60 protein-coding genes and 2 pseudogenes are annotated in these 49,295 nt (G+C 37.8%); 52 read left to right on the top strand and 10 right to left on the bottom strand.

What is annotated here, in order from left to right; genetic code table 11:
- Window positions 1-69 precede the first annotated feature (69 nt).
- Together mnmE and HMPREF2728_RS06700 are read right to left on the bottom strand one after the other, a co-directional pair.
- Complete coding sequence (gene mnmE / locus HMPREF2728_RS06705; RefSeq protein WP_075227425.1) at window positions 70-1,443, bottom strand: tRNA uridine-5-carboxymethylaminomethyl(34) synthesis GTPase MnmE; 1,374 nt, start codon at window positions 1,441-1,443, stop codon at window positions 70-72.
- Window positions 1,444-1,565: 122 nt separating this feature from the next.
- Window positions 1,566-1,748 carry a 4-oxalocrotonate tautomerase gene (locus HMPREF2728_RS06700; RefSeq protein ID WP_001117401.1) on the bottom strand — a complete coding sequence of 61 codons (183 nt, stop codon included), beginning with the start codon at window positions 1,746-1,748 and terminating at the stop codon, window positions 1,566-1,568.
- A 123-nt stretch (window positions 1,749-1,871) separates the two neighbouring features.
- On the opposite strand from HMPREF2728_RS06700, the gene HMPREF2728_RS06695 reads away from it, so the two are divergent.
- The 14 genes from HMPREF2728_RS06695 to msr(D) all read left to right on the top strand — a co-directional run bounded on the left by HMPREF2728_RS06695 (window position 1,872) and on the right by msr(D) (window position 15,149).
- Entirely contained in the window at window positions 1,872-2,471 is a 600-nt protein-coding gene (locus HMPREF2728_RS06695) for a thymidine kinase (RefSeq protein ID WP_075227424.1), read from the top strand.
- A complete protein-coding gene (locus HMPREF2728_RS06690) occupies window positions 2,461-2,940 on the top strand; it encodes a GNAT family N-acetyltransferase (protein WP_075227423.1) in 480 nt (159 codons plus the stop codon). The genes HMPREF2728_RS06695 and HMPREF2728_RS06690 overlap by 11 nt, the downstream gene beginning before the upstream one ends.
- Before the next feature lie 9 nt (window positions 2,941-2,949).
- Window positions 2,950-4,029, top strand: coding sequence for a peptide chain release factor 1 (gene prfA, locus HMPREF2728_RS06685; RefSeq protein ID WP_001028810.1), 1,080 nt, complete (start codon window positions 2,950-2,952; stop codon window positions 4,027-4,029).
- On the top strand, window positions 4,029-4,865 hold the full coding sequence (gene prmC / locus HMPREF2728_RS06680; RefSeq protein WP_075227422.1) for a peptide chain release factor N(5)-glutamine methyltransferase: 837 nt from the start codon (window positions 4,029-4,031) through the stop codon (window positions 4,863-4,865). The genes prfA and prmC overlap by 1 nt, the downstream gene beginning before the upstream one ends.
- Window positions 4,849-5,451 (top strand): L-threonylcarbamoyladenylate synthase, encoded by a 603-nt coding sequence (locus tag HMPREF2728_RS06675; RefSeq protein ID WP_186822197.1) that lies wholly within the window; start codon window positions 4,849-4,851, stop codon window positions 5,449-5,451. Before prmC ends, HMPREF2728_RS06675 begins: the two co-directional genes overlap by 17 nt.
- Window position 5,452: 1 nt before the next feature.
- Window positions 5,453-5,884, top strand: a complete 432-nt coding sequence (locus HMPREF2728_RS06670; RefSeq protein WP_075227421.1) for a GNAT family N-acetyltransferase — start codon at window positions 5,453-5,455, stop codon at window positions 5,882-5,884.
- A 67-nt stretch (window positions 5,885-5,951) separates the two neighbouring features.
- Window positions 5,952-7,208 carry a serine hydroxymethyltransferase gene (gene glyA / locus HMPREF2728_RS06665; RefSeq protein ID WP_075227420.1) on the top strand — a complete coding sequence of 419 codons (1,257 nt, stop codon included), beginning with the start codon at window positions 5,952-5,954 and terminating at the stop codon, window positions 7,206-7,208.
- A gap of 7 nt (window positions 7,209-7,215) precedes the next feature.
- The gene (locus tag HMPREF2728_RS06660; RefSeq protein ID WP_049509017.1) at window positions 7,216-8,190 is read left to right on the top strand and encodes a nucleoid-associated protein; all 975 of its coding nucleotides are present in this window, start codon (window positions 7,216-7,218) and stop codon (window positions 8,188-8,190) included.
- Window positions 8,190-8,792 carry a lysozyme family protein gene (locus HMPREF2728_RS06655; RefSeq protein WP_049509016.1) on the top strand — a complete coding sequence of 201 codons (603 nt, stop codon included), beginning with the start codon at window positions 8,190-8,192 and terminating at the stop codon, window positions 8,790-8,792. The genes HMPREF2728_RS06660 and HMPREF2728_RS06655 overlap by 1 nt, the downstream gene beginning before the upstream one ends.
- A gap of 82 nt (window positions 8,793-8,874) precedes the next feature.
- Window positions 8,875-9,849, top strand: a complete 975-nt coding sequence (locus tag HMPREF2728_RS06650; RefSeq protein ID WP_075227419.1) for a DUF1002 domain-containing protein — start codon at window positions 8,875-8,877, stop codon at window positions 9,847-9,849.
- A gap of 73 nt (window positions 9,850-9,922) precedes the next feature.
- Window positions 9,923-11,278, top strand: a complete 1,356-nt coding sequence (gene rlmD, locus HMPREF2728_RS06645; RefSeq protein WP_075227418.1) for a 23S rRNA (uracil(1939)-C(5))-methyltransferase RlmD — start codon at window positions 9,923-9,925, stop codon at window positions 11,276-11,278.
- A 514-nt stretch (window positions 11,279-11,792) separates the two neighbouring features.
- On the top strand, window positions 11,793-11,963 hold the full coding sequence (locus HMPREF2728_RS06640; RefSeq protein WP_000873143.1) for a hypothetical protein: 171 nt from the start codon (window positions 11,793-11,795) through the stop codon (window positions 11,961-11,963).
- Window positions 11,964-12,348: 385 nt separating this feature from the next.
- Window positions 12,349-13,566: a macrolide efflux MFS transporter Mef(A) gene (gene mef(A), locus HMPREF2728_RS06635; protein WP_075227417.1), complete on the top strand. Its 1,218-nt coding sequence runs from the start codon at window positions 12,349-12,351 to the stop codon at window positions 13,564-13,566.
- A gap of 119 nt (window positions 13,567-13,685) precedes the next feature.
- On the top strand, window positions 13,686-15,149 hold the full coding sequence (gene msr(D), locus HMPREF2728_RS06630) for an ABC-F type ribosomal protection protein Msr(D) (RefSeq protein WP_000420313.1): 1,464 nt from the start codon (window positions 13,686-13,688) through the stop codon (window positions 15,147-15,149).
- A 117-nt stretch (window positions 15,150-15,266) separates the two neighbouring features.
- Here msr(D) and HMPREF2728_RS06625 read toward each other — a convergent pair whose 3' ends face one another.
- From HMPREF2728_RS06625 to HMPREF2728_RS06610, 4 genes are read right to left on the bottom strand one after another with little or no spacing between them, the layout of a single operon-like run.
- Window positions 15,267-15,566 (bottom strand): DUF5960 family protein, encoded by a 300-nt coding sequence (locus HMPREF2728_RS06625; protein ID WP_001072467.1) that lies wholly within the window; start codon window positions 15,564-15,566, stop codon window positions 15,267-15,269.
- Window positions 15,553-15,921 (bottom strand): hypothetical protein, encoded by a 369-nt coding sequence (locus HMPREF2728_RS06620; RefSeq protein ID WP_000567222.1) that lies wholly within the window; start codon window positions 15,919-15,921, stop codon window positions 15,553-15,555. Before HMPREF2728_RS06620 ends, HMPREF2728_RS06625 begins: the two co-directional genes overlap by 14 nt.
- A 12-nt stretch (window positions 15,922-15,933) precedes the next feature.
- The gene (locus HMPREF2728_RS06615; protein ID WP_000806926.1) at window positions 15,934-16,269 is read right to left on the bottom strand and encodes a DinB/UmuC family translesion DNA polymerase; all 336 of its coding nucleotides are present in this window, start codon (window positions 16,267-16,269) and stop codon (window positions 15,934-15,936) included.
- The gene (locus HMPREF2728_RS06610) at window positions 16,266-16,511 is read right to left on the bottom strand and encodes a hypothetical protein (RefSeq protein WP_001813542.1); all 246 of its coding nucleotides are present in this window, start codon (window positions 16,509-16,511) and stop codon (window positions 16,266-16,268) included. Before HMPREF2728_RS06610 ends, HMPREF2728_RS06615 begins: the two co-directional genes overlap by 4 nt.
- Window positions 16,512-17,051: 540 nt before the next feature.
- Here HMPREF2728_RS06610 and HMPREF2728_RS06600 point away from each other — a divergent pair.
- From HMPREF2728_RS06600 to HMPREF2728_RS06520, 18 genes and pseudogenes are all read left to right on the top strand, one after another.
- Window positions 17,052-17,462, top strand: a complete 411-nt coding sequence (locus HMPREF2728_RS06600; protein WP_070439258.1) for a DUF7668 domain-containing protein — start codon at window positions 17,052-17,054, stop codon at window positions 17,460-17,462.
- Between the two features lie 292 nt (window positions 17,463-17,754).
- Entirely contained in the window at window positions 17,755-18,246 is a 492-nt protein-coding gene (locus tag HMPREF2728_RS06595) for a phosphoribosylanthranilate isomerase (protein WP_075227416.1), read from the top strand.
- A gap of 119 nt (window positions 18,247-18,365) precedes the next feature.
- Window positions 18,366-18,488 (top strand): annotated as a pseudogene (locus tag HMPREF2728_RS11070) (VOC family protein); the annotation flags it as partial.
- 21 nt (window positions 18,489-18,509) lie between these two features.
- Window positions 18,510-18,830, top strand: coding sequence for a TfoX/Sxy family protein (locus HMPREF2728_RS06590; protein ID WP_075227415.1), 321 nt, complete (start codon window positions 18,510-18,512; stop codon window positions 18,828-18,830).
- Between the two features lie 406 nt (window positions 18,831-19,236).
- On the top strand, window positions 19,237-19,980 hold the full coding sequence (locus HMPREF2728_RS06585; RefSeq protein ID WP_075227414.1) for a CPBP family intramembrane glutamic endopeptidase: 744 nt from the start codon (window positions 19,237-19,239) through the stop codon (window positions 19,978-19,980).
- 23 nt (window positions 19,981-20,003) lie between these two features.
- Window positions 20,004-20,414: a DUF7668 domain-containing protein gene (locus HMPREF2728_RS06580; protein WP_075227413.1), complete on the top strand. Its 411-nt coding sequence runs from the start codon at window positions 20,004-20,006 to the stop codon at window positions 20,412-20,414.
- A 111-nt stretch (window positions 20,415-20,525) separates the two neighbouring features.
- Window positions 20,526-21,092, top strand: a complete 567-nt coding sequence (locus HMPREF2728_RS06575) for a hypothetical protein (protein ID WP_075227430.1) — start codon at window positions 20,526-20,528, stop codon at window positions 21,090-21,092.
- A gap of 105 nt (window positions 21,093-21,197) precedes the next feature.
- Entirely contained in the window at window positions 21,198-21,440 is a 243-nt protein-coding gene (locus tag HMPREF2728_RS06570) for a phosphohydrolase (protein ID WP_075227412.1), read from the top strand.
- Between the two features lie 262 nt (window positions 21,441-21,702).
- Window positions 21,703-22,089, top strand: a complete 387-nt coding sequence (locus HMPREF2728_RS06565; RefSeq protein WP_075227411.1) for a hypothetical protein — start codon at window positions 21,703-21,705, stop codon at window positions 22,087-22,089.
- Between the two features lie 14 nt (window positions 22,090-22,103).
- Window positions 22,104-23,075: a DUF6892 domain-containing protein gene (locus tag HMPREF2728_RS10385; RefSeq protein WP_075227410.1), complete on the top strand. Its 972-nt coding sequence runs from the start codon at window positions 22,104-22,106 to the stop codon at window positions 23,073-23,075.
- Window positions 23,076-23,359: 284 nt separating this feature from the next.
- On the top strand, window positions 23,360-23,926 hold the full coding sequence (locus tag HMPREF2728_RS06555) for an alpha/beta hydrolase (RefSeq protein WP_261674121.1): 567 nt from the start codon (window positions 23,360-23,362) through the stop codon (window positions 23,924-23,926).
- A gap of 8 nt (window positions 23,927-23,934) precedes the next feature.
- Window positions 23,935-24,654 carry a class I SAM-dependent methyltransferase gene (locus HMPREF2728_RS06550; RefSeq protein WP_075227408.1) on the top strand — a complete coding sequence of 240 codons (720 nt, stop codon included), beginning with the start codon at window positions 23,935-23,937 and terminating at the stop codon, window positions 24,652-24,654.
- 277 nt (window positions 24,655-24,931) lie between these two features.
- Window positions 24,932-25,813, top strand: coding sequence for a diacylglycerol/lipid kinase family protein (locus tag HMPREF2728_RS06545; RefSeq protein ID WP_075227407.1), 882 nt, complete (start codon window positions 24,932-24,934; stop codon window positions 25,811-25,813).
- A 45-nt stretch (window positions 25,814-25,858) separates the two neighbouring features.
- Window positions 25,859-26,737, top strand: coding sequence for a DUF4300 family protein (locus HMPREF2728_RS06540; RefSeq protein WP_075227406.1), 879 nt, complete (start codon window positions 25,859-25,861; stop codon window positions 26,735-26,737).
- Between the two features lie 14 nt (window positions 26,738-26,751).
- Window positions 26,752-26,940: a hypothetical protein gene (locus HMPREF2728_RS06535; protein ID WP_075227429.1), complete on the top strand. Its 189-nt coding sequence runs from the start codon at window positions 26,752-26,754 to the stop codon at window positions 26,938-26,940.
- A 12-nt stretch (window positions 26,941-26,952) separates the two neighbouring features.
- On the top strand, window positions 26,953-27,273 hold the full coding sequence (locus tag HMPREF2728_RS06530; RefSeq protein ID WP_075227405.1) for a hypothetical protein: 321 nt from the start codon (window positions 26,953-26,955) through the stop codon (window positions 27,271-27,273).
- A gap of 38 nt (window positions 27,274-27,311) precedes the next feature.
- The gene (locus HMPREF2728_RS06525) at window positions 27,312-27,623 is read left to right on the top strand and encodes a hypothetical protein (protein WP_075227404.1); all 312 of its coding nucleotides are present in this window, start codon (window positions 27,312-27,314) and stop codon (window positions 27,621-27,623) included.
- A 48-nt stretch (window positions 27,624-27,671) separates the two neighbouring features.
- Window positions 27,672-28,477 (top strand): annotated as a pseudogene (locus tag HMPREF2728_RS06520) (hypothetical protein).
- Between the two features lie 32 nt (window positions 28,478-28,509).
- Here HMPREF2728_RS06520 and HMPREF2728_RS06515 read toward each other — a convergent pair.
- The gene (locus HMPREF2728_RS06515) at window positions 28,510-29,529 is read right to left on the bottom strand and encodes a hypothetical protein (protein WP_075227403.1); all 1,020 of its coding nucleotides are present in this window, start codon (window positions 29,527-29,529) and stop codon (window positions 28,510-28,512) included.
- A gap of 120 nt (window positions 29,530-29,649) precedes the next feature.
- On the opposite strand from HMPREF2728_RS06515, the gene HMPREF2728_RS06510 reads away from it, so the two are divergent.
- The 16 genes from HMPREF2728_RS06510 to HMPREF2728_RS06435 all read left to right on the top strand — a co-directional run bounded on the left by HMPREF2728_RS06510 (window position 29,650) and on the right by HMPREF2728_RS06435 (window position 43,235).
- Complete coding sequence (locus HMPREF2728_RS06510; protein WP_075227402.1) at window positions 29,650-30,156, top strand: YfbM family protein; 507 nt, start codon at window positions 29,650-29,652, stop codon at window positions 30,154-30,156.
- Between the two features lie 31 nt (window positions 30,157-30,187).
- Entirely contained in the window at window positions 30,188-31,039 is an 852-nt protein-coding gene (locus tag HMPREF2728_RS06505; RefSeq protein WP_075227401.1) for a CbrC family protein, read from the top strand.
- 18 nt (window positions 31,040-31,057) lie between these two features.
- Complete coding sequence (locus tag HMPREF2728_RS06500) at window positions 31,058-31,540, top strand: hypothetical protein (protein ID WP_186822196.1); 483 nt, start codon at window positions 31,058-31,060, stop codon at window positions 31,538-31,540.
- 17 nt (window positions 31,541-31,557) lie between these two features.
- The gene (locus HMPREF2728_RS06495) at window positions 31,558-32,112 is read left to right on the top strand and encodes a hypothetical protein (RefSeq protein ID WP_075227399.1); all 555 of its coding nucleotides are present in this window, start codon (window positions 31,558-31,560) and stop codon (window positions 32,110-32,112) included.
- Between the two features lie 10 nt (window positions 32,113-32,122).
- Window positions 32,123-32,620, top strand: a complete 498-nt coding sequence (locus HMPREF2728_RS06490) for a hypothetical protein (RefSeq protein ID WP_075227398.1) — start codon at window positions 32,123-32,125, stop codon at window positions 32,618-32,620.
- A gap of 48 nt (window positions 32,621-32,668) precedes the next feature.
- Window positions 32,669-33,463 (top strand): DUF4261 domain-containing protein, encoded by a 795-nt coding sequence (locus HMPREF2728_RS06485; RefSeq protein ID WP_083279621.1) that lies wholly within the window; start codon window positions 32,669-32,671, stop codon window positions 33,461-33,463.
- A 43-nt stretch (window positions 33,464-33,506) separates the two neighbouring features.
- Window positions 33,507-33,974, top strand: a complete 468-nt coding sequence (locus HMPREF2728_RS06480; RefSeq protein ID WP_075227397.1) for a hypothetical protein — start codon at window positions 33,507-33,509, stop codon at window positions 33,972-33,974.
- Window positions 33,967-34,983, top strand: a complete 1,017-nt coding sequence (locus HMPREF2728_RS06475; RefSeq protein ID WP_075227396.1) for a hypothetical protein — start codon at window positions 33,967-33,969, stop codon at window positions 34,981-34,983. Before HMPREF2728_RS06480 ends, HMPREF2728_RS06475 begins: the two co-directional genes overlap by 8 nt.
- 595 nt (window positions 34,984-35,578) lie before the next feature.
- Window positions 35,579-37,033, top strand: a complete 1,455-nt coding sequence (locus HMPREF2728_RS06470) for an aminotransferase class I/II-fold pyridoxal phosphate-dependent enzyme (RefSeq protein ID WP_075227395.1) — start codon at window positions 35,579-35,581, stop codon at window positions 37,031-37,033.
- Window positions 37,034-37,894: a polyamine aminopropyltransferase gene (gene speE / locus HMPREF2728_RS06465; RefSeq protein ID WP_000366713.1), complete on the top strand. Its 861-nt coding sequence runs from the start codon at window positions 37,034-37,036 to the stop codon at window positions 37,892-37,894.
- Complete coding sequence (locus HMPREF2728_RS06460) at window positions 37,891-39,150, top strand: saccharopine dehydrogenase family protein (RefSeq protein ID WP_075227394.1); 1,260 nt, start codon at window positions 37,891-37,893, stop codon at window positions 39,148-39,150. Before speE ends, HMPREF2728_RS06460 begins: the two co-directional genes overlap by 4 nt.
- On the top strand, window positions 39,150-40,277 hold the full coding sequence (nspC, locus tag HMPREF2728_RS06455) for a carboxynorspermidine decarboxylase (RefSeq protein WP_075227393.1): 1,128 nt from the start codon (window positions 39,150-39,152) through the stop codon (window positions 40,275-40,277). The genes HMPREF2728_RS06460 and nspC overlap by 1 nt, the downstream gene beginning before the upstream one ends.
- Window positions 40,274-41,359, top strand: a complete 1,086-nt coding sequence (gene aguA, locus HMPREF2728_RS06450) for an agmatine deiminase (RefSeq protein ID WP_075227392.1) — start codon at window positions 40,274-40,276, stop codon at window positions 41,357-41,359. Before nspC ends, aguA begins: the two co-directional genes overlap by 4 nt.
- A 9-nt stretch (window positions 41,360-41,368) precedes the next feature.
- The gene (aguB, locus tag HMPREF2728_RS06445; RefSeq protein WP_075227391.1) at window positions 41,369-42,244 is read left to right on the top strand and encodes an N-carbamoylputrescine amidase; all 876 of its coding nucleotides are present in this window, start codon (window positions 41,369-41,371) and stop codon (window positions 42,242-42,244) included.
- A 344-nt stretch (window positions 42,245-42,588) separates the two neighbouring features.
- Window positions 42,589-42,825, top strand: coding sequence for an AbrB/MazE/SpoVT family DNA-binding domain-containing protein (locus tag HMPREF2728_RS06440; RefSeq protein WP_049504513.1), 237 nt, complete (start codon window positions 42,589-42,591; stop codon window positions 42,823-42,825).
- Entirely contained in the window at window positions 42,822-43,235 is a 414-nt protein-coding gene (locus tag HMPREF2728_RS06435) for a type II toxin-antitoxin system death-on-curing family toxin (RefSeq protein ID WP_075227390.1), read from the top strand. The genes HMPREF2728_RS06440 and HMPREF2728_RS06435 overlap by 4 nt, the downstream gene beginning before the upstream one ends.
- A 141-nt stretch (window positions 43,236-43,376) precedes the next feature.
- Here HMPREF2728_RS06435 and HMPREF2728_RS06430 read toward each other — a convergent pair whose 3' ends face one another.
- The 3 genes from HMPREF2728_RS06430 to HMPREF2728_RS10975 are packed head-to-tail and all read right to left on the bottom strand — an operon-like array spanning window position 43,377 to window position 45,226.
- Window positions 43,377-44,192: a TIGR03943 family putative permease subunit gene (locus tag HMPREF2728_RS06430; RefSeq protein WP_075227389.1), complete on the bottom strand. Its 816-nt coding sequence runs from the start codon at window positions 44,190-44,192 to the stop codon at window positions 43,377-43,379.
- Complete coding sequence (locus HMPREF2728_RS06425) at window positions 44,189-45,094, bottom strand: permease (protein ID WP_075227388.1); 906 nt, start codon at window positions 45,092-45,094, stop codon at window positions 44,189-44,191. The genes HMPREF2728_RS06430 and HMPREF2728_RS06425 overlap by 4 nt, the downstream gene beginning before the upstream one ends.
- A complete protein-coding gene (locus HMPREF2728_RS10975) occupies window positions 45,095-45,226 on the bottom strand; it encodes an SPJ_0845 family protein (protein ID WP_000268695.1) in 132 nt (43 codons plus the stop codon).
- A 155-nt stretch (window positions 45,227-45,381) separates the two neighbouring features.
- Here HMPREF2728_RS10975 and HMPREF2728_RS06420 point away from each other — a divergent pair, with 155 nt between their 5' ends.
- The 4 genes from HMPREF2728_RS06420 to HMPREF2728_RS06405 all read left to right on the top strand — a co-directional run.
- Entirely contained in the window at window positions 45,382-47,511 is a 2,130-nt protein-coding gene (locus tag HMPREF2728_RS06420; protein ID WP_075227387.1) for a Tex family protein, read from the top strand.
- Window positions 47,498-47,947, top strand: a complete 450-nt coding sequence (locus HMPREF2728_RS06415; RefSeq protein ID WP_049503316.1) for a SprT family protein — start codon at window positions 47,498-47,500, stop codon at window positions 47,945-47,947. The genes HMPREF2728_RS06420 and HMPREF2728_RS06415 overlap by 14 nt, the downstream gene beginning before the upstream one ends.
- A gap of 59 nt (window positions 47,948-48,006) precedes the next feature.
- Entirely contained in the window at window positions 48,007-48,279 is a 273-nt protein-coding gene (locus tag HMPREF2728_RS06410; protein WP_049503317.1) for a PspC domain-containing protein, read from the top strand.
- A 341-nt stretch (window positions 48,280-48,620) separates the two neighbouring features.
- The coding region (locus HMPREF2728_RS06405; protein WP_075227386.1) for an ABC transporter ATP-binding protein at window positions 48,621-49,295 on the top strand (675 nt) is incomplete at its 3' end.

The raw sequence follows: 49,295 nt of genomic DNA, 5'->3' as shown, positions 1-49,295 counted from the left end.
GTGAGGTCGGGATCTTTTTGTCCCAACCTCTTTTTAGGTGACTAGTATTTTTTTGACCTAGTTTTTATGTTATTTACCTAAACAAAACTGGCTAAATAACTGGGTGATGAGTTCATCTGGTGCAGCATCACCAGTAATTTCTCCAAGAATTTCCCAAGTACGAGTTAAATCAACTTGAAGTAAATCAACTGGCATCCCCAGCTCAAGACCTTCGTTTACAGCTTGTAGGCTTTCAACCGCCTTTTCAATTAATGAAATGTGGCGAGCATTGGACAAGTAAGTAGCATCTTGTTCGACCAAGCCAGCATTTTCAAAGAAGAGGTTATTGATGCGTTCTTCAATCTTATCAATGTTTTGATTTTTGAGGACCGAAATACGGATGACATCTTCAGGAAGTTCCTGAGTTTCAATAGCCTCAGGTAGGTCAGTTTTGTTAAGTAGGATGATTCGATTAGTATCTTGACTAATTTCAAGAAGTTGTCGGTCTTGGGCAGTTAGTGGTTCACTAGCATTTAGAACCAGTAGAACCAAGTCAGCTTCCTTGAAAGCTTTTTTGGAGCGCTCGACACCGATTTGTTCGACGATGTCATCTGTTTCACGGATACCTGCAGTATCAATCAACTTCAGTGGAACACCGTTGATGTTGACGTATTCTTCGATGACATCTCGAGTAGTTCCTGCAATATCAGTTACAATGGCTTTATCTTCGCGCAGGAGGTTATTAAGAAGGCTAGACTTCCCAACATTTGGACGACCAATGATAGCCGTTGAAATCCCTTCACGGAGAATCTTCCCACGACGTGCCGTTTTTAAGAGATTGGTTAAGAGTTGTTCAAACTCCATAGTTTTTTCACGGACAACAGCAGTAGTGGCTTCTTCCACATCGTCATACTCAGGATAGTCGATATTAACCTCTACTTGTGCTAGTGTATTGAGGATTTCCTGACGAGTATTATTAATCAAGTCAGATAGAGAACCGTCTAATTGTTTGACCGCTATATTCATAGCCTTATCAGTCTTGGCGCGGATGATATCCATAACAGCTTCAGCCTGAGTCAAGTCTACACGACCGTTAAGGAAGGCACGTTTAGTAAACTCTCCAGGCTCTGCCATACGAGCCCCTTCACGGATAGCCAGTTGGAGAATTTCATTGGTTACGGCGATTCCACCGTGGGTGTTAATCTCGATAATGTCTTCACGAGTGAAGGTCTTTGGAGACTTCATAGCCCCAACCATAACCTCATCCATGACTTTCCCTGTCACAGGATCAACAATGTGGCCGTAGTTAAGAGTGTGGCTAGCAACCTTGCTCAAGTCCTTGCCTTTAAAGATTTTCTGCGCAATGGCAAAACTATCCGTTCCGCTTAAACGAACAATCCCAATAGCTCCTTCACCAAGCGGTGTAGAGATGGCTGCAATGGTATCAAATTCCCGTGTAATCATTTCAATTCCTTTATAGTTTATTTGTTTGTATAGACTAATATCTCTTCAAATTGTAACAAATTTTAGTATTTTCTTCAATGAATGTTACTTATAAAGAAAAGCCCAAGCAGATTGCTTAAGCTTTACTTAGTGCGCATTTCGCCTTGTGGGAAATAGGTTCCTTCAGGCATATCGTTGATTATGACATGAACAGCAGACTGAGGTGCACCAGTGTTGCGAACAACAGCTTCCGTAACTTCCTTGGCTAGGGCTTTCTTTTGCTCTAGCGTGCGTCCTTCAAATAAATCGATGCGTACAAATGGCATAATTGGGTCCTCCACTAGTTATTTGATTTCTTCTATTTTATCACAATTTGCCGTTTAAAGCTTTGAGAAAATATGGTATACTAGAATGTAGCAAAAATTTAGAAATGGACGTGAAATAGAAGCATGGCACAGTTGTATTATCGTTATGGGACCATGAACTCAGGAAAAACGATTGAGATTCTCAAAGTAGCCTATAACTATGAGGAGCAAGGAAAGGGAGTTGTAATTATGACTTCGGCTCTGGATACGCGTGACGGTGTTGGCTATGTTTCAAGTCGAATTGGGATGAAAAGACCAGCAGTTGCTATTGAGGAAACAACGGATATCTTTGGATTTATCCGAGATTTACCTGAAATGCCTTACTGTGTACTTGTCGATGAAGCCCAGTTTTTAAAGCGTCACCATGTTTACGATCTAGCTCGTGTTGTGGATGAGTTAGACATACCTGTCATGGCATTTGGTTTAAAAAATGACTTTCGTAATGAACTATTCGAAGGTTCAAAATATCTTCTGCTCTTAGCAGATAAGATTGACGAAATCAAGACCATTTGCCAGTATTGCAAGAAAAAAGCGACCATGGTCTTGCGTACGCAGAATGGTCTGCCAGTCTATGATGGTGAGCAGATCCAGATAGGTGGCAATGAAACCTATATCTCGGTTTGCCGTAAACATTATTTTGCGCCACTGATAACATCTAAAAAGGGACAAGACTATGACAATTGAACTAAGAGATGTTACAATGGAAAATTATTTTGATGTTCTGAATTTGGATGTTAAGGAATATCAAAAACAATTTATTGCTACCAACGCAATTAGTTTAGCTGAAGCATATGTCTACACAAAAAATGGAGATTTTGTAGCTCCATTGGCAGTTTATGATAATGATGCAATCATAGGTTTTGTGATGTTAGCTTATGATAAAAAAATCGGAATTAGTAATGGAAATTATTTACTTTTTCGTTTCATGATTGATAAGCATTTTCAAGATCAAGGATATTTTAAACCAATTATGGATAAGGTGTTAGACTATGTTCGAACAGCGCCAGCAGGTTTAGCCAATAAACTTTGGATGTCTTATGAACCAGAAAATGAACATGCAAGATCTTGTTACCTCAGTTATGGATTTAAAGAAACTGGGGAAATATTTGAGAACGAAGTAGTAGCAATATACGATTTAACAATTGAGAAATAAGGAGAAAAAATGAACATCTATGATCAACTACAAGCAGTAGAAGACCGTTATGAAGAGTTGGGAGAATTGCTGAGTGACCCAGATGTGGTCTCTGATACCAAACGTTTCATGGAGCTTTCAAAAGAAGAGGCTTCTACTCGTGATACCGTAACTGCCTACCGCGAATACAAACAAGTCCTTCAAAACATTATCGATGCCGAAGAGATGATTAAAGAATCAGGCGGAGATGCTGACTTGGAAGAAATGGCCAAACAAGAATTGAAAGATGCTAAGGCTGAAAAAGAAGAGTACGAAGAAAAACTGAAGATCTTGCTCCTTCCTAAAGATCCAAACGATGACAAGAACATCATCCTTGAAATCCGAGGAGCAGCTGGTGGTGATGAAGCAGCACTTTTCGCTGGTGATTTGCTAACCATGTACCAAAAGTACGCTGAAGCCCAAGGCTGGCGCTTTGAAGTCATGGAAGCCTCAATGAACGGTGTTGGTGGTTTCAAGGAAGTGGTTGCTATGGTATCAGGTCAGTCTGTTTACTCTAAGCTTAAGTATGAGTCTGGTGCCCATCGTGTTCAACGTGTCCCTGTGACAGAAAGCCAAGGGCGTGTGCATACCTCTACAGCGACAGTTCTCGTTATGCCTGAAGTGGAAGAGGTAGAATATGATATTGATCCAAAAGACCTTCGTGTGGATATCTACCACGCATCTGGAGCTGGTGGACAGAATGTCAACAAGGTTGCGACTGCCGTTCGTATCGTTCACTTGCCAACCAATATCAAGGTTGAAATGCAGGAAGAACGTACCCAGCAGAAAAACCGTGAAAAAGCTATGAAGATCATCCGTGCGCGTGTGGCTGACCACTTTGCTCAAATTGCCCAAGATGAGCAGGACGCAGAGCGTAAGTCTACTATCGGTACTGGTGACCGTTCAGAGCGTATCCGTACCTATAACTTCCCACAAAACCGTGTGACAGACCACCGTATTGGCTTAACCCTTCAAAAACTTGATACTATTTTATCTGGTAAACTAGACGAAGTTGTGGATGCCTTGGTACTCTATGACCAAACACAGAAATTAGAAGAATTAAACAAATAATGAAATTAGCTCAAATGTTTAAAGATTTTGAGGAAAAGTTGATAGCACAAGGAGAGGAAGCAGAAAGCCTCTCCTTTGTCTATCGTAGCCTGAAAAATCTATCTTTTACAGACTTCGTCTTTGCCCTTCAGCAAGAAGTTACAGAGGAAGAAAAAGAGTTTGTAGAGGAAATTTACAAGAAATTAGCAAATCATATACCCGCCCAGTATATTATTGGTCATGCTGAATTCTTTGGTATGCAGTTAAAAGTAGATGAGCGGGTCTTGATTCCCCGTCCAGAGACAGAAGAGTTGGTGGAGCTCATTCTGGATGAGAATCCGAAGGAAAATCTCAAAGTTCTGGATATTGGAACTGGGAGTGGTGCTATCGCTCTTGCTTTAGCTAAAAATAGACCAGATTGGACAATCACAGCTGCCGATATTTCTCAGGATGCTTTGGATTTGGCGATGGAAAACGCTAATCATCAAGGTCTAACATTATCCTTTATTAAATCTAACTGTTTCTCCGAAATTTCTTCAAAATATGATATAATTGTATCCAATCCACCTTATATATCTCGAGTAGATGAGGCAGAAGTTGGTTTGAATGTTCTCCATTCAGAGCCACATTTAGCCCTCTTTGCAGATGAGGATGGTCTAGCGATCTATCGCAGAATCGCGGAGGAAGCTAAAGACTATCTAAAAGATGGTGGTAAGATTTATCTTGAAATTGGCTACAAACAAGGACAAAGCGTTCCAGCTCTTTTCAAGGAAAATTATCCCGAGAAGCGAGTTCGAACTCTGAAAGACCAATTTGGCCAAGATAGGATGGTTGTCATTGATGATGGAGAAAATTAAACAAGAGTTGGAAAAAGGTGGAGCTGTTGTTCTGCCGACAGAAACAGTTTATGGTCTTTTTGCCAAGGCGCTAGACGAAAAAGCAGTTGATCATGTCTATCAACTTAAACGTCGTCCTAGAGACAAGGCGCTCAATCTCAATGTCGCAAGTTTAGACGATATCTTGAACTTTTCTAAGAATCAGCCACCTTATCTCAATAAACTGGTTGAAAGTTTTTTGCCTGGACCTTTGACCATTATCTTAGAAGCTAATGCCAAGGTTCCTTACTGGGTCAATTCAGACTTGACGACTGTTGGATTTCGGATGCCTAGTCATCCTGTTACCTTGGACTTGATCCGTGAGTTTGGTCCTTTAATCGGCCCATCTGCCAATATTTCAGGTCATGCTAGCGGTGTTATCTTTGAAGAGATTCTGAAAGATTTTGACCAAGAGATCTTGGGACTTGAAGACGATGATTTTTTAACGGGTCAGGATTCGACTATTTTAGACCTATCTGGTGACAAGGTAAAGATTCTACGTCAAGGAGCGATTACACGAGAAGATATCCTTGCCAAGATACCAACAATTCCTTTTGAGGAGGTATAATATGCTACGTGATTTGAAAACAACAGATGTTGCAGCTATTTGTGAGATTAACAAAGAAGCTTTAGGCTATTCGTTTAGTTTAGAGGAAACGGCTAGTCAACTAGCTAAGTTATCTCAAGACTCACATCACTACCTACTGGGTTTCGAGGATTCGACCAGCCATGATTTACTTGGTTATGTCCATGCCGAGGTTTATGAATCCCTTTATTCAAAACCAGGTTTTAATATCCTAGCTTTAGCTGTTTTGCCTCAAACACAGGGTCAGGGTATCGGAAAAACTTTGCTCCAAGGATTGGAACAAGAAGCAAAAAAACGAGGCTATAACTTTATTCGCTTAAATTCTGCAGACCATCGTATGGGTGCCCATGCATTTTACGAAAAAGTTGGTTATACTTGTGATAAAGTGCAGAAACGGTTTATTCGCATTTTTTAGTTTGGATTTTATATTCTTGTTGTAAAAACAAACTAAAAGACCTGTCACACTATAAAGGAGAAGACCTATGATTTTTGACAAAGATGATTTTAAAGCTTATGATGCAGATCTTTGGAATGCCATTGCCAAAGAAGAGGAACGTCAACAAAACAATATCGAGCTAATCGCCTCTGAAAATGTCGTTTCTAAAGCAGTTATGGCGGCTCAAGGGTCTATCTTGACCAATAAATACGCCGAAGGTTACCCAGGACGTCGTTATTACGGTGGTACGGATGTAGTAGATATCGTTGAAACTCTAGCTATTGAACGTGCAAAAGAAATCTTTGGTGCCAAGTTTGCCAATGTCCAACCTCACTCAGGAAGTCAAGCCAACTGTGCAGCCTACATGGCTTTGGTTGAGCCAGGTGATACGGTAATGGGAATGGATTTGGCAGCAGGTGGTCACTTGACCCACGGAGCTCCTGTAAGCTTCTCTGGTCAAACCTACAACTTTGTTTCTTATAGTGTGGATCCTGAAACGGAACTTTTGGACTTTGATGCTATCTTGAAACAAGCCCAAGAAGTAAAACCAAAATTAATCGTTGCAGGAGCTTCAGCTTATTCTCAAATTATTGATTTTTCAAAATTCCGTGAAATTGCAGATGCTGTTGGTGCTAAACTCATGGTAGATATGGCTCACATTGCTGGTTTGGTTGCTGCAGGTCTTCATCCAAGTCCAGTCCCTTATGCACATATTACAACAACAACGACCCACAAAACCCTTCGTGGACCACGTGGTGGTTTGATTTTGACCAATGACGAAGACCTTGCTAAGAAGATTAATTCTGCTATTTTCCCAGGTATCCAAGGTGGGCCATTAGAGCACGTTGTTGCTGCTAAGGCTGTTGCCTTCAAAGAGGTATTGGACCTAGCCTTCAAGGAATATGCAGCAAATGTTATTAAGAACAGCAAGGCTATGGCAGAAGTCTTCTTGCAAGACCCTGATTTCCGTATTATCTCTGGTGGTACTGAAAATCACCTCTTCCTAGTGGATGTAACCAAGGTTGTAGAAAACGGAAAAGTTGCTCAAAACTTGCTAGATGAGGTCAATATTACCCTAAATAAAAACTCAATCCCTTACGAAACTTTGTCACCATTTAAGACAAGTGGTATTCGTATCGGATCTGCAGCCATTACTGCACGTGGTTTTGGTGAAGAAGAAAGTCGTAAAGTGGCTGAGCTTATCATTAAAGCCCTTAAAAATGCAGAAAATGAAGCTGTCTTAGAAGAAGTAAGAAGCGAAGTCAAAGTCTTGACAGATGCCTTCCCATTATACGAGGACTAAAATTTTTATGGACATTTATATTAAGAAAGCCATTATCCATCAGTTCAGCCCTAATGACACAGAGTTGTTTCTAGCGGATAAATTTCTCAATATCACTCCAAAAATCGAAGAATACCTACGTAAGAAAATTGAACGTGTGTATTCAGATGAAGCCAAGACTGGGATTTTCGAAGAAGAAAATCCCTTCTTCAATCATATTACAGATGATTTGTTGGAGACATCGGTGACGCTAGCAAACCTATGGAAAGAGGAATTCAGCATTTCTGAAAATCTCAAGACCAATGACTTGATTTTTGTGCAGTTTTCTAAAGAAGGAGTAGAGCATTTTGCTTTTCTACGTATTGCCTTGCGTGAGACCTTGACCCACCTCGGTGGAGAGGTTGATAATCCAATCAAGCTGACTCAAAACAATCTTCCTGGATTTGGTACAGGCGCAGATGAGGCCTTGGTGGTCAATCTTCAAAGCCGAAAATATCACCTGATTGAGAAACGAATCAAGTATAACGGGACTTTTTTGAACTATTTTTCTGAGAATCTGATCCAGGCTCAGCCAAAGATTTCACCTAAAAAGTCAATCAAGGAACTGGAAAAAACAGCTCAGAGAATTGCTGAAACATTTAATACAGATGATTTTCAATTTCAATCCAAGGTCAAATCAGCTATTTTTAATAACCTTGAAGAAAGCAATGAATTGTCTCCAGAAAAATTGGCAAATGACCTTTTTGACAACAATCTCACTGCACGTCTTAGCTTTATTGACCAAGTCAAGGAAGCAGTGCCAGAGCCAGTTCAATTTGATGAAATCGATGCCAGTCGTCAATTAAAGAAATTTGAAAACCAAAAGCTTTCTCTGTCAAATGGGATTGAGTTAATCGTACCCAATAATATTTACCAAGATGCTGAGTCGGTCGAATTTATCCAAAATGAAAATGGAACCTACTCTATCTTAATCAAAAACATCGAGGATATACAAAGCAAATAATGTTTAAATTTATAAGAAGGGTCTTGCTACTTGTTCTTGTATTATTTACTGGTTATAAACTTTTTCATATGTATCGGGATGTGAAGCAGGTCATGACCTATCAATCCTTGGTACGAGAGGTTTTAAGTGAGCAAGATACGCCAGCAAATGAAGAACTAGTCCTGGCCATGATTTATACCGAAACCAAAGGTAAAGAAAGCGACGTGATGCAGTCTAGTGAGTCTGCTAGCGGAACTACAAATACGATTTCTGACAATAGGAGTAGTATTCGTCAGGGAATTCAAACCTTGACAGAGAATCTTTATTTAGCTCAAGAAAAGGGTGTAGATGTTTGGACTGCTGTACAGGCCTATAACTTTGGGCCTGCTTATATTGATTTTATCGCCCAAAACGGGAAAGAAAATACCCTTGCACTAGCCAAGAAATACTCAAGAGATACCGTTGCGCCAACTTTAGGAAATACAACTGGAAAAACCTATCGCTACGTCAATCCAATTTCCATCTTTCAAGGTGGAGAACTCTATGTGGATGGAGGGAACTATTATTACTCTAGACAGGTTCAACTAAATCTCTACATTATTAAATTTTTTAATCTATTTTAAGCACTTAGAAAATTCTAGGTGCTTTTATAAGCTTTCTTTAAGGCTAATCGACTATCCTAGATAGGAAAAGGAGGAACGTCTCATGCGAAAGAAATTCTTTCTGACTAGTGCTGCAGTTCTTTTAGCAGTTGCAACTTTGCAAAGCGCTCAAGCAGCCACTGATGTTCAAAAAGTAATTGATGAAACTTATGTTCAACCTGAGTACGTCTTGGGTTCTTCTCTCACTGAAGATCAAAAAAATCAAACATTAAAAAAACTCGGCTATAACGCCTCTACAGATACCAAAGAACTGAAGACTATGACGCCAGATGTCTACTCAAAGATTATGAACGTTGCCAATGACTCTAGTCTCCAGCTCTATTCGTCTGCAAAAATTCAAAAATTAGGTGAAAAATCTCCACTTGAAGTGAAGATTGAAACCCCTGAAAATATTACTAAAGTGACCCAAGATATGTACCGTAATGCGGCCGTTACCTTGGGTGTGGAACATGCTCGTATCACCGTTGCTGCACCAATCCCTGTAACAGGTGAAAGTGCCCTAGCAGGTATTTACTATTCGTTAGAAGCTAATGGTGTTCAACTTCCTCAAGAAAATAAAGACCTAGCTCAGGAAGAACTAAAAGCCTTGTCAGACATCAACGATGAAAATAAGGACAAATCAGGCTATGATGCCAATAAACTCAATGTAGCCCTTGCCGATATCAAATCTGCTATCGCTAAAGCTAAAGAGTCCAAGGGTGAGCTTACTGAAGATGATGTTCGTAAGATTGTTGAAGATACGTTGAAAAATTATAAGCTGGATCAGGTTATAACAGGGAACCAAGTCAATGTCATCATCAACTTTGCCTTTAATCTTTCTAAGAGCGATATTCTTAATAACGAAGACTTTATTAAGACGCTAAAAGATCTGAAACAAAGTATCGTTGCACAAGCAGGTGATAGTTTCAGCAATATCGACCTAAACTTTGATGCCAATAAAGCTATTCAAGACGGTGGAAACATCCTTAGCTCAATTTGGCAAGCTATCCTTGATTTCTTCAAGAGTTTTGGTGCTTAGATCAATTCATGGTATAATAGATGGTAACAGGATTGTTGCCGTCTTTTTTGTCGGCTTATAGAAAGTGAAGAATATGTTAAAGAAAAATGATATTGTAGAAGTTGAGATTGTCGATTTGACTCATGAAGGAGCAGGTGTTGCCAAGGTAGATGGCTTGGTCTTTTTTGTAGAGAATGCTCTTCCGACTGAAAAAATCCTTATGCGAGTCCTTAAAGTCAACAAGAAGATTGGCTTTGGTAAAGTCGAGGAATATCTTACACAATCTCCACATCGTAATCAAAACTTAGATTTGGCTTACCTGCGTTCAGGTATTGCCGACTTGGGGCATCTAGCTTATCCAGAGCAACTCAAGTTTAAAACCAAGCAAGTAAAAGATAGCCTATTTAAGATTGCTGGAATGACGGATATAGAGGTTGCTGATACTCTTGGTATGGAAAATCCTATCAAATATCGGAACAAGGCTCAGGTTCCTGTTCGTCGTGTCAATGGTGTTCTGGAGACTGGTTTCTTCCGTAAGAATTCTCATGATCTTATGCCTCTTGAAGATTTTTATATCCAGAATCCAGTGATTGACCAAGTTATTGTGGCTTTACGTGATTTGCTTCGTCGCTATGACTTAAAACCCTATGATGAAAAGGAACAGTCTGGTCTGATTCGAAACCTTGTTGTACGTCGTGGCCATCATTCAGGTCAAATTATGGTTATTTTGGTGACCACTCGTCCTAAAATTTTCCGAGTTGAACAGTTGATTGAACAAGTCATCAAGCAGTTCCCAGAGATTGTGTCTGTTATGCAGAATATCAATGACCAGAATACCAATGCTATTTTTGGGAAAGAATGGCGTACGCTTTATGGTCAAGATTACATTACGGACCAAATGTTGGGGAATAGCTTCCAAATTTCTGGACCAGCCTTTTATCAGGTCAACACAGAAATGGCAGAGAAGCTTTATCAGACAGCCATTGATTTTACGGAGTTAAGTGAAGATGATGTGGTGATCGATGCCTATTCAGGAATCGGAACTATTGGTTTATCTGTTGCTAAGCATGTTAAGGAAGTTTATGGTGTCGAAGTCATCCCCGAAGCAGTTGAAAATAGCCAGAAAAATGCTAGTATAAATGGCATCACTAATGCCCACTATGTCTGTGATACAGCTGAAAATGCCATGAAAAAATGGCTTAAGGAAGGCATCCAACCAACCGCCATCCTAGTCGACCCACCACGCAAGGGCTTGACCGATAGCTTTATCAAAGCAAGCGCCCAAACAGGCGCTGACCGCATCGCCTATATCTCCTGTAACGTCGCCACCATGGCGCGTGATATCAAACTCTACCAAGAGTTGGGCTACGAATTGAAGAAAGTCCAGCCGGTGGATCTTTTTCCGCAAACGCATCATGTTGAGGCGGTAAGTTTGCTAGTCAAGGAGTAAAACGACGAAGATTAGCATTTACTTCCGCCCATGCGATAGCTGTCCGTGATTGACAAGTGCTAGCACGCAGACAGAACGGAGATAGCGAACCGCTGAGTGTGTCGCTCTGCTCGTAAAAGCTTAGAAACCTTTGAACGAAAGGGATAATGAAAGCCTTGATTGCAAGGCTTTTTGCTTTATGGTGGGTAAGTATCAGAGTGAGAAAATTTTTGGAATGAGTAGAAGTGATAGCTAGAAATTATCAGTTTCTATTTCCATTTACCCTGTGGGTACGTGTTTGTTTCCATTGACAAGGAGTTTGTGGGAATAGAAATGTACCCACCTTGTTTGAATCAAGTGAAGTGTAGTTGAAGGAAATCTGTTGAAAGCAATACTTCATTTTACCGAATAAGTAATAATTTAGGCAACTTCAAATCGATTAAAAAAAACTATTTTAAAGGTTAAGAGTAGACAAAAATTGTCCACTCTTTTTTGCAAACTCAATTTATCAATAAATGAAATGAGGGAATGTAAAATGAAATATTTTGAGGTTGAGTTAGAAAATCCTGATGAATTTTTAAAACTACAAACAGAAGATTTTGTGAAAGCTAATCGCTTGCTACTAAGGAAGATAATCCAGAGCGTTACAGTCTATGAAGAAAACTTCGTCATATCCTTTAAATCTGGCATCGAATTGGAAGTATGAGTCTCATTCCATAACTTTTATATTGAACATATCATCTTTTTGTGTTATACTATAAATTGATATAAACAAAGATGTAGGAGGAACCGAAACTATGACAGCCTCAATGCGTTTAAGATAAGCTGGCAATAAAAAAAGCAGAATCTATACCCGATGATAGGCTTTTTTGTTGTGCTTATTTATACGATATTGAGCATTCATTAGTTACGGTGAGGATATTGGTTATTTAACTATACCTTTATTTAACTATGTCTTTAATATGAATGTTTCCAAATTGTATGTATGCAGACCAAAAGCCACATTGTGGGGTTTGGCCTGCATTTTTTATTGCCTAGAATGCTATTCAAAATAGAAATTCAAGCAAAATAATATGCAGGAGATAATATAAATGGAAAAATACAACAATTGGAAACGAAAATTTTATGCAATATGGGCAGGGCAAGCAGTATCATTAATCACTAGTGCCATCCTGCAAATGGCGATTATTTTTTACCTTACAGAAAAAACAGGATCTGCGATGGTCTTGTCTATGGCTTCATTAGTAGGTTTTTTACCCTATGCGATTTTGGGACCTGCCATTGGTGTGCTAGTGGATCGTCATGATAGGAAGAAGATAATGATTGGTGCCGATTTAATTATCGTAGCAGCTGGTGCAGTGCTTGCTATTGTTGCATTCTGTATGGAGCTACCTGTCTGGATGATTATGATAGTATTGTTTATCCGTAGCATTGGAACAGCTTTTCATACCCCAGCACTCAATGCGGTTACACCACTTTTAGTACCAGAAGAACAGCTAACGAAATGCGCAGGCTATAGTCAGTCTTTGCAGTCTATAAGCTATATTGTTAGTCCGGCAGTTGCAGCACTCTTATACTCCGTTTGGGATTTAAATGCTATTATTGCCATCGACGTATTGGGTGCTGTGATTGCATCTATTACGGTAGCAATTGTACGTATACCTAAGCTGGGTAATCAAGTGCAAAGTTTAGAACCAAATTTCATAAGGGAGATGAAAGAAGGAGTTGTGGTTCTGAGACAAAACAAAGGATTGTTTGCCTTATTACTCTTAGGAACACTATATACTTTTGTTTATATGCCAATCAATGCACTATTTCCTTTAATAAGCATGGAACACTTTAATGGAACGCCTGTGCATATTTCTATTACGGAAATTTCCTTTGCATTTGGGATGCTAGCAGGAGGCTTATTATTAGGAAGATTAGGGGGCTTCGAAAAGCATGTATTACTAATAACAAGTTCATTTTTTATAATGGGGACCAGTTTAGCCGTTTCGGGAATACTTCCTCCAAATGGATTTGTAATATTCGTAGTTTGCTGTGCAATAATGGGGCTTTCGGTGCCATTTTATAGCGGTGTGCAAACAGCTCTTTTTCAGGAGAAAATTAAGCCTGAATATTTAGGACGTGTATTTTCTTTGATCGGAAGTATCATGTCACTTGCTATGCCAATTGGGTTAATTCTTTCTGGATTCTTTGCTGATAAAATCGGTGTAAATCATTGGTTTTTACTATCAGGTATTTTAATTATTGGCATTGCTATAGTTTGCCAAATGATAACTGAGGTTAGAAAATTAGATTTAAAATAAACAATATTGGAGGAATATTTATGTATCTTATTTTCATGTAACTCTTCCTGCTAAAATCGCAGGGTTTTCCCTGCATACAAGCAAATGAAAGCATGCGATTATAGACAGGAGGAAATGTTATGGAATTAATATTAAAAGCAAAAGACATTCGTGTGGAATTCAAAGGACGCGATGTTTTAGATATAAATGAATTAGAAGTATATGATTATGACCGTATTGGTTTAGTAGGAGCAAATGGTGCTGGAAAAAGCACTTTACTCAGGGTACTTTTAGGAGAATTAACTCCCCCAGGATGTAAAATGAATCGTCTGGGTGAACTTGCCTATATTCCCCAGTTGGACGAAGTAACTCTGCAGGAGGAAAAAGATTTTGCACTTGTAGGCAAGCTAGGTGTTGAGCAATTAAATATACAGACTATGAGCGGTGGTGAAGAAACAAGGCTTAAAATAGCACAGGCCTTATCGGCACAGGTTCATGGTATTTTAGCGGATGAACCTACGAGCCATTTAGACCGTGAAGGAATTGATTTTCTAATAGGACAGCTAAAATATTTTACAGGTGCACTGTTAGTTATTAGCCATGACCGCTATTTTCTTGATGAAATAGTAGATAAAATATGGGAACTGAAAGATGGCAAAATCACTGAGTATTGGGGAAACTATTCTGATTATCTTCGTCAGAAAGAGGAAGAACGTAAGAGCCAAGCTGCAGAATACGAACAATTTATTGCGGAACGTGCCCGATTGGAAAGGGCTGCGGAGGAAAAGCGAAAACAGGCTCGTAAAATAGAACAGAAGGCAAAAGGTTCTTCAAAGAAAAAAAGTACTGAAGACGGAGGGCGTTTAGCTCATCAAAAATCAATAGGAAGTAAGGAAAAAAAGATGTATAATGCTGCTAAAACCCTAGAGCACAGGATTGCGGCCTTAGGAAAAGTAGAAGCTCCGGAAGGCATTCGCAGAATTCGTTTCAGGCAAAGTAAAGCATTGGAGCTCCATAATCCATACCCTATAGTCGGTGCAGAAATTAATAAAGTATTTGGGGATAAGGCTCTGTTTGAAAATGCATCTTTTCAAATTCCGTTAGGAGCAAAAGTGGCGTTAACTGGTGGTAATGGAATCGGAAAAACAACTTTAATCCAAATGATCTTAAACCATGAAGAAGGAATTTCTATTTCGCCTAAGGCAAAAATAGGTTACTTTGCACAGAATGGTTACAAGTACAACAGTAATCAGAATGTTATGGAGTTTATGCAGAAGGATTGTGACTACAATATATCAGAAATTCGTTCAGTGCTAGCATCTATGGGGTTCAAACAGAACGATATTGGAAAAAGTTTATCTGTTTTAAGCGGTGGAGAAATTATAAAATTGTTGCTTGCTAAAATGCTCATGGGTAGATATAACATCCTAATAATGGATGAACCCAGTAACTTCCTTGACATACCAAGTTTAGAGGCTTTGGAAATACTAATGAAGGAGTACACCGGAACTATCGTGTTTATCACCCACGATAAACGATTACTCGAAAATGTAGCAGATGTAGTTTATGAAATTAGAGATAAGAAAATAAATCTGAAACATTAAATTTAAGGTAGTCGCTGGTCAGTATAGTCTGTTCTGGTTGGCGACTCCATTGTTAAAGAGTATAAAGACTTTAGATTTTATGAATATTAAAAATAGGAACAGTCAATTGAACTGCTCCTATTTTTCTGCTAAATATATTGTAGTTTTCTTATATGTATAATGATAGATTAGCGGATTCTCATCTACGGTACTTACTTCAAATATGAAGAAGTGATCGCGGTTATCTCTGGACTTTTCCTTATTGAGGACAAAGTAATTCTTACGTGAAGTCGCCATTGTTTTTAGGATATCATCAGTTAGGAAGGTCAATGGAATATTCATGTTAGAGTAGCGGTAGAAGTCACGTTCAAAATCTTGGTAGCTCTCGCTATAATAGTCCATTTGTAGGTGATTACGCTGAAACTCAAGCTGATTCATAGAGCACCTCCTCGACAAGTTCAATACTAATAATGTCTTTTAATTTCAAATTGATGTGACCTGTTGTAGTTTTTATCAAAATGAAATCTTTGGTCAGACTTGGTATTGTTCCAGTGTAGGAAACACGCTTGTTTTTTTCAATCACTTGAATGCGTGTGCGTAGCTGCCCGGCGTATACTTGACTGAGGAGTAATAATTTCTTCTCTAGTGATAAGTCAGACATGTACGTTACTTTGTTTGTATCATCAGAGAGTGCTGATGCATGTTCAGATAGGAAAAAGCCCATCCATTTTTGCATCTTTGTATCCTGGTACTCTCTTGCTGATTGAAATGGTAAATATGAACGGTCAATCATATCAAATCCTTTCTATGCAGAGGCAAGGGTATTTTTATCAAATTGAATCGTAAAACCTTGAATTCCCCCACCTGTGTAACATTCTTTAAAGCGATTGATTACCTCAGTATAGATTATCACAGATGAGCTTGTTGGCTTAATGCTAAATGTAAATTCCAATGGTAATCGGTTTTCAGATTTAGCATGTACTAGTCGTATCGATATTTCAGTTGTTTTGAGTTTTCTCTGACGAAGTTTTGAAGTTGCTGTTTCAACGATTCCATGTAAAAATCTTTCAAGCATTTCAATATCATTACATCCTTTGCTACGGATTTCTGAAAATTGTACTGTATTTTTTTCTTGTTTCATTTTAATCCCTCCAATCCACCCGCGGAATGACCACCGATAAGTTTACTGCGTTCAATATTTCTGGAACCTTCAGTTAGGACGGTTCCTTTTTGTATGGCTAAAAAACCAAACTGTTCTCTGACAACATCAATAGCTGTCTGAAGTCTATTATCTTTTTCAATTTGTTCTACATCATCAAAGAGTGATAGTAGAGTATAGCTTTCATCTACGAAGCCACTATAAGATACACCAATTTGTCTCACTGCACCAGAGGTGTATTTTTTCGGAATAATACAAGTACATGACTCACCATTGTTTTGGGGAGATTTGCGGGTTCAATTTTATTCTGAGCATTTATAGATTTTTTCATCTCAGTCCTAGAATAGCCAATATGAATAGAAACGACAGTAGTCAATACTAGGGCTACTGTTCCGTTCCACAGTATCATTTAAAAATCATTTTCACACCCTTTCGTCTATTAGTATAGAAGAAAGCTCTCAGCACACGTGGAGTGTGTAAGTTTGTTAGTGAAACGTAGCTAATCCTCAAAAGGTTCACTGAACCTTTTGAGTCCACAAACGCATCATGTTGAGGCGGTATCACTGCTTGTACGAGCTGAGGCATCAGCGAAGTAGAAGTAGATGCTCCGCCCATGGGATAGGATTCGTAGAGTGAGGAGGGAAACCGACGAAATGATACGGTAATTCCGAACTGCCGAGTGTGTCAGCTTGTTAGAGAAACATTTTTACTATACATAAGCTTTAAAAGCTTTAAAATTAACTACTAGAAAAGGAAGTATTATCATGGGAATATTCGATGATTTTGAGTACAAAGAGAACTACCAAAATGAAGAAAAAGTAATTGAAGTACTAAAAAAGATTTTAAGAGCAATTCATCTAAATAGTTATAGAGATATTATGGATAGTGTTGATGGTTCAGAAGTTGATGATTTAAGAGAGTTGCTTGAATATATTGACGATTCATTACAATTAAATGATTTTGATAAAATTGATGAATATGGTGTAGAATGTAATTTCCATCCGAATTATGAGTATTCTCAACTACAAGTTTATGAATTTAATGATCAAACTGGCTTTGCTGTTGAATATCAGATGACCTCTAATTCTGAATTAGTAGATTTAACCCTACAATTAAAATTTTTATACAATAAGGATGGTTACAAAATAACTTCTATAGATGTAGATCCTGGATAAACCAAACTTAATTATCTTCGTTATGAAATATATGTGTATACTAAGGACAGATAATTAGGTTGTAAGTTGCATAGAATATCGGTTAGTTTTTCAAATATTGGAAGAATGAAAGATGTATATGCTGGAATTGTATCAAAATCCTTCTTATAAAGATCTAGTCGCATTTGGGTCCTTAAAAGAAGGAAAAGAATTTGTATCTAAAATAACTGGATATACTAGAAAATGAAAATGATTTTGTTCAAGGTAATAAAGTAGAAATAACGAACATTTAGATGAAAGGTTCAGAATAAACATGAGTCTCTTATTTGAAGAATTTAAAACCATTTGTTTCCATTTAAATCGAGTCGGAATTACACCGACACTGATGGGGTCTTTGGGATTGGAGTTTAGAACGAAAGAAAATTGGGGGCCGTCTGACATTGACATTCATGTGCCTGGTGACCCTAGAGGTTGGGAAGCACCTGATCATCTCAGAATTTATGACTGGGACAAGATAATGAAAGTGATGAAAGACTTAGGCTACGTCTTAATAGATATTCATGAGCATGAATTCCAAAAGGATAGAGTGAGTGTTGAATATGGAAGTATCGATTCCTTACTTGATTTTGCAGGAGTTTCGGAATCGGATATTGAGCTTATTCACATTGAAGGCATCACTTTTCGTCTTCCAAGTCTGGAGCAGTATCTAAGTATTTATAAAGCTTCTTCTCAAGACTCCTATCGAAATGATCACAATAACAATAAGGATTTTAAAAAGATCGAGTGGCTGGAAAGACATTTGTAAATTATCATATGAAAAGTAGTAAGTTGTAAGACTGGCTGCTATGTTATTTTTATTATCATTTTTATTGGTTATATAATTTATACTATATTGGAGAGTGCTAGAATTAGTAAGGAAAAGCAGGTGAAAAAATTGTAAAAGAGCCACAGGGCTTTTCTGGGATGGATATCACGCATAGATATTATTGGGAAGTTTCTTGGGGACCCAATTTTCAATTTGATGAAAATGGACTATTGAAATTTTAGTAATTAAGGGAGATAGCAAAAATGGCTTCAAGTAAAGAATATTTAGATTTCATTTTAGAACAATTGTCCGAGTTGGAAGAAATATCATATAGAGCAATGATGGGTGAATATATAATTTATTATCGAGGGAAAATCATGGGTGGAATTTATGATGATAGATTTTTAGTGAAGCCTGTCAAATCTGCAATAGCGTATATGCCGGATGTAGAATACGAATTGCCGTATGAAGGTGCAAAGGAAATGCTATTGGTAGATGATGTTGACAACAAAGAATATTTAACCGGCTTATTTAATTCAATGTATGATGAGTTACCTGCACCAAAACCAAAGAAAAAGAAATAATAAAATCTCAGTTTATCTAGGTAATACCATTTGACGATAACCTTATGCTATCGTTAAAAAGTTTATAGAACAGACAAGACTACCTGGCATAATTAGTGTTCGCTCGTTTCATGTTGAGGTCGTATCACTGCTTGTCCGAGCTGAGGCATCAGCGAAGTAGAAGCAGATGTTCGGCCCATGCGATAGGACTCGTAGAATGAGGAGGGGCACCGACGAAATGATACGGTAAGTCCGAACCGCTGAGAGTGTTTCTCTGCTCTTAAAAGTGAACGAAAGGAATAATGAAAAGCCTTGATTGTAAGGCTTTTTTGTGTTTTTGTGATAGAATATAGGTAGTTATAATCGAGAGCAACTAAGAAGCAGTAAAAAATATTAAACATAGAATAATCAGGATTAGGAAGATAAAATGACAGAAATTGACAAAAAGAATTTAAAAAATTATCTTTGTTTTACATTTGGAATTTCTTATATAGCTTGGGGGCTTCTTGCCATATTTACACAATCTCATATTTTGGGATTAGAAACATTTATAGGGAGAATGTTACATATAGTAGGTGCACTTGGTCCAGCTATTGCAAGTGGCTTTTATTTGAAAAGGAATAATATAAAATTTCAACATTTTCTATTTAGTAAGAAAGGAAATAGTAGTACTTATTTCATTATTCATTTGTTAGCAATTTTGATACTATTTTCTGTATCTTCCTTAGAATTAAATGGAGTATCCATTTATCTAATGCCACTATTCTTTATTCAATTAATTTTTTTTGGTGGTGGACATGAAGAATTAGGATGGAGAGGAATATTACAACCATTACTTGATAAAAAATATACATATTGGCAATCTAATTTGATTGTAGGATCAATTTGGGGGATTTGGCATCTGCCTTTATGGTTTATAGTTGGAGAAAGTCATCAAGGATTTCCTTTTATTTTATTTTTTATATATACATTATTTTTAAGTTTTGTTTTAGGGCTTCTTTATCGTCAAACGAAATCTGTGGGATACTGTATATTATTTCATGCGTTCGCAAATTTGTTAAATCTCTATTTTGTGTTAAAAATTAATCTTATTTTTATTATCATTTTTATTGCTTATTTAATTTATACAATATTGGCGAGTAATAGAATTAGTAAGGAAACAACATTTTAAATTTTAGAAAAGGAAGTATTATCATGGGAAAATTCGATGATTTTAAGTACAAAGAAAAATGCCAAAATGAAGAAAAAGTAATTGAAGTACTTAAAAAGATTTTAAGAGCAATTCATCTAAATAATTATAGTGAGATTATGGATTGTGTTGATTGTTCAGAAGTTGATGATGTAAGAGAGTTGCTTGAATATATTGACGATTCATTACAATTAAATGATTTTGATAAAATTGATGAATATGGTGTAGAATGTAATTTCCATCCGAATTATGAGTATTCTCAACTACAAGTTTATGAATTTAATGATCAAACTGGCTTTGCTGTTGAATATCAGATGACCTCTAATTCTGAATTAGTAGATTTAATCCTACAATTAGAGTTTTTATACAATGAGGATGGTTACAAATTAACTTCCATAAATGTAGATCCTGGATAAACTATAGTTAAATATCTTCGTTATGAAATATATGTGTATACTAAGGATAGATAATTAGGTTGTAAGTCGCTTAAATCTCGGTTGGTTTTTCAAATATTGGAAGGATTAATGATGTATCTATTAGAATTGTACCAAAACAATTATTCAAAGGATTTAGTCGTATTTGAGGCTTTAGAAGAAGGGAAAGAATTTGTAGCTAAAATCCCTGGATATACTTTAGAAAACGAGGATAGTTTTGAAGTGGAGTATTTTAGTCCAAAAAATCTACCGGATTATATGGAAATTGTCTTCAATGGAAATATTGTCCCTTTATCTAGGTTTTCGTTTAATTCTGAGGAAAATGTGGACATTATTTGGAAAGATATTTCGAATCTATCGGTTAAAAACGATAAAGTGATTGAAGGAGCTACAAAAGTCGATGCCTATGTCGTTAATAACTATGAAGTGAAAGCTTATGTCGAAGCCAGAGAAGCAAACTTCCGCAAGGCAAAAGCTTTCTTAGAAAGCAAAGGGTACGAAGTCGACAGAAGCTTTTTCGGAAGTGAAGACGGTGAAGCGATTGTCTACAGAAAACGCGACACTGAAGATTGGCACTTTCTATGTCACTTAGACCCAATGTTTGTAGAGATTGAAGATGTCGAAGGATATGTGAAAGAAGCGATGAAAGATATTCAATAGTCAACCAAAGTTCTTTGTGAGTGTATGCCACTGCTTGAGTAGACGGATTGAGCAGTAAAGAGAAACATCTAGCACTATCTAGCTTCTTAAGGAGAAATATCTATCATGAAAATGGAAGTCAGGAAAACCTATCTTGTAAAAAAAGATATTTTTGGTTTAACAAAAGATGAACTTTGGACCTTAGTTGACAAGGGTTATCAGGCTTATTTTGGTGAACATAATTTCGTATTTGTCAATGATGATAAAGTGAAGGTATTTGCAGTTTTACAAGATGGTTCAGAAGTAGATATGCAGATCTACCATCATCTGGATGACTATCTTGAAGAAGTTAATCGTGAGAATTTCTAAAGAATGTGAGATGAAAGTTGTATCTGTGAGTTTTAAATTTTGCTTAGCCCAATCTATCACTACCAAGTTCAGGGAATTAATTTGGGGATAGACGTCCTTACAGTGGCTATTCCGATTATCAAAAAGAGCTAGACTGAAACTAGGGTGAAAGCCATCTGGTTCGGTCTTTTTTTCTGTTTATGTAGTATAATAAAAGGTGTAGGGATTCAATTTTTTAATAGGATTATTCTAAGAACGAAAACCATCTAGAAAGAGAAAAAATATGAAGCAATCACTTGAATTTTTAAGAGAAAGAATCACCGATAAGATGCCCTTAGAGGAAATGGTAGCAATCTTTGAAGACTTGTGTCGTCAGCCTATTGAGGATGAGATGATTTTGTTTGAAACAGGGACATTTACAAGTATATCTGATAAGCCCTTGTTTCAACTATCGTTGGTAAGGCAAGTCCCAAATGAAGATGAAGAGTTTTATCAGGTTCACCTTGATATTTTCTATGAAGCAAGTCAAGAGAATGAAATATTTCATGAATCAATCTGGGATGAAGATTTAGAGGAAAATATCTTTGATTACATTAGAGCTTCAGAGGTGTTTGCCTATGCTAAAGAGCAGGAATACCAAGCGGTCAAGATTTATCTGGAAGAAACTTAAGAAAAGGTAGTAATATGTTTGATTTTTTTAAGAAAAAAACACACAAAAAACTTGAAATCGATCTTCAAAACAATTCAATGATTATTAACGGAACTAGCTTAGCTTTTCCTTTGTCCTTGAAAGATATTGAAGCTGTATTGGGGAAGCCTGACCAGGTTGTCAAAAGAGATAATAAGTTTATCAAATACATTTATGATAAAGCTGGAATTGTATTTGAACATTCTTTCTCAATTAATAATCATTTAAAAAAATGTAAGACCTACATTGATGAGGAACATTTGATTTCTACTGTTTTCCTCTACTATGGCGATGTTGTAAAATCTATGACTGGAGAGAAAGAATTGCCAAAGCAACCATGTCAAGCTGTGGTATTATCAGATGGAAAATCTCCTTATTTCTTTTCTGATAGGCATAGAGTAGGGGATTTTGACCTTATTTTATGGACTCCTTATGGAACAAATTTTAATGGAATTACAGAGACAATCACAGACACACTTTCTATTTCCTACTTTCCAGAGTTCAAACATGAACGGGAAAGTTACAAGTTAAAAGAAACTGACGAAGAACTGCTTTCCTTTGAAAATATAAATTTTAAACTAGCCATTATCCAGGTTTTGATGTATGATTTACTTGTACTGAAACCCTACTTTGACATCTATGATTTTGCGGAAGAATTTAGTGAAGAGGAAATCGACACAGAAAGTCTGGAGATTATTCAGCCAGCACTTGATTATATGATAAATCTTCCTATACCTAAGAAATATGCCGAACAAGTTCAAGAAATCTATATGGATGGAGGAAATGAAATTTATCTGAATTTGATACCTCAGTGGGACGGTGAAGATGATAGTTTCGATCTAAATGAAGTTAGTCTTAAAGAACTGCAACAGTTTCCAAATCTGAAGCAAGCGACTATCATAAGCAGTAATTTTGAACATGTCAAAGAAACGTTCGACAAGCAAGGGGTTCAAGTGAAGGTATTATAATTGTTGCATTTATCTGAATAAATCATAAATGGATGGTATAAGTTCTTTAAGGATAAGGGCTAAAAAGGAAAGAAATCTGGTGATAGATAATGAACATTCTTGATCTTAATTCTAATCAGAAAGATACGATATTGTTAATCCACCCGATGTTATCATCGGCTCAAGGGATGAAGTCCCTGATTGCAGACCAGATGGGGCAAGAGTTTAGATATATCATTCCGGATTTGTCTGCACATGGGCAATCAGCTTCGCTCATCTACGAATCGTCTCTTAAGGAAAGCCAGATGATTTATGATTATCTAAAGGATCATCATATAGAAGACTTGTGTTTAGCCTTTGGTGCATCCTTGGGTGGAGTTGTATTACTGCAATTGTTGAATTACAAGGACATCAGGTTTGGGAAACTTGTTTTTGAAGGGATTAGTTTATGGACAAATGCGCCCTTGCTTGATGTCTTTACTAGGTATTTATTGTTAATAAAGCATAGAAAAGCTCTGCGAAATAGAGATCTTGCTGTTCGTAAGATGGTTGGACTTTATGGAGAAAAAGGAGAAATGATGGCGGATTCTTTCATTGCTATGGATGAAGAAAGCATCAAACATATTTCCCATGATTGTGCCTTCGTAGCTTTGCCTAACCTTTCGCCAGAGGAACAAAAGAGTTGTGTTTTCTTTTATGGTTCAAAAGAATTCGACTTGATAGCTGCTAAAAAAGTTCTTCCAAAAAAGTATCCTCATGCCACATTTCACATTTGGCAAGGATATGACCACTGTTGTAAGATCACTGAAAATCCGGGAGTTTACTGTAAACTTTTAGAAGAAATGATTTTAAAAAAATATCAATTTCAATGAGGTAACACATGACAAGCAAAAAATCTGATCTTGAACATTATAGAAATATGTTAAAACAACCTTGGGGAAAGATACAATATGAAATAACCTTTGCCCAACTTGCTCACCTGGAAGGTAAGAAAATTCTTGATTTTGGATCTGGATTTGGTTTGGTCAGTGAATTTCTCTCTCGCAAGAATCAAGTTATTTCTGTTGAACCCAATGAGGAAATGCTCTATGCCAACTCTTCCACATCCTATGAAAAATTGTGGGGAAGTATTGACCAACTCGCTCGTTTTACGGATAAATCCTTTGATCTTGTCCTTTGCCATAATGTTCTAGAATATATAGATCCTAATGACCGAAAAGACTATCTTCTGGAGTTCAAAAGAATTTTAAAAGATGATGGCTTAATTTCAATTATCAAGCATAATCAAGTTGGAAAAGTTCTACAAAGTGTTGTTTTTGCTAATGACATCAACCAAGCTTTTAGCTTACTCAATGGTGAAAATTTTGAGAGCCTCTCATTTACAAGTGGTTCTACTTATACGATTGAGGAATTATTAGCTTTGTCTGGTCTTAAATTAGAAAACTATTTGGGGATTCGAACATTTTACAGTCTACAACCAAATGAATTTAAGAGCAAAGAAAACTGGTTAGAAGAAATGACAAAGATTGAACTTGCAGTATGTGATTTAAAACCCTATAAAGATATTAGTTTTTTACAACATTTGTGGCTAAGAAAATAATAGAAGCATAGTTTTTGTTTTAAAGTAAATTAAAAACTGATGTATATGAAGAAAGAGTGAATGAGATGATTTCTTCAGTTTGTAACTTGATAAAATCTTTTCTACAAATCTATTTTTCCAATTTTGAAAGAAAAATTCTTAGACAGTTCAGGATTGTATCTATTTTAGTTCAGTACTTCCAATTTTTGTTTTTAGAAATTTCATTATATAATAAAGTGTATCAAAAAAAGATATATTGATAGCCTAAGTATGTAAATAGATATTGAGGAGAAAATGAATGCAAAAAATAATGTTGATTATCAATCCAACCTCTGGTGGAGAAAAGGCTTTAGATTATAAGGAAAAGTTAGAAAATAAGGCTAAAAAATACTTCGAGCAAGTCGATACCAGAATTACACAAAAAGCGCAAGACGCAACCAACTTCGCCACAGAAGCTTCTCGGGAGAATTATGATGCAGTCCTTGTATTCGGTGGAGATGGTACTGTTAATGAAGTAATTTCTGGTATCGCTGAAAGAGACTATATTCCAAAACTAGCAATTATACCTGGAGGAACTGGAAATCTCATCACAAAATTATTAGAAATAAATCAAGATATTGACGGCGCGATTGACGAGCTTGATTTCAATTCTACGAATAAGATTGATATTGGAAAATCCAATGGGGACTATTTCGGCTACATTTTTAGTATTGGTTCACTACCAGAAGCTATTCATAACGTTGGAATTGAAGATAAAACAAAGTTTGGTATGCTAGCCTATGCGGTTAATACTGTAAAGTCTGTCGTGACAGATCAAGCATTTAATATTACTGTTGAGACAGAAAATGGAAACTATATTGGAGAAGCAAGTCACGTTTTAGTTCTCCTAACCAATTATTTTGCTGATAAGAAGATTTTTGATGAAGATAAGGACGGATATGCAAACGTTCTGATTCTTAAGGATGCATCAATTCTTTCTAAATTATCTGTAATCCCTGACTTATTAAAAGGGGATGTCGTTGAAAATGATCACATCGAGTACATAAAAGCTCGTCATATCAAAATCTCTTCAGACATTGAGTTAGAAACGGATGTTGATGGTGACAAATCTGATGACCTACCAGTAGAAATTAAGGTGCTAGGTCAGCATATCCAAGTCTATTCTCAACCGAAAGCATAATCTTATTTACCTTTAACAACAATTTTTTTAAACAAAGGAAAGCCTATGAAATTTAAAAGATTAGCGACTATAGGTCTTTGCTCAACACTTCTTTTGACCTTAGTGGCTCGTAATCAAGCTCAAAAGTCGAGTGATGGAACTACTGAAACTTCAGTAACTCAAACACAGTCTGCTCAAGTTTCTTGGAAGGCTAGCTATACCAATATGAACAGTCAACCAAGTGCAGAAGAAGTTCGGAAAGCCTTGGCTGCACATTTGGATAAAGAAAGTGTGGATGCATTTTTCAATCTTGTCAACGATTATAACAATACTGTCGGTTCAGTAGGCTTAACTGGAGATTTTTCTACATTTACTAGAACAGACTACGATGTTGAAAAGATAAGCAATCTTTGGACGCCTAAAAAGGGGGATTTTGTCGGTACCAACTGTCGTATTAACAGTTATTGTTTATTGAAAAATTCTATCGAAATCCCTAAGTTAGAGAAAGATGATTCCCTTTTGTTTGTCGATAATGATGCCATTGACAAAGGAAAAGTCTTTGGTGCGGAAGACAAGGATGCTTTTGATATTTTATTCTCAAGAGTCAAGACCGAAGCAACGACAGATGTTAAGGTGCATGCTTCTAAGATGGAAAAATTCCTTTCTCAATTCAAGTTTAATGAGAATGCTCGAATGCTGTCCGTAGTCGTCCATGATGACTTGGATGGTCAATCCCTCTTTATCGGTCATGTTGGAATTCTTGTACCGAGTGAGGACGGCTATCTCTTTGTCGAAAAGTTAACTTTTGAGGAGCCTTATCAAGCTATCAAATTTGCAACCAAGGAAGATTGCTACAAATATCTAGATACAAAATACGAAAACTATACAGGAGAAGGTCTAGCGAAGCCCTTTATTATGGATAATGATAAGTGGGTTCAATTCTAAAGGATGGCATTAATATGGAAGTAGTACTGGCATTCATAATGATTGTCTTGGTCGGAGTTTGGGCTGTTTGGGTAATCAATGCTAACCAACATAAACCAAGAGAAAATGAAAAATTTATTGGATATATCAATAAATACGATAGTGATGGAGAACCCTACCAAGCTCAGGTTTGGCATGTGACAGAAGATGATAGTGATGATTAAAGGACAGCAAGCATGGATGAACATACATTAAGAGTTGTAAAAATTGATAAGGAAGCCATTTTTGAGTTGATCTATGAAACTTTTATAGCGCAAGAGCAAGAACTGCTGGACCTGTCGCCAGTAGATGTTATAAATGATTGTGCTATGGATTGGGAAAAGGGAGAGTTTATCTTTGCAGCACATCTTCAGGAAAATAGTCTGGGAGAATTGAATCCTCTTCCCAAAGATATTGATATTCAAGAGTTGCTGAAAAAACTACCTGTTACAACAGATTCCGTTCTTGGGAAAAAGAGGATTTATAGAGATTTTTCATTCGACCAATTAAAAAAATAGTATAATAGTAGTAAATAAAATAGTTATAAGGAAACACAATGGATATTAAAGATTTTACAGAAAAAGAACAAGAAATGATTAAAAAGGGACTAACTTTCTCTAAGCTGAACGATAAGGAAACTGCCGATAAGATTATCGCCTTAATTCCTCAAGATATGATTAAACGGATTCCATTTTTTGTTAGAAAACATGCCATTACACGTACTGTTAAGAGAATCTCGCTTGAGTATCCAGAATTATACGTCGTAGCTGAACAAGAAGGCCAACTTCCTGATAAGGAAGCTCAAGAATTACGCCAAATTCTTACAGATATTTTCCAAGAGAAAATGAACAAGCATAAGATTAAATAAGTTTTGAGATTTAGCAATAAGATGTCGATTGAACATTAGGAGTTGAGTATGGCTATTGATGGCGTTAAAATCATTGACAGTGATCAAGGTTATGACATTTACAATGAGGTAGTTGGTCGCTATAGAGACGGTGAACATGTGGCAAATATTATCAAGGATATCCTTGATGCGGAGAATGATTACTGCCAAACAGACTTTTTTACAGAAATTTATTGGACAGCTCTTGCCTACTCACTGTGGAAGATTGGTCACCTGACAGATGATATCAGAGATAAAACCTTGGAGCTTATCAAAAAAGGTCCAGATCCATTTTGGTCGGAAATAGACTCAAAGGCTTTGAAGCAAAGGAAAAAGGTCTTGGAAAAACTTGGAGTTCAGTTGCAAACTGAAAATCCTAGGCCTCTAAAGGCCCTAAAGCCAAAACTAAACGCAAACCTTATTTTGAAGAAGGAGATCTCCTTGCTGTTAAGTTCCAAGATGAGTATGGTCTTGTCTTTGTATCTATGGTTGAGCAGAGTCCTAGAAAGCTTGAGTATCATTTGGCTTGCACGCGCCTTTTACAAACAAAAAAGCCCACCATCGATGATTTTTTGACCAGTCAAATCTCCTGTAAGATGGACAATACGAAGTTTGCTCTGGATACAGATTGCTGGTTCAATCACAAAGATTTAGGGCAATTATTAGATAATATTGAAAAAATTGGACAGGTGAAACTTAGACCATTTAGTCTTTGGATGCTGGCACCTGCCCAAAATTTAGAAGATATTTATGAAGAAATCACTAGAGATAAAGGCTCTTCTGGCCTTCGGTTCATAGAAACCTATAAACTTGTCGACGATATTTTTTCAGTCTAATGTTTATCGGTAAGAGGAAAATAAGGGGTGAATCATTCCCACATACTATGTTGAGCTCTAACACCATAGCTATCTAGGGAACCATCTGTATTAAACTTGGCTTCAATCCTGTATCTTTTCCATAGATCGTAATCTGCTGTTTGTATGGTTAGGACGAAGTTTGCATCGGTGTCAGTGACATTATAATCAGCAGGATTTAGTTGAAAGATATCGATAAATTTTCGTGTTTGAAAATCCTGCATCTTAAGATCGACTAGGTTGACATGATTGATGGAAATTTTTTCTAGTTGCTTGCTATCCTTAGGTGTTCTGTAATAGGTGATGACGCAGTTTTTAAGTTGATCAGTATCTTTTCCCGTAGGAGTAAGGCTCATAAAACCATAAGACTGATCATCTCGCTTTACTTCGAGAAGTTGACCGTAATAGAAGTGGTCGTTTTTAGGATTGGTAATGGAGCTCTCTGCACTTTTATCTCCAAAGGTAAAGCCTTGGTCCAAAAGCTCGGAAGCCTTGGTTTCACCTACGATAACTTTTGTATTTTGAATGGTTACCGGAACTGGTTGAGCTGGAAGACCACTCATCATCATGCAAAACATAAACACATAACTCGTTAAAAAAGCTGTTCCGATAAAAGCGTTGGTTGATGCATAGGCATGACTGTTTTGAAAGTTTTTTCTTATAGCTAATACGATAAATTTAACAATGCTTTTTAAAATCATACTAACAAGTACGATGAAAAATTGTTTCTTCAAACATTCATAAATGGCTTGAGGAAAGCTATTGCCATGATAGTAGAAGCCAGCTAATACGAGTAGATTTACGATTAAATAGATTAGAAAGAACCAATGAATCTCTTTAATGGCATTGGCATCAGTGATTTCTTCATAGTCAACGTGAATTCTTCCTTGAATGGCATGGCCAAGTTTATAGATCCATTTTGGAACCTCTTTTCCTTGTCTGACTGCAACTACAAGTCTGATATAGAGATAGATAGTAAAGGACAAGGATAGAAAGAAAAGAGCATAAAACCCTAAAACAATACTAGTGAACATTACTATTTCCCCCTATTTAACATTCAATAAAACCAATTTCTTAGCTCCATTATAGCATTTTCTATAGAAATAGAGCTAAAAACATCAGTATTATCCTACAAGATTCAAAGGAGAAAAATCATGGGAATGATTGCCAATTATCAATATTTACCAGACAATGAATTAGAACAAATAAAAGCTCTTTCTAACCAAGAAGATGACTTGTTAGACTTTGCTGAGGACTCCGCTGATACTCATGATATCTTACTAGATATTGACAAAATGTGGGATGCTTTGGTTTTTGTCATGACAGGATTTAGTAGTTCAGAATTTTTGGATGACAATCCCTTGAGAGAAGCAGTTTTAGGGGTGACACCTTTAGAAGAAGTGTCTGAGTACATAGCCTATACTGAAAAAACCAAGATAGCCGAGATCGTAGAAGCTCTAGAAAGTTTTGACATGGACAGAGCCTTGACAGACTTTAGTATGGTAGCATGCAAGAAAGCCGACTTATATCCTGATATTTGGGATTATCTTGAGGAAGAGGAAGAAATCAAGGATGAAATTCGAATCAGTTTTGTAAATATGAAAGAGTTTTACAAAAAGATTCTGGAGCTCAATGGGAATGTCCTGGTCACTATTTGTTAAGGTTTTTAGATTCCATTAGAAAGGTAGTCCCATGAATCCATTTCTAGAAAAGTATATTACTTTAAAAAAGCAATACCTGGAACAAGATGGAAATTCTTCCAGTGTTGTGGCACTCTATGATTTGGCTGATGAATTAGCTAAGTCTGAGGATTTAGAAGCTAAAAAAGTCTTAGTTGACCTCTATGAACAATTGGGTCTCTACGCTAGTGCCTATAGCTTATTTACCGAAATCTTAGACAAACCTGATCGAAAACAGATAAAGAAACTGAGCCGTTTACAAGAAATGAGTCAGAGTCATGGCGATCGTTTTGCCCTTCCTCGTCCTCTAAGAAAAGAAGAGAAGAAGCAAAGACAGAAGCTATTAGAGTCTTTGCCACATTTTCTCTATCATCCAGATCCCTTAGCTACAGGTTCATTTGTTGAAGGAGAAGCCAAGCTTTGTCCATCTTGTGGGAAAGAAAGCAATGTTTATTATGCCTTGATACCTTATAGTATAGAGGATATAGAATACCTTTGCCCAATGTGCATTGCAAATGGTCAAGCAGCTAAAAAATTCGATGCAGAATTTATCCAAGATGCCGAGTGGCAGGGTGAATTGGATTCAGAAAAGAATCAGCTGCTTTTTTGTCAGACCCCAGGCTACTCTAGTTGGCAGGGAGAATATTGGCTTTCTTGTTGCCAAGATTATTGTGCTTACTTGGGTACAGTTGGAACTCGAGAATTGAAGGATATGGGAATCGCTGAGCAAGTTTTGGCAGACTATGAAGCGCGTGAAGAATATCAAGAGGTAGAAGACTACTTGGTCAAAGACGGGCCTATCTGTGGTTACTTGTTTAGATGTCTCCATTGTCAAAAATACCAGATCTGGGTTGATGCAGATTAAATCGAAATGTGATTAGCTATGAAAATTAAAGAGAAGACTATGGAAGAACTAGAATTATTCGAAGCTGCCTCCAAAGATTTATTAGATACTATGCAGGGATTTAAAGACAATCTATCTGTTCAATTTCCCCTATTAGATAGTGATAACTGGCAGTATGATAAGGGAACAATAAAAGTTTGTAAGGCTGATGAGTCAGGATTCAAAAAAAGATCTAGGGTTGGAATCAGCTACAACTTGAAAGTCTCCCTATTAAAGGAAGATGCCGAGCAAATCTGGTTACTGTTTAAAGACTGGTTCAATACTAGCAGATTGGGTCAAGTTGAAAGAAATCCTAATAATGAGGATTTGGGAAGATATGTCTTCTCAGCAAGTTCCCCTCTAGGTGATCAGGTAGATTGTTCGATTTATTTGGCTAATGAGTGGAATATCCCTCAGATTAGCTTTTCAGGCTATCTAACAGCTCGTTATAGGGCTTGTGATCTTGATAAATTGCAAGAATAAGATGGAGGTTTTTAGAGATGAGAAAGATTGATTGGGGCAAGATAAAGACTCGCTTAGATGCCTTTCTGGTCATTGATGAGTATCTAACAGATCCGAGTGAGGATTGGCTCAGACTCGTGATTAAGACTGAGGAAGACTATGGAGTCCGCTATCTTATTGATAATGGATCTGGTGATTCTTTAGATGTGATTTTGACTGATAAAATGATCCTCATAAAAGGTTTTGATCATGAAAGCAGTTTAAGCCAGTTTGCTGCTGACGAGTGGAATCAAGACGTCATTGATGGTTTTTATAAAGGACTGGACGAAAAGTATGTCTCACTTTATTCAGAAGACCAAAAAGATGAAACAACCTTCTTTATCTGGTATGACGGTCATGCGCATCAATACACTTACCAAGATCAGGATGGTGGAGAATGGTTGCTTTCTTACCTCTTTGATAGCTTTGAGAGATTTCATGAGTTTGTGACAGACTATTATGAAATTACTGTAGATAAAGATTTACTTAGGAAACTCTACATGGATGGACAACTTTCAGACATAGAAGTAAAGCAATTAATCCAGGAGAGTTAAGAGAGTTATCATGAGAGTGAACTATAAAAATACCCCTGAAAACTATCGAGCTATGGCGGAAATAATCATCCCACCCTTGCTTGATTTACTCAAAAGTTTAACCTTGTTAGAAGAGGAAATTTTTGAGCGTAACAGAGCACTGGATAAGGAAAAAGAACGCCTTGGCATCCCAGCAAATCAAGTTCATCCCAAGTGGAATGAACTTATGGATGACTATTTTCAGAGGCAAATGCAACTTCTAACTGGACGAGTGACTCAAAATTACTTGGAAGGAGGAGTTCGAATTTCTTATAGCTCTCCAAGTGAGTATAACTATGTTAAAACGAATGATTTTTCTGTAGATTTTATCATGACAAAAGCTGAAGAAGCAAGAGTCATCACTCATTATCAAGAAGCTTTAGAAATGAAGCATCAGTTTGTACTTAGATTGGTGGATGGAAATTGGCTACTTGATGAGAAATTTTACGGTTTTGAGGATGAGGAAACTTGGTATGGCGACTTACTTTGAGTAAGAGAGCTTTGCTTTCCAACTGATATGAGAAAAAGGAGAAGTCCTGTGAATTTTTTAAAAAATCTATTTACTAGTAAGAAAGAAAAGTCAGAGAAGAAAAAACAACTGATCTTGTCCATGCCTCTTTTCAAAGGCAATCAAGCCTATTCTTTCGACCAGGTCATTCAGGAATTGAAATCTCACTGGGGACTTGAAATTTCTGAAGTTTCTGGGGATGATTCTAGTGCAACCTTTGTGATTGATGGTGCTCTCGTTGCGCTGGCTTTGATGGATCTTCCCATCCCAAGTCAAGAATTTGAAAAATTGTATGCCTATTCTTACCTCTGGCAGGATGTTGAGAAGGAAACACAGGAGCACACACAGCATGCTATTGTTTCTATTTTGTCTGACAATCTTTCGCCAGTAGAAACTTATTCCCTGTTAACTAAAGTCAATGCCTCTATCCTAAAAACTAGTCAATTAGCTATTGGTATTTATCAGGGTTCTACCACCTTGCTCTTGCCCAAAGATCTTTATCTAGACCTGGCTGACCTTTTGAAAGAAGAAATGCTTCCCCTTCAACTCTGGATTTACATGGGAATTATCAACCAGGGAGATAAAACTAGTATTTACACTTATGGTTTGAAAGAGTTTGGAAGAACTGAGATTGAAATTATCGAGTCTCCTATGAATAGCGATGACTTATATTATTTCCTCTTGTCTATTCTTCAGTATGTTTTAGGCAGTGATGTCACCTTAAAGGACGGTGAAACCATTGGCTTTTCAGAAGATCAAAAAATCAAAATCACTGAGTCAAAAGCCGTCTATTTGGAAGGAAATTCCTTGAAATTAGATGTTTAAACCATGATTTATAATTGAGTGTCCTTCCTAGATTGGGGGGGTTATGAAGCGTGATATAAAAAAGTATTATCTCTACCGTTTTCTGGTCTATAGATTTGAAAAACTCTCTTGTAAGAATCCAAGTCTCAAGGAAATAAAACCAGAGAAGAGAGAAAAAATCGTTCTAGAGGCTACTCGAACTAGTCAAAAGATTATTCTAATCCTTGGAATTCTTTATGTTTTGCTATATTCTGCTATGTTCATTTACCTAAGGCTCAATGATTTTCAAAATCCCTTATTGACTTGGTTTACTGACTATATCGATTATTTAGGTGAACTGATAAACGGAGAATGGGGCGGTAGTTGGCGTCAAAAGAAAGCTAGTTTTTTGATGATTGCTATACTGGCTTTACCCATTGTGCTGATAGAAGGTGGCCCCTTCTTCTTGCTGGTTTTATTAGTTGGGAATTGGACATTAAAGAGAAAGATTAGATTTGAGAGAGAGCATAAAGGAGTAGAGAGACATGGGTAGAACGGTGATTATAGGTACTTTAATAGTTTTTGCAATCTTTAATCTGCTACTCGGTCTGGGTTTTTATCTCTTTCTAAAAAAGAGGAAAGAGAATGGGCAGTCATTGTACGAAACCCCTATAAATCAACAAACTCGAACAGAAAAACTGGGTCTAGGCGAGATTTTGGTCTACCTGTCCCTAATTGCAATCGCGGGGATGTTTGCTTTTCAGACCTTAAATAGAGGTGGAGTTGGGAATTCTATTTTAGCCAAAATGATCCTCCTAACTGCTCTAATGGCCCTTTTCAATGCAAGAAAAAGGACTGGAAAGTCTTTACTTGCCCTCCTTATAACCTTTATGGTCTTTCTAGTAGGTGTCATGTTTAATCTCACAATTGGTTTGCCACCTCAAGCACCGATTTTGCAAATTAATGAAAGTAAAATCACGTTAGCAGAAACAAAAGCAAGTGATCTGATGGAAGCTGGATTTGATATCTATGTAAGACAAGGTGATGGTGGTAGCGACTATGAAGACCTCCTGACAGATGGCAGTTTCCAAAAGTATGCAGGTGATAAATCAGTCACTATCGAAAAAGGCTTCAGACTTGATAGCAATCCTGTTCCCTACGCTCCCTATCTCCTTGCAAAAGATGGCATAGTTCTTGGGAGTATTTCCTTTTACGGGGCAGAAGATAAGGACGTGGTTCTAGAAGATTCTAAGGTTATTCAGGTTCGATTTAACAAGGATAGCATTGAAGCAGCAAAGGAACATGCTATCATTTTCAAGTTAGATGAACTCGACTTGACTAGTCGACTTGATGTTCCACTTGTTCATGAAACTTTTAAAAAGCATCTATGGTCAATTCCACCAACAAATACAAGTGATGTCACTCAATTGTGGTATGGATTACAGTGGTCAAGTAACAGTGACTCTCTATTTTGGAATGAGTATTACAGTCTTATCCGTCTAGATGAAAATTATTTGATGACTGATTTTGAACTAGCTGCCAAAGTAGCGCGTGATGAGTAAATACGATTTTGAATAGTTAGCTTTGCTTATGCCTATCTAAAGGAATTAATGTATTTAGTTCCTTTTTTTGTTTTTTATTTTAATTTAAAACGATTTCTATTTCTGGGTTGAATAAATTACACGAACTAAATATTAAATTATTTTAAAAAAGTTCTAAAAATACTTTACAAGTCTCTGAAAACATGATATAGTAATGAAGCTTAGAAAATGAGATGATGTTTTCTAGCAAATATAAACCCGAGTAAAAAATGCCTACGGACAGGCAGGGTTGAATGCCGAAGCGTGGTTGAAAAGCCACATTATTGATAGGGTTAAAAGCCTACTTTTATAAGTTGATGTTAGGACACTTGTCCTAATTCGTAAAGATTTGTTAGTGTGGTGAAAGCACACGTCATCTTGTGAAACGATCAATAAAGTACGTAATATTTGCTACTAGAGAGTTAGGAAACATCAGGAACAGACATACTCAAAAGAAACAAACATAAACACGTCAGTAGATTGTAGAGCAGGTGCCAACCTGCTCTTTTTTTCATAAGTATCCTTTAGAGCCTTACATAAGGTGAAAAAAATTATGATAAAGGAGTATGTCTCTATAATGTTAAATCAAAACCAAGCTCCAATTTATGAGGGACTGGTCAAGCTACGAAAAAAAAGAATTGTACCTTTCGATGTACCTGGTCATAAGCGTGGTCGTGGTAACCCAGAATTAGTGGAACTTCTGGGTGAGAAATGCGTAGGTATTGATGTCAATTCTATGAAGCCCTTGGACAATCTAGGACATCCCATTTCGATTATCAGAGAAGCAGAGGAACTAGCAGCGGAAGCTTTTGGGGCTGCTCATGCCTTTCTAATGATTGGGGGGACAACGTCATCTGTTCAAACCATGATTCTCTCCACTTGTAAAGCTGGAGATAAGATTATTCTTCCGCGTAACGTACATAAATCAGCTATCAACGCCCTTGTTTTGTGTGGTGCTATTCCCATCTATATCGAGATGAGTGTGGATCCTAAAATCGGTATTGCTTTGGGGCTTGAAAATGATCGTGTGGCGCAAGCTATTATGGACCATCCGGATGCCAAGGCTATCCTGATTAACAATCCAACTTACTATGGGATTTGTTCAGACCTTAAGGGATTAACAGAGATGGCTCACGCCGCAGGAATGAAAGTCTTAGTAGACGAGGCGCACGGTGCTCATCTGCACTTTACAGATAAACTTCCTCTGTCTGCTATGGACGCAGGAGCTGATATGTCAGCTGTATCCATGCATAAGTCCGGTGGTAGCTTGACTCAAAGCTCCCTTCTTTTAGTTGGTGATCGGATGAATCCTGAGTACGTACGTCAGATTATTAACCTGACACAGTCAACATCAGCATCCTACTTGCTAATGTCTAGTCTAGATGTTTCTCGTAGAAACCTAGCTCTTCGTGGCAAAGAGTCCTTTGAGAAAGTCATTGAGCTATCTGAGTACGCACGTCGTGAAATCAATGCCATCGGTGGCTACTATGCCTACTCAAAAGAGCTAGTAGATGGTGTATCGGTTTGTGATTTTGATGTAACCAAGCTGTCAGTTTACACTCAGGGTATTGGCTTAACAGGTATCGAGGTTTATGACCTCCTACGAGACGAATACGACATTCAGATTGAGTTTGGTGATATCGGGAATATCTTGGCCTACATTTCGATTGGTGACCGTATCCAAGACATCGAGCGCTTGGTCGGTGCTCTTGCTGATATCAAGAGACTATATTCACGAGATGGGAAGGACTTGATAGCTGGAGAATATATCCAGCCTGAGTTGGTTCTATCTCCTCAGGAAGCCTTCTATGCAGATAGAAGAAGCTTAACATTAGACGAGTCCATTGGCCAGGTATGTGGGGAATTTGTCATGTGTTATCCTCCAGGAATTCCAATCCTAGCGCCAGGTGAACGAATTACACGAGAAATTGTCGATTATATTCAATTCGCCAAAGAACGTGGTTGTTCACTCCAAGGAACGGAAGATCCAGAGGTCAATCACATCAATGTTATTGAGAGAAAGGAGAATTAGATGGATTTATGGTTTTCTGAAGTTCATACTCCAGATGTGAAATTATCCTTGAGAACTGCCAAGCAACTCTACGCTGGAAAAAGTGAATGGCAGGATATTGAAGTATTAGATACTCCAGCTTTTGGGAAGATTTTGATTTTAAATGGGCATGTCTTATTCTCAGATGCAGATGACTTTGTCTACAACGAAATGACCGTCCACGTTCCTATGGCTGTCCATCCAAATCCAAAGAAAGTCTTGGTTATTGGGGGTGGTGACGGTGGTGTTGCCCAGGTTTTGACACTATATCCTGAATTAGAACAAATCGATATTGTAGAACCAGATGAGATGCTGGTTGAGGTTTGTCGAGAATACTTCCCAGATTTTGCTGCAGGACTTGATGACCCTCGCGTCACCATTTACTACCAAAATGGACTGAGATTTTTGAGAAACTGTGAAGATGATTACGACATCATCATCAACGATGCGACAGATCCATTTGGCCATACGGAAGGGCTCTTTACCAAGGAATTTTACGGCAATAGCTATAGAGCCTTGAAAGAAGACGGAATCATGATTTATCAGCATGGTAGTCCTTTCTTTGATGAAGATGAGTCTGCTTGCCGAAGTATGCACCGCAAGGTCAATCAAGCCTTTCCAATCAGCCGGGTTTATCAGGCACATATCCCAACTAGTCCTGCGGGCTATTGGTTGTTTGGATTTGCATCGAAAAAATATCACCCTGTCAAAGATTTTGACAAGGAAGGCTGGAAAAAACGCCAGTTATTTACGGAATATTACACTGCAAACTTACATGTGGGGGCATTCATGTTGCCCAAGTATGTTGAGGACATTTTAGAAGAAGAGGAAGGAAAAAAATGAGTCGTTTACTAGTTATTGGATGTGGGGGCGTTGCCCAAGTTGCTATTTCAAAGATTTGCCAAGATAGCGAAACTTTTAAAGAAATTATGATTGCAAGCCGTACAAAGTCAAAATGTGATGACTTGAAGGCTAAATTAGAAGGCAAAACAAATACTAAGATTGAGACAGCTGCTCTTGATGCTGACAAGGTAGAAGAAGTGATTACCTTGATTGAAAGCTACAAACCAGAAGCTGTTTTGAACGTAGCTCTACCATACCAAGATTTGACTATTATGGATGCTTGTTTGGCAACAGGTGTCCACTATATCGATACTGCCAACTATGAGGCTGAGGACACAGAAGACCCTGAATGGCGTGCTATTTATGAGAAACGTTGCAAGGAACTTGGTTTTACTGCCTACTTTGACTACTCATGGCAATGGGCTTATCAAGAAAAATTCAAGGAAGCAGGTCTGACTGCCTTGCTTGGTTCTGGTTTTGACCCAGGGGTAACCAGCGTCTTTTCAGCATACGCCCTCAAACACTATTTTGATGAAATCCACTATATCGATATTTTAGACTGTAATGGTGGTGATCACGGTTATCCATTTGCGACAAACTTTAACCCAGAAATCAATCTCCGAGAGGTTTCTGCACCAGGTTCTTACTGGGAAGATGGAAAATGGGTAGAAGTCGAAGCTATGTCTATCAAACGTGAGTATGATTTCCCTCAGGTTGGTGAAAAAGACATGTATCTTCTTCACCACGAAGAAATTGAATCGCTTGCTAAAAACATCCCAGGAGTTAAACGTATTCGTTTCTTTATGACTTTTGGTCAATCTTATCTAACGCACATGAAATGCTTGGAAAACGTTGGGCTTCTTCGTACAGATGCCATTAACTTTAACGGACAAGAAATTGTTCCAATCCAATTCTTGAAAGCCTTGCTTCCAGATCCTGCAAGCCTTGGCCCACGCACTGTTGGAAAAACAAATATCGGCTGTATCTTTACAGGTGTTAAAGACGGCGTTGAGAAGACCATCTACATCTACAATGTTTGCGACCATCAAGAATGTTACGCAGAAGTTGGTTCACAAGCCATTTCTTACACAACAGGTGTTCCAGCCATGATTGGAACAAAATTAGTTATGGATGGTACTTGGAAACAACCAGGAGTTTATAACCTTGAAGAATTGGATCCAGACCCATTCATGGAAGCTTTGAATAAATACGGTTTGCCATGGGTTGTGGTAGAAAACCCACAAATGGTGGACTAATGAAGTTAGAACAAGTACCAACACCAGCTTACGTCATTGATTTAGCAAAACTAGAAGAAAATTGTAGCATTCTGCAAGAGGTTCAGAAAAAGGCAGGTTGTAAGGTTTTGCTAGCTCAAAAAGCTTATTCCCTCTATAAAACCTATCCTTTGATTAGTCAGTATCTGTCAGGTACGACGGCTAGTGGACTCTATGAGGCTAAGTTAGCTAGAGAAGAATTCCCTGGGGAAGTCCATGTTTTTGCGCCTGCTTTTAAGGAAGCTGACATGAAAGAGTTGCTTCAAATATCTGATCATATTGTCTTTAACTCAGAGAGACAATTACGAAAATATAGTCAACCTTGTCGTGAAGCTGGTATCAGTGTAGGTCTACGCCTCAATCCTAAATGTTCAACGCAGGGTGACCACGCGCTTTATGACCCTTGTGCTCCTGGCTCTCGTTTTGGAGTAACTTTGGAAAAGATACCAAGTGATTTATTGGATTTGGTTGACGGGCTTCATTTTCATACCCTCTGTGAGCAAGGGGCAGATGATTTACAAACGACTTTGAAAGCAGTAGAAGAGCAGTTTGGAGCCTATTTGCATCAAGTCAAATGGCTCAATATGGGTGGTGGCCATCATATTACGAGAGATGATTATGATGTGGACTTGCTGATTTCTGAGATTAAACGCGTTCGAGAAACTTATAACCTTGATGTCTATGTCGAACCAGGTGAAGCCATTGCCCTTAATGCGGGTTATCTAGCGACAGAAGTCTTGGATATTGTCGAAAACGGGATTGAGACCTTGGTGTTAGATGCTTCAGCAAGTTGTCATATGCCAGATGTTCTTGAGATGCCTTATCGCCCCCCATTGAGAGATGGATTTGAAGCGCAAGAAAAACCTTATACTTATAGACTCTCTTCAAATACTTGCCTGACAGGAGATATCATTGGGGATTACAGCTTTGAAAAACCGATTGAAATCGGCGATCGCCTCTATTTTGAAGACATGGCTATTTACTCATTTGTCAAAAATAATACCTTTAACGGCATTGGGCTTCCAAGTTTATATCTCATGGATAAAGAGGGTGAGTGCAGTCTAGTTAAAGCATTTGGTTACCAAGACTTTAAGGAGAGATTATCATGATGGACAGCCCAAAGAAATTAGGTTATCGTATGCCTGCAGAGTATGAACCCCATCATGGGACTCTCATGATATGGCCGACTCGACCAGGCTCTTGGCCTTTTCAAGGAAGGGCTGCAAAAAAATCTTTTAGCCAGATTATCAAAACTATTGCTCAGGGGGAAACAGTCTACCTTTTGGTTGAGGAGGACTATCTATCTGAAGCGCAATCCTATCTAGGAGACAAGGTTGTTTATTTAGATATTCCGACAAATGATGCCTGGGCACGTGATACAGGTCCAACTATTCTCCTCAATGATCAAAGGGAAAAGTTGGCGGTAGATTGGTCTTTCAATGCTTGGGGTGGTGCTGTTGACGGTCTCTACCAAGACTATGAAGCAGATGACCAAGTAGCCAGCCGCTTTGCAGAAGTTTTAGAGATACCTGTTTATGATGCCAAACCTTTTGTACTGGAAGGTGGAGCTATACACAGTGACGGTCAAGGAACCATTCTTGTTACAGAAAGTTGTTTGCTCAGTCCGGGTCGCAATCCTCACTTGACTAAAGAGCAAATTGAAGAGATCTTATTAGAGAGTCTTGGTGCTGAAAAAGTTATCTGGTTGCCTTACGGTATTTATCAAGATGAGACAAATGAACACGTCGACAATGTTGCTGCCTTTGTAGGCCCTGCAGAAGTTGTTTTAGCTTGGACGGACGACCAAGATGATCCCCAGTATGCCATGTCTGCAGCGGATTTAGCTCTTTTAGAGAAGGAAACTGATGCAAAAGGCCGGAGTTTCACTATTCATAAACTTCCAATCCCAGCTATTCATCAAGTAGTTACAGAGGAGGATTTGCCGGGCTATACTTATGAAGAAGGGGAAGAAGAGCGTTATGCGGGCGAGCGTCTTGCTGCTTCCTATGTCAATTTCTATATCGCCAATAAATCTGTCTTGATGCCACAATTTCAGGATGTAAACGATCAAGTGGCCTTGGATATTCTCAGTCAGTGTTTCCAAGACCGTGAAGTCGTAGGAATCCCAGCTAGGGATATTCTTTTAGGTGGTGGAAATATCCACTGCATTACCCAACAAATTCCAGAATAGGAGAAAAAGATGAGAAATGTAACGGTTGCAGCTATTCAGATGCAATGCGCTAAGGATGTGGAAACCAATATCCAAACAGCTGAACGTTTAGTTCGACAAGCTTCAGACAAAGGAGCCCAAATTATTCTCTTGCCTGAATTATTTGAACGTACCTATTTCTGTCAGGAACGTCAGTATGACTACTACCAGTATGCCCAGTCTGTGTCTGAAAATACAGCTATTCAGCATTTCAAAGGAATTGCCAAAGAGCTAAAGGTCGTTTTACCGATCAGTTTCTATGAAAAAGATGGTAATGTCTTATACAATTCCATTGCTGTCATTGATGCGGATGGAGAAGTATTAGGAGTTTATCGCAAAACTCATATCCCAGATGACCATTATTATCAGGAGAAATTCTTCTTTACACCTGGAAACACAGGCTTCAAGGTCTGGGACACTCGCTATGCCAAGATTGGAATTGGCATCTGTTGGGATCAATGGTTCCCTGAAACAGCCCGTTGCCTTGCATTAAATGGAGCAGAATTACTCTTTTACCCAACAGCCATAGGTTCAGAGCCTATTTTGGATACTGATAGTTGTGGTCATTGGCAACGTACCATGCAAGGGCATGCAGCAGCAAATATTGTGCCAGTTATCGCAGCCAATCGTTATGGTTTGGAAGAAGTCACTCCTTGCGAGGAAAATGGTAACCAAAGTTCAAGTCTTAATTTCTACGGTTCATCCTTTATGACCGATGAAACAGGAGCTATTTTAAGTCAAGCCGAACGGCAAGGAGACGCTGTTTTATTGACTACCTATGATCTTGAAAAAGGTGCATCTGAACGCCTAAACTGGGGCCTCTTTAGAGATAGAAGACCAGATATGTATAAAGATATTGTCAGATGAAAAAGCCTATCCCAGGCTTTTTTCTGTAGATACTATAGTAATTTTTGATAAAGTATTAGAAATCTGATAAAATGAACATAGTGTAAGAATGATAAGAGAGGTTGGGGAGCTCTCAATCAATTTTTTCTTGAAGAATTAAGCCGTGACTGAGGTTAATTATGGGAAAATGGACTTGTAGATGTGGTCAAGCAATGAACGACCACAAAGCCCCTGATCCAAATGCTTATTCGGTTTATTCGGATGAGTTATTTGAATAAATCTCTCATGCAAGAGTATTTTGGCTGATATTCTGTCATTGTAATTACGGTAATTATTTGTTATAATACTTCAAAGGAGGAAATCAGATGGTAGTAAAAACAAGAAAACAAGGAAATTCAATCACCATTACCATTCCAAGTGAATTCAATATTCCAAGTGGTGTAAAATACGAAGCGAAATTGTTACCAAGTGGTGAAATTATCTTTACTCCCGAAGAGTCTGAACATCAAATTTCTTATGTATCTGATGATGCCTTTGACTTAAATTTAGATAAAATCTTTGATGAATACGATGATGTTTTCAAAGCTTTGGTGGAAAAATGACAGTCTATCTTACAGAAAGACAAATTGAAAAAATCAATTCTTTAGCAATTCAACGGTATTCACCTAATGAAAAAATTCAGACAGTTAGTCCTTCTGCCTTAAATATGATTGTCAATTTACCAGAACAATTTGTTTTTGGCAAACCTCTTTATCCAACAATTTTTGATAAGGCAACGATACTATTTGTCCAATTAATCAAGAAGCATGTTTTTGCCAACGCTAATAAACGAACTGCTTTCTTCGTTTTGGTGAAATTTCTACAGTTAAATGGTTATCGTTTTTCTGTAACAGTTGAAGAAGCGGTGGATATGTGTGTAACTATTGCAGTAGAATCCTTAACAGATGAAAGATTAGCTAGCTACACCAAATGGATTTCCGAACATTCTTTTAGAGTTAATGGCAACAATTAAGCTTGGATGTTTAAATCCTAAAAGAAAAAAATAGATAAACAGACAGTATTAGAATTATGTAATGCAGAAAACTAATCTTTTGAATACGTCAAACATTCAACTTTACTAAACAAGAAAAAGTAGCCCACTCAGGCTACTTTTTTAAAATTCTTTATAAACATAAGGATTCTCTGGTTTATCAACCTTGATAAAGGATTGAACTTCAAGGGTTGGGAGGACCTGGTTAAGTTCCTTGTGATAGTGATTACTAATCTTACCTCTGACTCTTACCCAGGTGTTATTGTCATACTGATTGGTATTTCCTGTGGTCAAAAGGCCAAAAACTCCCGAATCAGCGATACAGTGCATGATACCAAAGCGAAAGACAAATTGACTATTGGCATGATTTGGATCGTTGTAAACAAAGCCAGTAAACTCTATTTCCTTACCTTCAAATTCATTTGGAAAATCGTAGATAACTTCCATGACTTCCAAGTAATTCTCATCCTTGATGACAATGCTTGATTGGGACAAGTATTTATCAGCACTCTTACGAACAGTATCTACATAAGCTGTGTGTGAATAAAACCTACTCGTATCTGGTTTAAGATACTGACTGCTAGTTCCTTCACTTGCTTGGATTGCCTTGTCAGTTCCTTCCGACAAAGGGAAATAATATCCTTTTGCCGATACTGTTTGTGAATCCAGAGTGACAGTTGGAAATGTAAATCCAACTAACAAGGGTAAACTTAAGAGGACAAAACTAGCAAGCTTGGCTGAAAAACTATGTAAGTGACTATGTTCTTTCAAACGCTTGAAGCAAACATAGGCTTGTACGATGGCTAGTAGCAAAGATAAAAACATAGTGATATAAGCCAGATAAGAGTAGTGGAGGTTTAGATACTGATTGAGCTTACCTGATAGATATAGATAAAGGGTTAAGAAAAAATAACTCATCAAAATAAAAAATCGTATCATAGCATCACCCCGACTAGATAAGAATAGACAAGAACAACAAGAGTTACAATTGTCATGAATTGCCAAATGAATCGCGTTTTGAGATAATTCTTCATCATGAGTAAGTTCTTGACATCAAGCATGGGACCTATAACCAGAAAGGCAAGCACTGGAGCAAAGCCAAAACTTGATAGAAGAGAAGAGCCAATAAAGGCATCAGCTTCACTACAGAGTGATAGAAGAAAGGACAAGACCATCAAAAGAACAATAGCGAGCAGTGGTGTCGCACTGATGGATGTCAGGATACGAGTTGGAACATATACTTGGACTATGCTGGCAAACAGACAGCCAAAAACCAAATAACGCCCCATATCAAAAAATTCATCAATAGCTTGGATGAAGACCTGAAGAAGTTTCTGACCTGAAGTCAAGTGAGAAAAATCATGCTCATGACAAGCCAACCTTTTTTCCTTCTGAATGGGTTCTTCCCAGAAAAATCCAAGAAAAATACCTAATATAGTAGCAACGAGAATAGAGCCCAAAGCACGTAGTAACACCATTTTAAATGAATTACCAAAGGCCGAATAGGTCGCAAAGAGCACAATGGGATTGATGATAGGAGCCGTTACTAGAAAAGGTACCACTGTATAGCTTGGAACCTTCTTCTCCAAGAAGCGGTTGATGATCGGAACGATTCCACACTCACAAGAGGGAAAGAGAAAACCAATGAAGGTACCAAAAAAGATTCTCCCCAAGCGATTTTTAGGGAGAAATCTATAAACTTTCTCAGGAGTCACATAGACTTCGATAGCACCAGAAATAATGCTTCCAATCAAAACGAAGGGTAGGGCTTCAATGATGATTGATAGAAAAATAGCGCCAGCTTGTAAAATACTCGAAGGCAGACTTTGAAAAATCGTCATCTATTTTTTCTTTTCTGCCTTATCTTTCTTTTCTTTGTCGTCTGGAAATGTCACTTGTTTCAAATCAGGGAGTTTAGCGAATTCTTCGAACATCTTATCTAAGTCATCAGTTTTTGTAAATTTAACAGCCATTGGGCATACCTCGATTCTTTTAGTTAACACTATTATACTATTATTTCTAAGAAATAGTTGGTTTTTAAAACGAACTTAGTTCTGGTATTTTTAAAGTTGAATGAAAGCAATAAATTAATGAAAACAAGCTTTCTTCCTTATGGTATAATAGTTTCATGGATAAAAAATATGAAAAAATTTCCCAGGATTTGGGAGTGACGTTAAAGCAAATTGATACCGTTCTAAGTTTGACAGCTGAAGGTGCTACCATTCCCTTTATTGCACGTTATCGTAAGGACATGACTGGAAGCTTAGATGAGGTGGCTATTAAGGCTATTATTGACCTTGATAAAAGTCTTACCAACCTCAATGATCGTAAGGAAGCGGTCTTAGCTAAGATTCAAGAACAAGGAAAGTTGACCAAGGAATTGGAAGAAGCTATCCTAGCAGCTGAAAAACTAGCAGATGTAGAAGAACTCTATCTTCCCTATAAGGAAAAACGTCGCACCAAGGCAACGATTGCGCGTGAAGCCGGACTCTTTCCACTTGCTCGCTTGATTTTACAAAATGTTCCTCATTTAGAAGCTGAAGCAAAAAAATTTGTCAGTGAAGGTTTTTCTAGTGGCAAAGAAGCCTTGGCTGGAGCAGTAGACATCTTAGTTGAGGCTCTATCTGAGGATCCTACACTTCGTGCTATTGCTTATCGCGAAGTCCTTGAAAATTCTAAAATCACTTCTCAACTGAAAGACGAAACTCTTGATGAAAAGCAGGTTTTTCAGATTTATTATGATTTTTCAGAGACAGTTGGAAATATGCAGGGTTATCGTACCTTGGCCCTCAATCGTGGGGAGAAGCTAGGTGTCTTAAAGGTCGGTTTTGAACATGCGACGGACCGTATTCTTGCCTTCTTTGCTGCTCGTTTCAAAGTTAAGAACGCCTATATTGACGAAGTTATTCAGCAATCTGTTAAGAAAAAAGTATTGCCAGCTATTGAGCGCCGTATTCGTACCGAACTAACTGAGAAGGCAGAAGAAGGAGCCATTCAACTCTTCTCAGAAAACCTTCGAAATCTTCTCCTTGTTGCACCTCTTAAAGGGCGCGTGGTTCTTGGATTTGACCCTGCCTTTCGTACAGGTGCCAAGCTTGCAGTCGTAGATGCGACTGGTAAAATGTTGACGACACAAGTCATTTACCCAGTAAAACCAGCTTCAGCTCGTCAGATTGAAGAAGCCAAGCGTGATTTGGCAGATTTGATTGGCCAATACGGTGTTGAAATCATCGCTATCGGAAATGGAACTGCTAGTCGTGAAAGTGAAGCTTTTGTCGCCGAAGTGCTTAAGGATTTTCCAGAGGTCAGCTATATCATTGTTAATGAGAGCGGTGCATCTGTCTACTCAGCTAGTGAACTTGCCCGTCAAGAGTTTCCTGACTTAACTGTTGAAAAACGTTCGGCAATCTCAATCGCTCGTCGTTTGCAAGACCCACTTGCTGAATTGGTTAAAATTGACCCTAAATCCATCGGTGTTGGGCAGTATCAACACGATGTTAGCCAAAAGAAACTATCTGAAAGTCTTGATTTCGTGGTAGATACAGTAGTTAACCAAGTCGGTGTCAATATCAATACAGCTAGTCCAGCCTTGCTATCTCATGTCGCAGGGCTTAACAAAACTATTTCAGAAAATATTGTTAGGTATCGTGAAGAAGAAGGAAAAATCACCTCACGAGCTCAAATCAAGAAAGTTCCCCGTTTAGGTGCTAAAGCGTTTGAACAGGCTGCAGGATTCCTCCGTATCCCTGAAAGTAGCAATATCCTTGACAATACTGGTGTTCACCCAGAAAACTATGCTGCAGTCAAGGAACTCTTCAAACGTTTGGACATTAAAGAACTAAATGAAGAAGCGCAAGCCAAACTCAAATCTATTTCAATCAAGGAAATGGCCCAAGAGCTAGACCTTGGTCAAGAAACACTTAAAGATATTATCGCAGACCTTCTCAAACCAGGTCGTGATTTCCGTGATTCTTTTGACGCTCCAGTCCTTCGGCAGGATGTCTTGGATATCAAAGACTTGAAAGTTGGCCAGCAGCTTGAGGGCGTTGTTCGTAACGTCGTTGACTTCGGTGCCTTTGTTGACATTGGTATTCACGAGGATGGCCTGATTCATATCTCTCACATGAGCAAGAAATTTATCAAACATCCAAGTCAAGTAGTATCGGTCGGCGATTTGGTAACCGTTTGGGTTAAAAAAATAGATGCTGACCGCGAAAAAGTGAATCTGTCGCTCCTTGCTCCAGATGAATCTAACTGATTACGTCAAACAAGTTTCTTTAGAGGATTTTGGAAAACCTTTCAAACATCAAGCTCAGTGGAATACTCGTCTGCGGTCGACAGGTGGACGATTCTTTCCAAATGACGGGCATTTGGATTTTAATCCAAAAGTCTATCAAGAACTTGGTATAGAGGTGTTTCGGAAAATCGTCCGTCATGAGCTCTGCCATTATCACCTTTATTTTGAAGGTAAGGGCTATCAACATAAGGATTTAACCTTTAAGCAGCTTCTAAAAGAGGTCAATGGTCTACGCTTTGTTCCTCCCTTATCAAGTGCCAGTCAAAAGCCAAGCTTAATCTATACTTGTCAAGCTTGTCATCAAACATATCAAAGAAAGCGAAAAATCGATACAAAGCGCTATCGTTGTGGTGTCTGTCGTGGTAAACTCCTCTTGTTAAATCGGCCTAAGGACTGATGTAGCAAATCTAGCTTAGTGCTATACTAAGATTAAGAAATCCGAAAGAGGAATAAATTATGAATACAAAATTTTATAAAATGAGAAGAAATCGCATGATATCAGGTGTTCTTGCAGGTCTATCTGATAAGTGGAATCTTGATGTAACCCTAGTTCGTTTCCTTTTTGCAATCTTTACAATCGCAAACTTTGGACTCGGGATTATTATCTACATTATCCTAGCTTCGATCCTACCAACAAAAGAAGATATCGAAGCTGAAATGTATGGAACAGGCCCACGCAAGATTAAAGAAGCCCAACCTATCAATGATGACGAAGGTTGGTTTTGGTAACCATATTACCATTCATTTGAAGTATTAAACCCTTGTAGTATCAAGGGTTTTTCTTTTGCTTAAAAATTTGTGGTAAACTAATAGTAGTTCATATCAAAAAAATAATCCAATCTTACAAAAATGTAAGATTACAGACCTCTTTTGTAAGGTTATGTTATGGAACCAACTCTTTTTTTAGAGTACACTTATATCAGAAAGATAAAGTAGCAAAACTATGAAAAATATTTTACAAAAGAAACAAACAAGTAAAGCAAGTCCAAAAGAGATCGAGCGAGTTCAGCTCGGTTGCGCTATAATGCAGGCTCAGTTTCAATTAATGGGATATTAAAAAGGAGATTATCATGACACTATTAGATGTAAAACACGTTCAAAAGATTTATAAAACACGTTTCCAAGGCAATCAAGTAGAAGCCCTGAAAGATATTCATTTTACTGTAGAAAAAGGCGACTATGTTGCCATCATGGGTGAGTCTGGTTCTGGGAAATCAACTCTCCTCAATATTCTCGCCATGCTTGACAAACCAACTCGTGGTCAGGTTTTCCTAAACGGAACAGACACAGCTACCATTAAAAATACTGAAGCATCAAGCTTCCGTCGTGAAAAGTTAGGCTTTGTCTTCCAAGATTTCAATTTGTTAGATACGCTTTCTGTTAAAGACAATATCTTACTCCCTTTGGTATTGTCTAGAAAGCCTATTATAGAAATGATGAAAAAATTGGTAGTGACGACTGAAAATCTTGGTATCAATCAATTGCAAGAGAAGTACCCTTATGAAATCTCTGGTGGACAAAAACAACGGGTTGCAGTTGCACGCGCCATCATTACAGAACCTGAAATTCTCCTTGCTGATGAGCCAACGGGAGCTCTAGACTCTAAATCATCTGCAGCTCTCCTTGATATCTTTGATCAGATCAATGAACAAGGACAAACCATTCTCATGGTAACCCACTCGACAGCTGCGGCCAGCCGTGCAAAACGTGTCCTTTTCATCAAGGACGGTATTCTCTATAATCAA

Origin of the sequence: Streptococcus sp. HMSC061D10 (assembly GCF_001808865.1) — a bacterium.
Taxonomy (GTDB): domain Bacteria; phylum Bacillota; class Bacilli; order Lactobacillales; family Streptococcaceae; genus Streptococcus.
The sequence above is the reverse complement of the archived record's forward strand: the minus strand, read 5'-3'. Positions and strand labels throughout refer to the sequence as shown.

Bases quoted from the DNA above. Each gene is read 5' to 3' on its own strand.
- HMPREF2728_RS06500 (WP_186822196.1), top strand. From the start codon at position 31,058: ATGAAAATTAAAGAGAAGACTATGGAAGAACTAGAATTATTCGAAGCT.
- HMPREF2728_RS06590 (WP_075227415.1), top strand. From the start codon at position 18,510: ATGGCTTCAAGTAAAGAATATTTAGATTTCATTTTAGAACAATTGTCC.
- prfA (WP_001028810.1), top strand. From the start codon at position 2,950: ATGAACATCTATGATCAACTACAAGCAGTAGAAGACCGTTATGAAGAG.
- prmC (WP_075227422.1), top strand. From the start codon at position 4,029: ATGAAATTAGCTCAAATGTTTAAAGATTTTGAGGAAAAGTTGATAGCA.
- HMPREF2728_RS06620 (WP_000567222.1), bottom strand. From the start codon at position 15,921: ATGATTGACCGTTCATATTTACCATTTCAATCAGCAAGAGAGTACCAG.
- HMPREF2728_RS06655 (WP_049509016.1), top strand. From the start codon at position 8,190: ATGTTTAAATTTATAAGAAGGGTCTTGCTACTTGTTCTTGTATTATTT.
- HMPREF2728_RS06675 (WP_186822197.1), top strand. From the start codon at position 4,849: ATGATGGAGAAAATTAAACAAGAGTTGGAAAAAGGTGGAGCTGTTGTT.
- HMPREF2728_RS06530 (WP_075227405.1), top strand. From the start codon at position 26,953: ATGGATGAACATACATTAAGAGTTGTAAAAATTGATAAGGAAGCCATT.
- HMPREF2728_RS06515 (WP_075227403.1), bottom strand. From the start codon at position 29,529: ATGTTCACTAGTATTGTTTTAGGGTTTTATGCTCTTTTCTTTCTATCC.
- HMPREF2728_RS06410 (WP_049503317.1), top strand. From the start codon at position 48,007: ATGAATACAAAATTTTATAAAATGAGAAGAAATCGCATGATATCAGGT.
- HMPREF2728_RS06525 (WP_075227404.1), top strand. From the start codon at position 27,312: ATGGATATTAAAGATTTTACAGAAAAAGAACAAGAAATGATTAAAAAG.
- HMPREF2728_RS06540 (WP_075227406.1), top strand. From the start codon at position 25,859: ATGAAATTTAAAAGATTAGCGACTATAGGTCTTTGCTCAACACTTCTT.
- HMPREF2728_RS06435 (WP_075227390.1), top strand. From the start codon at position 42,822: ATGACAGTCTATCTTACAGAAAGACAAATTGAAAAAATCAATTCTTTA.
- HMPREF2728_RS06695 (WP_075227424.1), top strand. From the start codon at position 1,872: ATGGCACAGTTGTATTATCGTTATGGGACCATGAACTCAGGAAAAACG.
- HMPREF2728_RS06550 (WP_075227408.1), top strand. From the start codon at position 23,935: ATGACAAGCAAAAAATCTGATCTTGAACATTATAGAAATATGTTAAAA.
- HMPREF2728_RS06460 (WP_075227394.1), top strand. From the start codon at position 37,891: ATGAGTCGTTTACTAGTTATTGGATGTGGGGGCGTTGCCCAAGTTGCT.
- HMPREF2728_RS06615 (WP_000806926.1), bottom strand. From the start codon at position 16,269: ATGAAACAAGAAAAAAATACAGTACAATTTTCAGAAATCCGTAGCAAA.
- HMPREF2728_RS06565 (WP_075227411.1), top strand. From the start codon at position 21,703: ATGAAGCAATCACTTGAATTTTTAAGAGAAAGAATCACCGATAAGATG.
- HMPREF2728_RS06535 (WP_075227429.1), top strand. From the start codon at position 26,752: ATGGAAGTAGTACTGGCATTCATAATGATTGTCTTGGTCGGAGTTTGG.
- glyA (WP_075227420.1), top strand. From the start codon at position 5,952: ATGATTTTTGACAAAGATGATTTTAAAGCTTATGATGCAGATCTTTGG.
- HMPREF2728_RS06510 (WP_075227402.1), top strand. From the start codon at position 29,650: ATGGGAATGATTGCCAATTATCAATATTTACCAGACAATGAATTAGAA.
- HMPREF2728_RS06570 (WP_075227412.1), top strand. From the start codon at position 21,198: ATGAAAATGGAAGTCAGGAAAACCTATCTTGTAAAAAAAGATATTTTT.
- HMPREF2728_RS06690 (WP_075227423.1), top strand. From the start codon at position 2,461: ATGACAATTGAACTAAGAGATGTTACAATGGAAAATTATTTTGATGTT.
- HMPREF2728_RS06415 (WP_049503316.1), top strand. From the start codon at position 47,498: ATGAATCTAACTGATTACGTCAAACAAGTTTCTTTAGAGGATTTTGGA.
- HMPREF2728_RS06555 (WP_261674121.1), top strand. From the start codon at position 23,360: ATGATTTATGATTATCTAAAGGATCATCATATAGAAGACTTGTGTTTA.
- HMPREF2728_RS06545 (WP_075227407.1), top strand. From the start codon at position 24,932: ATGCAAAAAATAATGTTGATTATCAATCCAACCTCTGGTGGAGAAAAG.
- HMPREF2728_RS06470 (WP_075227395.1), top strand. From the start codon at position 35,579: ATGTTAAATCAAAACCAAGCTCCAATTTATGAGGGACTGGTCAAGCTA.
- HMPREF2728_RS10385 (WP_075227410.1), top strand. From the start codon at position 22,104: ATGTTTGATTTTTTTAAGAAAAAAACACACAAAAAACTTGAAATCGAT.
- HMPREF2728_RS06625 (WP_001072467.1), bottom strand. From the start codon at position 15,566: ATGAATCAGCTTGAGTTTCAGCGTAATCACCTACAAATGGACTATTAT.
- HMPREF2728_RS06580 (WP_075227413.1), top strand. From the start codon at position 20,004: ATGGGAAAATTCGATGATTTTAAGTACAAAGAAAAATGCCAAAATGAA.
- aguB (WP_075227391.1), top strand. From the start codon at position 41,369: ATGAGAAATGTAACGGTTGCAGCTATTCAGATGCAATGCGCTAAGGAT.
- HMPREF2728_RS10975 (WP_000268695.1), bottom strand. From the start codon at position 45,226: ATGGCTGTTAAATTTACAAAAACTGATGACTTAGATAAGATGTTCGAA.
- HMPREF2728_RS06490 (WP_075227398.1), top strand. From the start codon at position 32,123: ATGAGAGTGAACTATAAAAATACCCCTGAAAACTATCGAGCTATGGCG.
- speE (WP_000366713.1), top strand. From the start codon at position 37,034: ATGGATTTATGGTTTTCTGAAGTTCATACTCCAGATGTGAAATTATCC.
- HMPREF2728_RS06670 (WP_075227421.1), top strand. From the start codon at position 5,453: ATGCTACGTGATTTGAAAACAACAGATGTTGCAGCTATTTGTGAGATT.
- rlmD (WP_075227418.1), top strand. From the start codon at position 9,923: ATGTTAAAGAAAAATGATATTGTAGAAGTTGAGATTGTCGATTTGACT.
- HMPREF2728_RS06425 (WP_075227388.1), bottom strand. From the start codon at position 45,094: ATGACGATTTTTCAAAGTCTGCCTTCGAGTATTTTACAAGCTGGCGCT.
- HMPREF2728_RS06640 (WP_000873143.1), top strand. From the start codon at position 11,793: ATGAAATATTTTGAGGTTGAGTTAGAAAATCCTGATGAATTTTTAAAA.
- HMPREF2728_RS06430 (WP_075227389.1), bottom strand. From the start codon at position 44,192: ATGATACGATTTTTTATTTTGATGAGTTATTTTTTCTTAACCCTTTAT.
- HMPREF2728_RS06575 (WP_075227430.1), top strand. From the start codon at position 20,526: ATGTATCTATTAGAATTGTACCAAAACAATTATTCAAAGGATTTAGTC.
- HMPREF2728_RS06660 (WP_049509017.1), top strand. From the start codon at position 7,216: ATGGACATTTATATTAAGAAAGCCATTATCCATCAGTTCAGCCCTAAT.
- HMPREF2728_RS06700 (WP_001117401.1), bottom strand. From the start codon at position 1,748: ATGCCATTTGTACGCATCGATTTATTTGAAGGACGCACGCTAGAGCAA.
- HMPREF2728_RS06480 (WP_075227397.1), top strand. From the start codon at position 33,507: ATGAAGCGTGATATAAAAAAGTATTATCTCTACCGTTTTCTGGTCTAT.
- HMPREF2728_RS06505 (WP_075227401.1), top strand. From the start codon at position 30,188: ATGAATCCATTTCTAGAAAAGTATATTACTTTAAAAAAGCAATACCTG.
- HMPREF2728_RS06420 (WP_075227387.1), top strand. From the start codon at position 45,382: ATGGATAAAAAATATGAAAAAATTTCCCAGGATTTGGGAGTGACGTTA.
- HMPREF2728_RS06440 (WP_049504513.1), top strand. From the start codon at position 42,589: ATGGTAGTAAAAACAAGAAAACAAGGAAATTCAATCACCATTACCATT.
- HMPREF2728_RS06595 (WP_075227416.1), top strand. From the start codon at position 17,755: ATGAGTCTCTTATTTGAAGAATTTAAAACCATTTGTTTCCATTTAAAT.
- HMPREF2728_RS06600 (WP_070439258.1), top strand. From the start codon at position 17,052: ATGGGAATATTCGATGATTTTGAGTACAAAGAGAACTACCAAAATGAA.
- HMPREF2728_RS06475 (WP_075227396.1), top strand. From the start codon at position 33,967: ATGGGTAGAACGGTGATTATAGGTACTTTAATAGTTTTTGCAATCTTT.
- HMPREF2728_RS06495 (WP_075227399.1), top strand. From the start codon at position 31,558: ATGAGAAAGATTGATTGGGGCAAGATAAAGACTCGCTTAGATGCCTTT.
- nspC (WP_075227393.1), top strand. From the start codon at position 39,150: ATGAAGTTAGAACAAGTACCAACACCAGCTTACGTCATTGATTTAGCA.
- mnmE (WP_075227425.1), bottom strand. From the start codon at position 1,443: ATGATTACACGGGAATTTGATACCATTGCAGCCATCTCTACACCGCTT.
- HMPREF2728_RS06650 (WP_075227419.1), top strand. From the start codon at position 8,875: ATGCGAAAGAAATTCTTTCTGACTAGTGCTGCAGTTCTTTTAGCAGTT.
- aguA (WP_075227392.1), top strand. From the start codon at position 40,274: ATGATGGACAGCCCAAAGAAATTAGGTTATCGTATGCCTGCAGAGTAT.
- HMPREF2728_RS06585 (WP_075227414.1), top strand. From the start codon at position 19,237: ATGACAGAAATTGACAAAAAGAATTTAAAAAATTATCTTTGTTTTACA.